Genomic DNA, 56,174 nt, shown 5'->3' on the forward strand with positions numbered 1-56,174 from the left:
CGGCGTCCTCGCCGCGCTGAAGCGCCTCGGCGAGATCGTCGCCGCCGACTTCACCGACCGCGAGCCCGACGCGGGCCTCCCCGAGCCGCCCGACGCCCAGCGCCTCGCCAACCTGGAGTTCTTCTTCTCCCGCGACGTCACCGCGATGGTCGAGGCACCGTTCTACCCGGCCGACGCCACCGCGCTGAAGGAGTCGCCGGTGCGGGTCGTCACGGCCGCCGGCCGCGCCTCCCGGCGCATCTGGAACTACGACTGCGCCCAGGCGCTGGCCGCCCTCCTCGGAACCGAGATCGTCGAGTTCCCCGGCGGCCACACCCTCTCCACCCACCCGAAGGCGTTCGCCGCCCGCCTCCACGAGGTCCTCACCGACCGCGGATGAGCGCTCCCGCGTACGGCGGCGGGCACGACGCTCGGTAAAAACTCGCGATCCCGTCCCTTTCGGCGCGGTTTGCCGCCTTCCGCGGGAACCTTTGCCGAGCGTTCCGGTGGGTTCGCCGTCAGCCCTTCCCGGCCGCGCCGTGCGGCACCGCCTCGGAGGCGCCCGCCGGGCGGGCCGGGGCGGCGGCGCGCGCGACACGGGCCCGCTGGGCGACGAGGACGCAGACCAGCACCCCGGCCGCCGCGGCGACCGTGCTCACACCGGCGGCCTCGCCGAGCAGCAGCCACGACCAGAGGAGGGTGAGCAGCGGCTGGGCGAGCTGCACCTGACTCGCCCGCGCCACCCCGGCCTTCGCGAGCCCGGCGTACCAGGCGAAGAACCCGAGGAACATCGACACACCCGACACGTACGCCAGACCGGCCACCACCGCGCCACTCCAGTGCGCCGTGGTCTCCGCGAACAGCACCACCGTGACCGGCACCGTGATCGGGGCCACGAGGACGAGCGCCCACGACACCACCTGCGGGCCGGGCATCTCACGGGCCAGCCGGCCGCCCTCGGCGTATCCCAGGCCGCAGGTCACCAGCGCGCCGAACAGCAGCGCGTCGGCGAGTGAGAAGCGCCCCACCCCGTTCCGGAGGGTGAACGCCACGACGAACGCCGCACCCGCCAGGCTCGCCGCCCAGAAGACGGGAGAGGGACGCTCACCCGCCCGCACGACGGCGAAGACGGCGGTCGCCACGGGGAGCAGGCCGACCACCACGGCGGCGTGGGACGAGGAGGACCCGTGGGCCAGGGCGAGCGTGGACAGGACCGGGAACCCGAACACGATGCCGAGGGCGACCACGGCCAGGGAGGCCCACTGACGTCCCCGTAGCCGCCGGGCCCGCATCAGCCGCAGCGCGACGGCGGCGAGGACCGCGGCGATCCCGGCCCGCCCGATGCCGATCAGGTACGGGTCGAGGCCGCGCAGGGCGAACTCGGTGGCCGGAAGCGTGAAGGAGAAGGCGAGGACGCCGAGCGCCGCGGCGCCGAACCCCGCGGGCAGCGCTACCGCGCTCCGGAGCGTAGCGTTATCCTGATTTCTCATGAACAACGATAGCAGTATCGCCGGTCTCGCCCAGGAGCTGCGGGCCGAGATCGCGAGACTGCGCCCTGGCGACCGGCTGCCCTCCAGCCGGTCGCTGATGAGCCGGCACCAGGTCAGCCCCGTCACCGTCGCCCGCGCGATCCGGCTGCTCGCCGCCGAGGGCCTCCTCGTCGCCCGGCCCGGCAGCGGCACGTACGTCGCCGAGCGGCCGCGGCCGGCACCGGCCGAGCCGGCGGATCTGGACTGGCAGGCGGTGGCCCTCGGCGACCGCACCGTCGACGCGGAGGGCGTGGTGGGTCTGCTCTCCCAGGCGCCCGAAGGAGTGATCGCGCTCAGCGGCGGCTATCTGGCGCCCGCCCTGCAGCCCGTACGGGCGCTGGCCGCGGCGGCCGCGCGGGCGGCCCGCCGGCCGGACGCGTGGGAGCGCCCGCCCCTCTGGGGCCTGCGCGACCTGCGCGAATGGTTCGCCCGTACGGCGGGCGGCGACGTCACCGCGGCCGACGTGACCATCACCAGCGGCGGGCAGAGCGCGATCGGCCTGATCCTGCGCGCCCTGCTGCCGCCCGGCGCCCCGCTCCTCGTCGAGTCGCCGACCTACCTCGGCGCGCTCGCCTCGGCACGCGCCGCCGGACTGCGGCCCGTGCCGGTGCCGATCGACGACCAGGGCCTGCGCACCGACCTGCTGGCCGACGCGTTCGCGGCGACGGGAGCGCGTGCGCTGTTCTGCCAGCCGACGTTCCACAACCCCACCGGCACGGTGCTGTCGCGCCCGCGCCGCGAGCAGGTCCTGGACGTCGCCCGCGCGGCGGGCGCGTTCGTGGTCGAGGACGACTACAGCCGTCACCTGGCGATCGACCCGCCTCCCCCGCCCCTCGTCGCCTCGGACCGGGACGGCCGGGTCGTGCACATCGCGTCACTCACCAAGATCACCGCGCCGAGCCTGCGGGTCGCCGCCGTGATCGCCCGGGGAGCCGTCGCCGAGCGCATCCGTTCGGCGCAGGTCGTCGAGTCGTTCTTCGTCGCCCGCCCGCTCCAGGAGACCGCCCTGGAGCTGGTCACCTCCTCCGCCTGGCCGCGCCACCTGCGCACCGTCGGAGAGGAGCTGCGCCGGCGGCGTGACGCGCTCACCACCGCGCTCGCGGCGGCCGGCCTGCGCCCCGCCGTCCGGCCGCACGGGGGCCTGCACCTGTGGGTCGGCCTGCCGGAGGGCGTCGACGACGTCGCGCTCGCCGAGGCCGCGCTGCGGGCCGGCGTCCTGGTCAGCCCCGGACGCCGGTACTTCCCGGCGGAATCGCCGAGGCCGCGCGTGCGGCTGAGCTACGGAACGGCGGCCGGCGAGACGGAACTCGCCGAAGGCGCCGCCCGCTTCGCCCGGATCCTGGCCGCGACGGCCCGCTAGAACCCGTCTCGACGCGGCGCTTCGAGACGGCCGTGGCGCCCGCCCACCACCGGTGATGGAAGTACGCTGGTGTCGAGACGGAGGGCGCGTGAGTCAGCGGAGTGAGCGAACCACGGGACCGGCGCCTCTGGTCGCTCCCCCGGCGAAGGAGGGCGCCTCGGCGCTGCTGCTGCGGGACTTCGTCAACACGTACGACGTCGACTGCGACATCGACGACTTCGGCGCGCCCTGTGACCTCGGCGACTGGCTGGTCGAGCGCGGGCTGGCGCCGTCCGGCGCCCGCGCGGACGACTCCGACCTGGCGCTGGCGGTGGCCCTCCGCGAAGGTCTCCGGGCCGCGATGCTCGGCCATCACGAGCCGGGCGCGGCGGGTCCGCCCGCCGACCTGGACCGGATCCTGGCCGCGCTCCCCCTGCGCGTGTCCCTGACCGGCCCGGCGCTGCTCCCCCTGGTGGGCGGCGTCCGCGGCGGGCTCGCGGCCATCGCGGCGGCGGTCATGCGGAGCGTCGCCGAGGGCGACTGGACCCGGCTGAAGGTCTGCCGTGAGACGACGTGCCGGTGGGCGTTCCTCGACACCTCGAAGAACCGCTCCCGCAGCTGGTGCTCGATGCGGATGTGCGGCAACCGCACGAAGACCCGTGCGTACCGCGCCCGCCGCCGCGCCGCCGCCACCGGCACCGGCACCGGCACCGGCACCTGACGCTTCGCGTACCGCCGGGGGTTCTGGTCGTCCACCCGACCAGGACCCCCGGCCGGGACCGAGGCTCAGTGGCGCGGGGACGATACGGTCGTCGCGTCGGAGAAGTGTGACAGGAGCGGGGGTCGAGGCACCGGTGGGCGTGGTGGGGGTGCGTGCGGCATATCCGGGAGACGTGGCCGCCGTCGCGGAGATCCAGGTACGGGCCTGGCGCGAGGGGTACCCCGGCGTCATCCCCGAGGCGGCGCTGGCCGAGATGACCGCCCCGGAGGCGGTCGCCCTGTGGCGGGATCGCTGGACGGAGGCCGTGGCCGCGCCGCCGAGCCCGCGGCACCGGCTCCTGGTCGCCGTGGACGAGGGCGTGATCACCGGGTTCGCCGCGCACGCCCCGGCCGGGGACCCCGATCAGGACCCGCAGACGACGGGCGAGCTGCTCACCCTGCTGGTCGACCCGGCTCACGGGCGCGCCGGGCACGGCAGCCGCCTGCTCGCCGCCACCGTCGACCACCTGCGCGAGGACGGCTGCACGACGGCCGTCGCCTGGGTGTTCGCCGCCGACGACGTCCTCCGGGGCTTCCTGTCCTCGGCGGGCTGGGCGCCGGACGGGGCGCACAGCAAGGTCGACATGGGCGAGCCGGTCGCGATGGTGCGCCTGCACACCGCCCTCGTCTGAGCGGAGCGCCGCCGCCCGGCCGGAGCCGGGCGGCCACACCCGCAGGCCGGCCCCGCGTCCAGGCCGACCCCGTGTCGCCGGGTCGGATGTCGCCACGATGAGGCAGGGCACCCGCCGACCGAGGCCGGCTCGCCGCGAAGCCCTACTCCGGGCGGTCGAGGGTCCAGTCGATCTCCGGCTCCCCGGCGTCGGCCAGGGCCTTGTTGACCGCGCTGAAGGGCCGGCTGCCGAGGAAGCCGCGAGGGTTCATCGGGCTGGGGTGCCCGGCCTCGAACACCACGTGCCGCGCGCCGGTGACCAGGTCGCGCTTCTTGCGGGCGTAGGCGCCCCAGAGCACGAACACGACCCGGTCGCTCTTGGCGTCCAGGGCCCGGATCACGGCGTCGGTGAACTCCTCCCAGCCCTTGCCCGCGTGGGAGCCCGCCTTTCCGGCGCGCACGGTCAGCACCGAGTTGAGCAGGAGCACGCCCCGCTCGGCCCACGGCGTGAGGTCCCCGGTCTTCGGGACGGGGACGCCGAGGTCGTCGTGGAGCTCCTTGAACACGTTGCGCAGGGACGGCGGGATCCGCACGCCCGGCCGCACGCTGAAACTGAGCCCGTGCGCCTGGCCCGCGCCGTGGTAGGGGTCCTGCCCGAGGATGAGCACCCGGGCGTCGTCGGGCGCGCACAGGCGGAAGGCGCTGAACAGGTCGGACTGCGGCGGGTAGACGGTGCCCGCGGCGTACTCCGCGGCCACGAAGTCGCTCAGCCGCCGGGTGGCGTCGGGGTCGAGCAGCGGCTCCACGCGCTCACGCCAGGCGTCGGGAAGGAGCTCCAGCAGGTCGAAGGACATGCGCGGCAACCTAACATCGCGCGCGGACAGATTCCGCCGCTCCGCTCCTTGCCGTGTTCACGCCATCCGCGGGTGCTCCCGCGGCGCGGGTCAGAGGCGTTCGGTGCCGGCGCCGGCCGGGCCGGCCAGGGCGTCGTCCTCCGACTGGAAGCGCTCCTCGGTGGCGAGGAGGAAGTCGCGGACGATCCGTTCGTCGGCCGGGGGCAGGTGGTCGAGCATCGGCTCCATCTCGCGGCCGGCCGCGTCCTGCGCCTGCCGGAGCTGACGGCGTCCGGTCTCGGTGAGCGCGAGGCGGACGAGGCGGCGGTCGGCGACGTCCCGGCGCCGTTCGATCCAGCCCGAGCGCTCGAGGTGGTCGACCGTGTGGTTGAGTGTCGAGGGGGCCACGCCGCAGCGCCTGGCGAGTTCGCGCTGGGTGAGCGCCGATCCCCGTTCGAGGGAGGCGAGGACGGCGAGGCCGTGGGGGGTCAGGCCGTAGCCGCCCATGAGCCGTTGCCAGTGCATGGCGACGAGGTGACCGGCGACGGCCAGCAGGCGGGACAGCGACATGCGTTCGAGGTCGGCCTCAGAGGTTCGCACGCCAGACATTCTCCGTGCCCAGGGCGTGGAGGGCCAGCGGGAGACCCGAGCCGTGAGGTCACCGTGAGGGGGCCCGGCGGAGGTCCGGGAGGGCGGGGGTAGGTTTGACGCCGAACGACTCACGATCGAACAGACCGCTCTGGAACCCTTCCATGACCTTGCGCTCGGCTCCTCCCCTGCCCGCGCCCTCGACCGGCTCGCCCGGACGGCGCCGCTGGCTGGGGATGGTGGTGATCAGCCTCGCGGTCTCGCTGATCATCGTCGACGCCACGATCGTCAACGTCATGCTGCCCCGGATCGTCGCCGAGCTGCGGTTGACGACGACCGGCGCGGAGTGGGTCACGTCGATCTACTCGCTGGTCTTCGCGGCGCTGCTGATCCCGTTCGGGCGGGCGGCCGACGCGTACGGCAGGCGCCGGATGATCCTGCTCGGCACCGGCGTGTTCGTCGTGGCGAGCGTGCTGGCGGCCCTGTCCGGCGGCGGGTCCGCGCTGGTCGGGGCACGGGCGCTGCAGGGGATCGGCGCGTCGATGATCCTGCCGGGGGCGCTGTCCACGGTGACGGCCGTCTTCACCGGCCGGGACCGCGCGGTCGCGTTCGGGATCTGGGGGTCGCTCATCGGCGGCATGGCCGCCCTGGGCCCGCTGCTCGGCGGCTGGCTCGCGACGTCGTACGGCTGGCGCTGGGCGTTCGGCGTGAACCTGCCGCTGGGCGCGCTGATCGTCGCGGGCGCGGCGCTCCTGGTGCCCGAGACGCGTGATCCGGCGGTGCGCCGCGTGGGCGACCTGCCGGGTACGGTCCTCAGCGCGGGCGGTCTCGCGACGATCGTGTTCGCCCTGATCGAGGGCCAGCGGTACGGCTGGTGGTCGGCCACCCACGCGTTCTCCGCGGGCCCGTTCCGCTGGCCGGACGCAGGCCTGTCGCCGATTCCGGTGGCGCTGGCCGCCGGGGTCGTGATGCTGGTCACGCTGGTCGTCGTGGAACGGGCGCGGGCGGCGGCGGGACGGCCGGTCGTCCTCGACCTGTCGCTGTTCCGCATCCCCGACTTCCGGCGCGGCAACGCGGCGGCCTCGCTGATCAGCGTCGGCGAGCTCGGGCTGATGTTCGTCCTGCCGCTCTTCCTCCAGGACGTGCACGGGAACTCCCCGCTCCAGGTGAGCGTCGCGATCCTGCCCCTCGCCGTCGGGACGTTCCTGGCCGGCGGGATGTCGGCGCGGCTGTCGCGCCGCCTGGGCGCCGCCCGGATGCTGCAGGCCGGGATGGCCCTCGAGGCGATCGCCGCCGCGCTGATCGGCCTGACCACGCGCGCCGACACCACCGGGTTCGACCTCGCCCCGTGGATGCTCCTCTACGGCCTCGGGCTGGGCCTGACCACCGGCCAGCTCGCCCGGATCGTGCTGCGCGACGTCCCGCCCGCCAGCACGGGTCTCGCCTCCGGCACCCAGTCGACGGCCCGTCAGGTCGGCTCGGCGCTGGGGATCGCGCTGATCGGCGCGGTGTTCGCCGTGGGGCTGAGTCACGCGATGACCACCCGGCTGCGCGAGGCGGGCCTGCCGGCCCGTCAGGGCGCGGCGTACGCCGAGCGGCTGCGCGACAGCGCCGGGACGTTCGCCCGCGACCTGCGCCGGGAGGATCCCCGGCTGTCCCGCGCGGCGAACGAGAGCCTCGCCGCGGCCACCGACCGCGCGGCCTTCGCCACCGCCGCGCTCCTGGCCGTCGGCCTGCTGCTGACCCTCCGGCTGCGGCCCGGCACGGGTCCGGAAGAATCACCCGCATGATCATCGGCTTCGAGGAAGGGCGATAGTGGCGACCCTCTCCCAGTGGGTCGCCGGCTCGCGGCCCCGGACCCTCCCCAACTCCATCGTCCCCGTCGCCGTCGGCACCGGCGTGGCGATCGGCTACGGCCACTTCGTGTGGTGGCGCGCGCTGCTGGCGCTGGTGGTCGCGCTGCTGCTGCAGATCGGCGTTAACTACGCCAACGACTACAGCGACGGCATCCGCGGGACCGACGAGGTCCGCGTCGGCCCGATGCGGCTGGTCGGCTCGAAGGTCGCGCCGCCGAAGCAGGTCCTGGCGGCTGCGCTCGGCTGCTTCCTGCTCGCCGCGGTGGCCGGTCTGGTCCTCGCGGCGGTGACAAGCTGGTGGCTGGTGCTGATCGGCGCGGTGGCGATCGCGGCCGCCTGGTTCTACACCGGGGGGTCCCGCCCGTACGGCTACCGGGCGCTGGGTGAGCTGTCGGTCTTCGTGTTCTTCGGCCTCGTCTCGGTGGTCGGCACGGCGTACGTGCAGTTGGAGAGCCTGCCGTGGGCGGCGTGGGTGGCGGCGGTGCCGGTGGGGCTGCTGTCCTGCTCGATGCTGGTCGTCAACAACCTGCGGGACATTCCCACGGACGCCGCGGCGGTCAAGCGCACGCTCGCGGTCGTGCTCGGCGACGGGCGTACGCGCCTGCTGTACACCGGGGCCTTCGTGGCGGCCTACCTGTGCGTGGTCGTCGTCGCGGTCTCCCGGCCGTGGGCGATGGTCACGCTGCTGTCCGCGCTGTGGGCGATCGCGCCGAGCCTCCGGGTGCTGCGGGGCGCGAAGGGCCCGGCGCTGATCGCGGTGCTGGGTGAGACCGGCCGCCTGCAGATCATCTTCGGCGCGCTCTTCACCCTGGGCCTCGCCCTGTAGCGGCTCGGCCTGTGATCCGGATCACACGACCGAACGGAATGATTGAAGTTTCAATCACCGTTGACATCCTCTGTCGGTGGAACGCCCACCCGACACGACGAAAGAGGAGTCATCGTGAGCGACCCGCTGAGCATCGACCCCACCGCTCAGGACATCCTGTTCCGCGAGGCCCGTACGGCGAACACCTTCACGGACGAGCCGGTGTCGGACGAGCAGATGCGCGCCATCTACGACCTCGTCAAATGGGCGCCCACGGCGATGAACACCCAGCCGCTGCGCGTCGTCCTGGTCCGGTCCCCGGAGGCCCGTGAGCGCCTCGTCGCGCACATGGCCGAGGGCAACAAGGCCAAGACCGCCACCGCGCCGCTGGTGGCGGTCCTCGCCGCCGACGGCGACTTCCACGAGCACCTGCCGACCGTCTTCCCGCACCGCCCCGGGGCCCGGGACGACCTGCACGGCGCGCCTGAGGCCCGCGCCAGGATGGCCGCCTTCAACGGCGCCATCCAGGTCGGCTACTTCATCATCGGCGTGCGCGCCGCCGGCCTGGCGGCCGGGCCGATGGCCGGCTTCGACGCCGAAGGGGTCGCCAAAGAGTTCTTCCCCGAGGGCGGCCACCAGGTCCTCGCGGTCGTCAACATCGGCAAGCCCGGCCCGGACGCCTGGTTCCCGCGCAACCCGCGCCTGGAGTACGACCAGGTGGTCACCACCGTCTGACGCCGCGATCACGAGGCCGGACGAGCCTTTCCCCTCGCATCCGATATCGGAAATCGCCTCAGTCGGTGGCATCCACGAGGGTTACACTGATCGGCGTGACGGCGTTCCGGATCAGTGAGGTCGCGTCCCTGCTCGGCGTCAGCGCCGACACGGTGCGCCGGTGGATCGACTCGGAGAGACTGCCGGCCCGGCGTGACGAGCAGGGCCACCGGATCGTCTCGGGAGCGGACCTGGCGGCCTTCGTCCGCTCCCCCGCCGACCGGGGCGGCACGGCGTCGTCCTCGGCGCGCAACCGGCTGCGCGGCATCGTCACCGAGGTCGTACGCGACGGCGTCATGGCACAGGTCGAGATCCAGGCCGGGCCGTTCCGCGTCGTCTCCCTCATGAGCCGGGAGGCGGCCGACGAGCTCGGCCTGGAGCCCGGCGTGGTCGCCGTGGGGGTCATCAAGTCCACCAACGTCGTCGTGGAGCTGCCCCAGTGAGAAGCCGCCGCACCGGGCTCCGGACCGCCTCGATCACCGCCCTCACGGCCGCGCTCGCGGCCGGCTGCGGCGACGTGAAGGAGGGACCCGGCGCGAAGGCCGCCACGCGGACGGTCGTGGTCTTCGCCGCGGCCTCCCTCACCGAGTCGTTCACCGCCCTGGGCAGGACGTTCGAGTCGGGTCATCCGGGCGCCCGGGTGAAGTTCAACTTCGGCGGCAGCTCGGCCCTCGCCCAGCAGATCGACCAGGGCGCCCCCGCGGACGTGTTCGCCGCGGCCAGCCCCGCGACGATGAAGCAGGTCACCGACGCGGGCCGGGCGTCGACGCCGCGCGTGTTCGCCCGCAACCGCCTGGAGATCGCGGTCCCGAAGAGCGCCTCCGCCACGGTCACATCGCTCAACGACCTGACGAACCCGAAGGTGAAGGTCGTGCTCTGCGCCCCGCAGGTGCCCTGCGGCGCGGCGGCGCTCAAGGCCCTCAAGTCCGCCGGGCTCACCGTGCGGCCGGTCTCTCAGGAGCAGGACGTCAAGGCCGCCCTCACGAAGGTCCGGCTGAACGAGGCGGACGCCGCCCTCGTCTACCGCACGGACGTCAAGGCCGCCGCCGGGCAGGTCCGGGGCGTCGACTTCCCCGAGGCGGCCCAGGCGGTCAACGACTACCCGATCGCCGCGCTCACCAAGGCGCCGCAGCCCGGCCTCGCCGGGGACTTCGTCCGGTCGGTGCTCTCCCCCCAGGGCCGGGCGACGCTGCGGCAGGCGGGATTCGAGCAGCCGTGAACCGGCGGGCGCCCTGGATGCTGGTCCTGCCCGCACTCATCGGGCTCGCCTTCCTCGTCCTCCCGCTCCTCGGCCTGCTGGTGCGCGCGCCGTGGTCCACGCTCGGCACGCGCCTGGCCCGGCCCGAGATCCTCGACGCGCTCCGGCTGTCACTGCTCAGCGCGACGCTCGCGACCCTGCTGTGCCTGCTCGTCGGAGTCCCGCTGGCCTGGGTGCTCGCGCGGGTCGACTTCCCCGGCCGGCGGCTGGTGCGCGCCCTCGTCACCGTGCCCCTCGTCCTCCCCCCGGTGGTCGGCGGCGTGGCGCTGCTCCTGGCGCTGGGCCGCAACGGCCTGGTGGGACGCTGGCTGGACCGCTGGTTCGGCCTGACGCTGCCCTTCACGACCGCGGGCGTGGTGCTGGCGGAGGCGTTCGTCGCCCTGCCGTTCCTCGTGATCAGCGTCGAGGGCGCGGTACGCGCCGCCGACCTGCGCTACGAGGACGCCGCCGCCACGCTCGGCGCCTCGCGGTGGACGACGTTCCGGCGCGTCACGCTGCCCTTGATCGCGCCCGGGGTCGGTGCCGGGGCGGTGCTGTGCTGGGCGCGGGCGCTCGGGGAGTTCGGCGCCACCATCACGTTCGCCGGCAACTTCCCCGGCCGTACCCAGACCATGCCCCTGGCCGTCTACCTCGCGCTGGAGAACGACCCGCAGGCCGCCATCGTGCTCAGCCTCGTCCTGCTGGCCGTCTCGGTCGTCGTGCTCGCCGGGCTACGGGGGCGATGGGTGTTGTGATCGACGCTCACCTGGTCGTACGGCGCGGGGCGTTCACGCTCGACCTGGCGCTCACCGCCGCGCCCGGCGAGGTCGTGGCGCTGCTGGGACCGAACGGTGCCGGGAAGACCACCGCGCTGCGCGCGCTCGCCGGCCTGACCCCGCTGTCGGAGGGCCACCTCCACGTCGACGGGGAGCCGTGGCACGACCGGCCCGCCGAGCGCCGCGCCGTCGGCGTCGTCTTCCAGGACCTTCTGCTCTTCCCGCACCTGTCCGCCCTGGAGAACGTCGCGTTCGGCCCGCGCTGCCAGGGGGTCCGGCGGAGGGAGGCCCGCCGGCTCGCCGCGGAGTGGCTGGACCGGGTCGGCCTCGCCGACCAGGCGGCCCGCCGGCCCCGCACGCTGTCCGGCGGGCAGGCGCAGCGCGTCGCGCTCGCCCGCGCACTGGCCGTACGGCCACGGCTGCTGCTGCTCGACGAGCCCCTGTCCGCGCTCGACGCGCACACCCGCCTGACCGTACGCGCCGGGTTGCGCCGCCACCTCGCCGCCTTCGACGGCGTCGCCGTCCTGGTCACGCACGACGCCCTCGACGCCATGGCGCTGGCCGACCGGCTCGTCGTCATCGAGGACGGCGCCGTCGTCCAGGAGGGGACGCCCGCCCACGTCGCCCGGCACCCGCGGACCGACTACGTCGCCCGGCTCGTCGGCCTGAACCTCTACCGGGGCACGGCCCGCGGCCACTCCGTCGCACTGCCCGGGGACACCGTCACCTTCAACGCCGCCGAGGCCCTCGACGGCGAGGTGTTCCTGGCCTTCCCCCCATCGGCGGTCGCGCTGTTCCGTACGCGCCCCGACGGCAGCCCGCGCAACCTCTGGGAGGCGACGGTCGGCGGCATCGAACCCCACGCGGACCAGATCCGGATCCACCTGGAGGGACCCGTGCCGGCCGCCGCCGACGTGACGCCCGCCGCACTCGCCGAACTTCGCCTCACCGAGGGCGACCGTGTCTGGGCGGCGGTGAAGGCCGCCGAGACCCATGCATATCCGGCCTGACGGCGACGCACGGATATCTGCGCCGACGGCGCGTTGTGCCGGGTAATGGCGGATGGGTCACCCTAAAGTAGCGCGCATGCCCCCCATGCCACGCGTCGCCGCGCTGGCCGCGGCCGCGCTGGCGCTGACCGGCTGCGGCATCGCCTCCGGCGACGAGCGGATCACGCTGAACGTCCTGGCCGCCTCGTCACTGACCGAGGCGTTCGAGGAGCTCGGCACGGCCTACCACGCGGCCGCCAGGAACACGACCGTACGGTTCGAGTTCGCGGGCTCGCAGGACCTGGCGATGGACGTCCAGGAGCGAGAGCCCGCCGACGTACTGGCGACCGCGGACCAGGCGTCCATGGACACCGTCGCGGACAAGGTCACCGGCCGGCGCGCCTTCGCCTACAACTCCATGACCATCGCCGTGGCGCCCGGCAACCCCCGGCACGTCCAGGGACTCTCCTCGCTCGCCGACCGCCGGCTCCGCGTCGTCGTGGGCGGCCCGATCGTCCCGGTGGGACGGTACGCCACCCAGGTCCTGGCCAAGGCGGGCGTCGCCGTACGGCCGCGGTCAGAGGAGGCGGACTCGCGTACCGTGCTCACCCGGGTCCGTACGGGCGCGGCCGACGCGGGCATCGTCTACGTGACCGACATGCGGTCGGCGGGCATCGCGGCGAGCAGCGTGCCGATCCCGGTCCAGCAGAACGTCACCGTGACCTACTTCGCCGCCGCGCTGCGCGCGAGCGCCCACGAGGAGGCGGCCAGGGCGTTCGTCTCCTGGCTCCGCTCCCCCACCGCAACCGCGATCCTGCGCAAGTACGGCTTCCCGACCCCCTGAGCAGCCGGGTCAGAACTCGAACTTCAGCCGCAGTTCCTCGGGGCGCCACTGCACGAGCACGGTCGTGGCGTCGTCGCCCAGCCGGCCGTGCTGGAAGTCGATCACGGCCCGGTTGAGGCGGCGCAACGTCTCCGGGGCCGGGATGCCGGCCGTGCTGTGGCGGATGACGAAGTCGCTGAGGCGCCGCACGCCGAACAGGCTGCCGTCGGCGGCCCGCGCCTCGACGACGCCGTCGGTGTAGAGCAGCAGCCGGTCACGCGGCTGGAGCTGCTCGGTATAGACGGGCGGGCTCTCGTCGAAGCTCGGTCCGTCCCCGTCGCTCACCAGGCCCAGGGGAAGCCGCGGCCGGTGGAAGAGCTCCTTGACGACCTTGTTCTCCCGGATCAGCAGCGGTGGCGGATGCCCGCACGGGACCCAGCGGAACAGGCCCGTCTCGATGTCGAGATCGCACAGCAGCGCGGTCGCGAACCGGGACCGGCCGAACTGGCTGGCGATCGCGTGGTCCGCGTACGTCACCATGTCGGCGAGGTCCCCGCCGCCGCGGCGGGTGTTGCGGCAACTGGCCAGCGCGACGCTCGCGATCAGCCCGGACGCGAGGTCGTGCCCGACCGCGTCCAGAATCGAGACGTGCAGATGGTCGCCGAGCAGCGAATAGTCGTAGGCGTCGCCGCCGACCCCGTACATCGGCCTGATCCCGCAGGCGACGAGAACCTCGTCGGTGGCGAACGTCGGGGGCGCCATGAACGCCCACACCATCTCCGCCTGCAACGCCATCCGCTGGCTCCGCCGGACCTGAGCGTGGATGTCGCTGTAGTGGGCCTTGCTGACGACCATGAGGCCCGCCAGCGACGCGAGCGCCCGGCACCAGTTCAGCGTCTCCTCGTCCACGTCCCCGACGACGAGTTCGAGCACTCCCAGCCGCTCACTGCCGTCCATCAGCGGCAACCACACGTGGTGGAGCGCGTCCTCGTCCACCGGACCGTACTGGATCTCGAGCGCCCGGTAGCTGCGCCCGGCGAGGGTCGAGTCGATCCGCAGCGCCGGCACGGCCCTGCCGTCCAGACGTGGCATCGACCGCAGGTAGTCCTGCTCGAGGTCGGCAAGGTAGACCGTGGCGTCCCGGACTCCCAGCGGACGCGCCTCCTCGAAGAGGATCTTCGCGACGAAGCCGGGCCGGAGCAGGTGCGCCCGGACCAGTATCCGCGAGAGGACCTCTCCCACCAGCCTGTCCATCTCGGAGAACGCCTACCCCGCCCCCATCCGCGGTAAACGGAAGCCCACGCAGGGCGAGTCTCCGGCGCGCGGCGGGTCGAAGTGCACACGGATGCCCAACGGCGCGACAATGTTCGCCGCAGCGAACACTTCCCCCGTACGGAGTTCATCCTGTGGGCCTCGCCGACCTCGACAGCGTCGACCTTGTGACAGGTCCCCCCGGCGGCGACCAGGGACTGTGGCTCGTGGCCGGCGACTGGGCGCCCGACCGCGAGGCCCTGGAGTACGTCCAGCTCATGATCAAGGTGGCCGGCGCCCTCGCCCACGCCGAGCGGCTCGGAAACGAAGGCAACCGCTCCACGGTGTTGGTCCACAGCACCGGCGAACCGCCTGTGAGCGTGCTGCAGTTCCTGTGGGAACGTGACGTAGCGGCGACGATCGGTAGCCCGTCGCGCCCGCGCCCGGCCAAGGGACGCCCCGCCCGCCACCCCAACCTGCTCGACGGAACGCCTGACCTGGGCGCCCTGCAGAGCGCGAACGCCGCGGCCTTCGCCGCCACGAACGGGCTGGACGGCTCTGTCGAGTCCCTCGAGCTCGTCGACGACGCCCTCGAGGAACGGCGCCGCCTGCACGGCCTGCGCGCCGACGACGAGGACGAGAAGTTCAGCGACGGCGACCTGATCGTGCTCGCCGGGGCGTACGCGGGCGAGGTCCTGCGGCGGCACACCCGCGACGCCACCTGGTGGTTCGGCCCGCCGGGCCGCTCCGGCCCACTGCACCTGCGCGCGGGTCTGGGCCACGGCACCCGCGTCGACGTCCTCGGCCGCGTCCGCGCCTACCTCCGCCGAGGCTCCCGCGAGTCCGTCCAGACCATGGTCTCCACCCTGCTCACCCGCCTGAACGCCTAGACCCCCGGAGCGAGGCGCGTCCACCGAGGCGAGACGGATTCGCCAGAACGAGGCAGCGCAAAGCAGGTTCGCCGCGGCGAGGCGGATCCGCCGCCGTAGCCGACTCGCCATCAGCGCGGCCGACTCGCCATCAGCGCGGCCGGCTTGCCGTCACCAGTGCCGTACCGCCTTGCCATCGACATGGTCGCTTCCCCGCCGCCCCTGCCAGTTCGCCGTCACCCGTGCCAGGTCGCCGTCGGCGTGGCGACGGAGTGCCCGGTTCGCCGCCTTCGGCCCGGCAACACCGACGGCGAGGTGGGATTTCGCGCCGGGCTCGGAGGTGGGTGGCTGGGGGTCGCCGTCACGGCCGAGGATCCTGGTTGCCGGCGGCACCACGATCCTCGGCGTTGTCCGCCCGACGGCCCTACAGGCCCAGCAGGGACTCGATGCCGATCGTCAGGCCCGGAAGCTCGGCGACGCGGCGGACGGCGAGCAGTACGCCGGGGCTGAACGACTCGCGGCTCAGGGAGTCGTGCCGGATCGTCAGCGTCTCGCCATGGCCGCCCAGTAGCACCTCCTGGTGCGCGATCAGCCCGGCGAGACGAACGGCGTGGACGTGGACGCCGTCCACGTCGGCGCCGCGCGCGCCGTCCAGGCCGGTCGTGGTCGCGTCGGGCGAGGGACCGACCCCGGCCTTCTCCCGCGCGGCCGTGACCAGCTCGGCGGTACGGCGGGCGGTGCCGCTGGGGGCGTCCGCCTTGTTCGGGTGGTGCAGCTCGACGATCTCCACCGAGTCGAAGAACGGAGCGGCCTTCTGCGCGAAGCTCATCATCAGCACCGCGCCGACGGCGAAGTTGGGGGCGATCAGGACGTTCGCGCCCGGTCGCTCCGCCAGCCACCCGCGCACCGTCGCCAGGCGCTCCTCGTCGAACCCGGTCGTGCCCACGACGGCGTGCACGCCGTGCTCGATCAGCCAGCGCAGGTTGTCCATCACCGCGGCGGGATGAGTGAAGTCGATGGCGACCTCGGCGGCCTCCAGCGGCGCCCGGTCGTCGCCGGCGTCCACCGCCGCGACCAGCTCTAGATCTTCCGCCGCCTCGACCGCACGGCACAGTTCCGCCCCGACGCGCCCACGCGCACCCAGCACCCCGACTTTGATCACGACGTCCTCCCGTCCGATTGCTCAGCCGAGCCTATCGCCGAGCCCCGAACCTCCGCTCTCCACGACTCAAGCGGCATTGCCGCCCATCCAGTCGACGATGATTCGATCGGTGATGGCTCTATGGAGACCGTCGGGAACGAGAAGCCAGCGATATCGACGGTCAGGTTGCAGGTGGGACAGGGCAGAATGTCCTTCGAGCCATGACAGGCGATATACCGTCAGGTCTCCTGCACCGTGACAGTGGCCTCCGGCAGCGGACACGCCAGCACCGTCCTTCTCAAACGACTCAGAGCCCACGATCGAAAAACAGCACGATACTCACTGATTCTTCGTTGCCACCGAAAAGTTCTTCGAGAGCGTCGAAAAGGGCCGGAAGCACGGAACGAGGGATCCAATCGCCCCGTTCAGATTCTCGTCGCGGCACCGGATGGTCAGGTACCGGGGGACAACACGGACTGGCCGGACGGGTCGGACGGCGCGGTGCGGACGATTGCGCGTGACGCCCTGGCGCGTGCGCGTGTACGGGGAAGCCGCCGTACGGCATTACCGCAGCTCGTCCGGCGAATCGCGGTGTCACAGCAGCCATCCCGTAGGGGTTGACCGCGCGTTCAGGTCTTGACTCAAAAGTAGATGTGGTCCAACCTGACGACGTCCCCGTCCCCGTCCCCGCACGGCACTCCACCCTCAGAGCCGAGTCATTTCCGGACTCGAAAACGCGATATCGCGTCCGGGCTGACGCATTTCCCTCTGGAATGCCCTTGATTATTACCAATCGCTCTCTTGAAACGGCCACCACGGCGACAAGGCGGCCTCGTCCGCGTGAGTCCGGCACATATCCATAGGAAGGGAGATGGCCATGCGACTGGCCGGCAAGAGGGTACTCATCACCGGAACGGCGGGCGGCCAGGGAGAGGCCGCACAGGCGATGTTCGCCAGGGAAGGCGCGCGCGTCGTCGGCTGCGACGTGCAGGAGGGCGGGGCGGAGCGGACCGCGGCCGCCGCGCGCCAGGAAGGCTACGACGTCACCGGCCATACGGTCGACCTGAGCGACGCCGACGCGGCCCGGGAGTGGGTCGAGGAGGCCGTGGACGGCCTGGGTGGAATCGATGTCCTCTACAACAACGCGTCCGGCTGGGGATTCGCGCCCTTCTCCGAGATGACCATTGAGCTGTGGCGGCATGTGATGCGCGTGGAACTCGACATCGTCTTCCACACCACGCAGCCGGCCTGGAGGCACCTGGTGGCGGCAGGCGGCGGGTCGATCATCAACACGGCGTCGATGTCGGCCATCCGCGGGATCGGCCCGCTCGGGCAGGCGGCGCACGCCGCGGCCAAGGGCGGCGTCATCGGGTTGACGAAGACCTTGGCCGCCGAGGGGGCGTCGGACGGCATCCGGGCCAACACCATCTCCCCGGGCTTCGTGCAGTCGCCCGCCACCGACGCGGCGGTGACCGACGAGTTCCGCGAGTTCATGATCGGCATGCACCTGATCCGGCGGGCGGGGGTGGGTGACGACATCGCGGCCCTCGCCGTGTTCCTGGCCTCCGACGAGTCGTCCTGGGTGACCGGGCAGAACTTCTCGGTCGACGGCGGGGCGACCGCGGGATGGCGATGACCGGGGGCGGAACCGCCGAAAGTGTGGCGGCGGCTCGTCATGGACTGCCCGTCCGCCGATGAACGGCGGCCTCGCCGTACGACGCGCGGCAGCGACGTGCGGGAAGATCCCCTACCCCCTCTAGTGCGCATGTCCCCCAAGGAGGAGCAATGACCGCCGACAGCGCGACGCGCCGACTCGTTGAGCAGTACTACGACTTGATCGACTCGGGAGACCTCCACCAGGCCTGTGGGCTGATGGCCGAGAACGTCAAGTTCACCTTCGCGAACGCCGACCCGATCTTCGGCCAGGAGTCCGCCGAAGCGGCGATTCAGGTCGTGCTCGACCGCTGCACCGCCATCCGGCATCGCGTCGTCACCTGGTTCGAGGAGCCGGGTCCTGACGGGTCCGTCAACGCCAATTTCGAGATTCGGATCCGTTACGACCTGAAGAACGGCAAGGTCCTCGACAATCCCGGCGCCGTCTTCGCGACCGTGAATGACGACGGCGTATTCACCGAGCAGCGACTGTACGGCGACCTCAACGAGGTATTCGCCGACTGAAGCCGCTCCCCTGGGAATCATCGGACGTGCGCCCTGTTCAGCGGGGGCACCGGCTCCGGCCCCGGGTCGCTGCGGGCGCCGCCGAGCGGCTACGCCGCCCTCTAGATGACGCCGAGGGCGAGCATGGCGTCGGCGACCTGGGTGAACCCGGCGATGTTGGCGCCGGCGACATAGTTGCCGGGGCTGCCGTACTCCTCGGCGGTCTCCAGGCAGCGGTCGTGGATGCCGCGCATGATGTCGGCGAGGCGCTGCTCGGTGTGCTCGAAGGTCCAGGAGTCCCGTGAGGCGTTCTGCTGCATCTCCAGGGCACTGGTCGCGACGCCGCCGGCGTTGGCGGCCTTGCCCGGAGCGAAGGTCACGCCCGCGTCGGTGAAGAACTGGACGGCCTCCGGTGTGCAGGGCATGTTCGCGCCCTCCGCGACGATGGCGCAGCCGTTCCGGATCAGGGTGGTCGCGTCGGAGCCGTTGAGCTCGTTCTGCGTGGCGCAGGGCAGGGCGACGTCACACGGAACGTTCCACACCGAACGGCCCGCGACGTACGTGGCGGCGTCGCCCCGGGCCTCGACGTACTCGGAGATGCGCGCGCGGCGGACCTCCTTGACGTCCTTGAGGAGGTCGAGGTCGATGCCCTTCTCGTCGACGATGTAGCCGCCGGAGTCGGAGCAGGCGACCACGGTGCCGCCGAGCTGCTGGACCTTCTCGATCGCGTAGACGGCCACGTTCCCGGAGCCGGACACCACCACCCTCTTACCGTCGAAGGAGTCGTGGCGGGTCCGGAGGATCTCCTCGACGAAGAAGACCGTGCCGTAGCCGGTGGCCTCGGTGCGCACCTGGGAACCGCCCCAGGTCAGGCCCTTGCCGGTCAGAACACCGGACTCGTAGCGGTTGGTGATCCGCTTGTACTGGCCGAACAGGTAACCGATCTCGCGGCCGCCGACGCCGATGTCGCCCGCCGGCACGTCCGTGTACTCACCGAGGTGCCGGTAGAGCTCGGTCATGAAGGCCTGGCAGAATCGCATGATCTCGCCGTCGGAGCGGCCCTTCGGGTCGAAGTCCGAGCCTCCCTTGCCACCGCCGATCGGCATTCCCGTCAAGGCGTTCTTGAAGATCTGCTCATAGCCGAGGAACTTGATGATGCCGAGGTAGACGCTGGGGTGGAAGCGCAGACCACCCTTGTACGGGCCGAGCGCCGAGTTGAACTCCACGCGGAAGCCCCGGTTGATCTGCACCGCACCGTTGTCGTCGACCCACGGGACGCGGAAGATGATCTGCCGCTCGGGTTCGCACAGCCGGCGGATCACCGCGGAGTCGGCATACTCGGGATGCTTGGCGACCACCGGGCCGAGGCTCATCAGGACCTCGTGGACCGCCTGATGGAACTCGATCTCACCGGGGTTGCGGTGCAGCACCTCGTCGTAGATACCGAGCAGCTTCTCGTCCAGACCTGCCACGCGCCGTCCTTTCGTCACTCCTGGACGAGCGCGGCCGTCGACCGTAAGAGTCGTAGGGCGGCGGCCACCCCGTCCACCAACTCCTCATTACCGTCTCATGAATCACGTGAGCGGTCACGAGCACGCGTTCCACCGCAAGACGCCGAAGGGGGTTCCGCGGCCGTGGCAGGCCGCAGAACCCCCTTGGGAGACGCGTGTCAGAGGGTGAAGTCGCGGCCCTCGAACGGGCCGATGACGGTCATCGTCATCGGGCGGCCCAAAATCTCGCGGCCGACCGTGCGGACGTCGTCCAGCGTGACGGCCTCAATGCGGCCCAGGATGTCGTCGACCGAGAGCAGGCTGTCGTAGACCAGCTCGCTCTTGCCGATGCGGCTCATCCGCGACCCGGTGTCCTCCAGGCCCAGCACGAACGATCCGCGCAGCTGGCCCTTGCCGCGTTCGAGCTCCTCCTCGGTGATGCCGTGCTCGGCCACCTTGGCGACCTCGTCGCGGCAGATCTCGAGGACCTCGTCGACCTTGGCCGGCAGGCATCCGGCGTACACCCCGAAGATGCCGGTGTCGGCGTACTGGGAGTTGTAGCTGTACACCGAGTAGGCGAGCCCGCGCTTCTCCCGGATCTCCTGGAAGAGGCGGGAGGACATCCCGCCGCCCAGCGCGGCGTTGAGCACGCCGAGGGCGAAGCGGCGCTCGTCGGTGCGGGTGATGCCGACCGTGCCGAGGATGAGGTTGGCCTGCTCGGTCGGGCGAACGATGGAGCGCACGCCCGCCGCCGGGGAGGCGCCCGGCCCGCCGATGCGCGGTGCGGTGGGCAGCTGCGCGGCATCACCGAGGACGCCCTCGAACGCCGCCTGCACCAGGCGCACGACCTCGTCGTGGTCGACGTTGCCGGCGGCCGAGACGACGAGGTTCTGGGGGACGTAGCGCTCCCGGTAGTACCGCGCGATGCGGTCCCGGCCGACTCCGCTGATCGACTCGACCGTGCCGAGGATCGGCCGGCCCAGCGGGGTGTCGCCGAACAGTGCGGCGGAGAACTCGTCGTGCACGGCGTCGGTGGGGTCGTCGTCGTGCATGGCGATCTCTTCGAGGATCACCCCGCGCTCGGCGTCGACGTCCTGCGGCTCGATGAGGGAGTTCGTCACCATGTCGGAGACGACGTCGATGGCGAGCGGCATGTCGGAGTCGAGCACCCGCGCGTAGTAGCAGGTGTACTCCTTGGCGGTGAAGGCGTTCATCTCGCCGCCCGCCGCGTCCATCAGCGAGGAGATCTCCAGCGCGGTGCGCTTGCGGGTGCCCTTGAAGAGCAGGTGCTCGAGGTAGTGGCTCGCGCCGGCGTCCTCGATCGACTCGTCACGCGACCCGACCCCGGCCCAGATGCCGAAGGCCACCGAACGCACGGTGGGCACGGTCTCGGTGACGATGCGCAGGCCGCCCGGCAGGACGGTCCGCCGGACCACCCCGGCGCCGTCGGCGCCGGGGTGAACGACGAACGTGGAGCCGGGCTCCTGTTCCCTGGCGAGGACCGTCATGAGTTACGGTCGCTGTCGCCACGGTTGCTGCTGCCGCCACTCCGGGTGCGGCGCCGGCGGGGGCGCTCTCCTCCGTCGCGGCTCTCGCGGCGCTCCGGGCGCTCGGCCGGGGCGGTCTCGCCGCCGTCCGCCGACGGGGCCGCGGCCTCGTCGCCGGTGCCGCCGGCCTCGGCGGCCGCGGCCTCCCGCTCGACCACCTCGACCGGCACCAGCGACAGCTTGCCGCGGGCGTCGATCTCGGTGACCTCGACCTGGATCTTCTCGCCGACCTTGATGACGTCGTCGATGTTCTCGATCCGCGCGCCGCCGTGCAGCTTGCGGATCTGGGAGACGTGCAGCAGGCCGTCCTTGCCGGGCAGCAGCGACACGAAGGCGCCGAACGTGGTGGTCTTCACCACGGTGCCGAGGTAGCGCTCGCCGACCTCCGGCATGTGCGGGTTGGCGATCGAGTTGATCGCCTGCCGCGCGGCCTCGGCGGACGGGCCATCGGTGGCGCCGACGTAGATCGTGCCGTCGTCCTCGATGGTGATCTCGGCGCCGGTGTCGTCCTGGATCGAGTTGATCATCTTGCCCTTGGGGCCGATGACCTCGCCGATCTTGTCGACCGGAACCTTGATCGTGATGATCCGCGGCGCGTTCGGGCTCATCTCGCCGGGGGCCTCGATGGCCTCCTGCATGACGTCGAGGATCGCCAGCCGGGCGCCCTTGGCCTGCTTGAGCGCGGCGGCCAGGACGTTCGCCGGGATGCCGTCGAGCTTGGTGTCGAGCTGCAGGGCGGTGATCACGTCACGGGTGCCGGCGACCTTGAAGTCCATGTCGCCGAAGGCGTCCTCGGCACCGAGGATGTCGGTCAGCGTGACGTACTCGTCGCCCTCGTTGATCAGGCCCATCGCGATGCCGGCGACCATCTGCTTGAGCGGGACGCCGGCCGACAGCAGCGACATCGTGCTGGCGCAGACGGAGCCCATGGAGGTGGAGCCGTTCGAGCCGACCGCCTCGGAGACCTGCCGGATGGCGTACGGGAACTCCTCGCGGGTCGGCAGCACCGGGATCAGGGCGCGCTCGGCGAGGGCGCCGTGCCCGATCTCGCGCCGCTTCGGCGAGCCGACGCGGCCGGTCTCCCCGGTGGAGTACGGCGGGAAGTTGTAGTTGTGCATGTAGCGCTTGGTGCGCTCGGGGTTGAGCGTGTCGATCATCTGCTCCATGCGGAGCATGTTCAGCGTCGTGACGCCCAGGATCTGGGTCTCACCACGCTCGAACAGCGCCGAGCCGTGCACGCGCGGCACGACGCCGACCTCGGCGGTCAGCTGGCGGATGTCCTTCACGCCGCGGCCGTCGATGCGGACCTTCTCCGTGATGACCCGCTCACGCACGAGCTTCTTGGTCAGCGCGCGGAACGCGGCGCCGATCTCCTTCTCGCGCTCGACGAAGTCCGGGCCGACCTTCTCGGCGGCCAGGGCCTTGACGCGGTCGAGCTCGGCCTCGCGCTCCTGCTTGCCGGCGATCGTCAGCGCCTGGGCCAGCTCGGTGCGGACCGCGGCCTCCACGGCGGCGTACACGTCGTCCTGGTAGTCCAGGAAGATCGGGTACTCGGCCGTCTCCTTGGCCGCCTCCTCGGCGAGCCGGCTCTGCGCCTGGCACAGCACCTTGATGAACGGCTTGGCGGCCTCCAGGCCCTCCGCGACCGTCTCCTCGGTCGGCGCGACGGCACCGTCGGCGATGAGCTTGAGCGTGCCGGGCGTCGACTCGGCCTCGACCATCATGATCGCGACGTCGCCGTCCTCGAGCACGCGGCCCGCGACGACCATGTCGAACGTGGCGTTCTCCAGCTCCGGGTGGGTCGGGAACGCCACCCACTGGCCCTCGATCAGCGCGACGCGCACGCCGCCGATCGGGCCGGAGAACGGCAGGCCCGCGAGCTGCGTCGACATCGACGCGGCGTTGATCGCGACCACGTCGTACAGGTGGTCCGGGTGCAGGGCCAGGATCGTCTCGACGACCTGGATCTCGTTGCGCAGGCCCTTCTTGAACGAGGGGCGCAGCGGCCGGTCGATCAGCCGGCAGGTGAGGACGGCGTCCTCGCTCGGCCGGCCCTCGCGGCGGAAGAACGAGCCGGGGATGCGCCCGGCGGCGTACATGCGCTCCTCGACGTCGACGGTGAGCGGGAAGAAGTCGAGGTTCTCCTTCGGCTTCTTCGACGCGGTGGTGGCGGACAGCACCATCGTCTCGTCGTCGAGGTACGCGACGGCCGAACCGGACGCCTGGCGGGCGAGCCGGCCGGTCTCGAATCGAATCTTGCGTTCGCCGAACTTGCCGTTGTCGATGACGGCTTCGGCGCTCTTCACACCTTCCACGTGTGAACCTCCTCGGGTTAGGTCAACCCGCAATGCCTGGCCGGAGGTGCAGCGCTCTGGTAAGAGGTGCCGGTCTTCGATCGAAGCCGTCGGATCCGTGTCGATCCGAGGGCCACTACCGAGGACCGGCCCCCGACGCACCGTACGGGGCGGCCGCGGGTCTGTTGAGTTATACGAAGAGAGGGAGCGGCATGCGCCGCTCCCTCCCGGACGTTATCGGCGGAGGCCGAGACGCTCGATCAGCTGCCGGTATCGGTTGATGTCCTTCTTCTGCAGGTATCCCAGAAGACGGCGGCGGCGGCCGACCATCAGAAGCAGGCCACGACGGCTGTGGTGGTCGTGCTTGTGGGTCTTGAGGTGCTCGGTGAGCTCGTTGATCCGCTTGGTGAGCAGCGCGACCTGCACCTCGGGCGACCCGGTGTCACCCTCGGCGGTGGCGTACTCGGCCATGATCTGCTTCTTGGTGGCGGTGTCCAGCGACACGGCTCTCCTTTTCGTTCGGGTACGCGATCATCTGAGGTGCACCCGGGAACCATGCGTACCCACAGTCTCCCGGGTGGAGGGGCCGGACTCGGGTGGAGCCATCGTGCCCTGCGCGGGGCAGCCGACTACTACCGGTCACTTCCCCAGCGGCAAATCACGGTACCACGTCGTGCCGGGCAGCCCGTCAATCACGCTAACGCGGCCGTCCGCCGGGTTGTTCCCGCGTACGCCCGTCCGGTCAGGAACCGGTGATCTCTCGGGCGCGGTCGACGTCGTCGCGCATCTGCTCGACGAGCGACTCGATCGAGTCGAACTTCAGCGTGTCGCGCAGCCGGGCCGTGAAGTCGACGCTCACGTGCTCGCCGTACAGGTCGAGGTCGTCGCGGTCCAGGGCGTACGCCTCGACCGTGCGCTCCTCCCCCTCGAACGTCGGATTCGTGCCGATGGAGATCGCCGCCGGCCAGCAGGCGTCCGGGAACCCGGCCGAGTCGTCACCCCGGGCCTGCCCGTACCCGGCGCAGTTGAGGTATCCGGCGTACACCCCGTCGCTCGGGATCGCCGTGTGCGGTGGCAGCTCCAGGTTGGCGGTCGGGAAGCCGAGCTCACGGCCACGCCGCGCGCCGCGTACGACCACGCCCTCCACCCGGTGCGGGCGGCCGAGGAGCTGCGCCGCGCCATCGACGTCCCCGGCCGAGAGCCGCTCGCGGATCCGCGTCGAGGAGATCGGCTCGCCGTTGGCGACGAGCGGGACGCCCTCCGCCTCGAAGTCGTACTTGTCGCCCAGCTCCCGCAGCAGGGCCACGTCGCCGCGCGCCTTGTGGCCGAACCGGAAGTCCTCCCCCACGACGACGCGGGCCGCGTGCAGCCGGTCGACGAGGACCGACTGGACGAACTCGTCCGGCCCCATCCGGGACAGCTCGAGCGTGAACGGCAGGATCATCACGGCGCCCGCCCCGAGGCCGGCCAGCAGCTCCGCGCGCCGCTTCGGCGAGCACAGCAGCGGCGGGTGCGTGCCGGGGCGCACGACCTCGTCCGGGTGCGGGTCGAAAGTGATCACCACGGCCGGGAGTTCCAGCTCGCGGGCGAACTCCGCGGCCCGGGCGACGATGCGCTGGTGCCCCCGGTGCACCCCGTCGAACACCCCGATGGTGACGACGGACCTGCCCCAGTCGGCGGGAACCTCGTCGAGGCCATGCCAGCGTCGCACCTGTCCACCCCTTTTCACGGTCCTCTAAAGCCTGCCACACCGGTGACACCGGCTCGGTTCCGGCTCATGATCGGGCCATGCCCATCGCCTGGAGACCCGTACTCGCCGTCAGTGTCGTGGCCGGAGTCGTGCTGACCGCGCTGAGCGGCCGATACGGATATCACCGCGACGAACTCTACTTCCGCGTCGTCGGCGCCCATCCGGCGTGGGGGTATCCCGATCAGCCGCCCCTGGTGCCGCTGTACGCGGCGGCCGCCGGTGGATCGCTGGTGCTGCTGCGTCTGCCCTCGGCGCTGGCGTTCATGGCGGGTGTCGTGCTGACCGCGCTCATCGCCCGCGAGATGGGCGGTGGCCCGCGCGCCCAGACGGTCGCCGCGCTGGCCTGGGCGGTCACGCCCGCCCTGGCGGTCGGCGGGCACCTCATGCAGCCCACCATCTTCGACGTCGTGGCCTGGACGGCGGTGACGTTCCTGGTGACCCGCTGGGTACGGGTCCGCGACGACCGTCTCCTGCTCGGCGTCGGCCTCGTCACCGCCGTCGCGCTGCAGGTCAAGTTCCTGATCGTGTTCTTCCTCGCCGCGCTGACCGTCGGGGTGCTGCTGGCCGGTCCCCGCGCGATGCTGCGGCGCCCACTGCTCTACGCCGGCGCGGCGGTGGCCGTGCTCGCCGCGCTGCCGGGCCTGTGGTGGCAGGCCCGGCACGGCTGGCCGCAGCTGGGGATGGGGCGGGCGATCGCGGCCAAGGGCACCGACGGCGGCCGGCTGGGCTTCGTGCCCTGGCAGCTGATCGACACGGGGATCTTCACGGCGCCGATCTGGATCGCCGGGCTCGTGCGGCTGTGGCGCGGTCCGTGGCGGCTGTTCGTCTGGGCGTACGCCTTCCTCCTGGTCGTCTTCCTGATCACAGGCGGGAAGCACTACTACATGATGGGCGCGTATCCGGCGCTGTGGGCGGCCGGCGCCCAGGTGGTGGAGCGGTGGCGCCTGCGGTGGGTGATGTTCGGCGTCGTGGCGCTCACGACCGTCGGCCTGCTGCTGCCGGTCTATCCGCTCCGGACCCTGCACGCGACCCCGGAGGCGGCGATCGGCTACGACGCCCGGGAGACCGTCGGCTGGCCGGCGCTCACGGCGGCGGTGGCGAAGGTCTACCGCCCCGGGTACGTGATCCTGGCCGGGGACTACGGCGTCGCCGGGGCGATCGACCGGTACGGCGGGGCGTACGGCCTGCCGAAGGCCTACAGCGGCCACAACGGCCTGTGGTACCTCGGCCCGCCCGCGGACGACGGCGCTCCGGTCATCGTCCTGCCGGCCGAACGGGATCAGCTCACCCGGTACTGGTCGGACGTCCGGGTCGCCGGGCGGGTCGACGACGGCGTACGGATCGACAACGAGGAGCAGGGGCAGCCGATCTGGATCTGCCGGGGTCCGCGCCTGCCGTGGGCCCGCCTGTGGCCGGAGTTGAAACGGCTCTCCTGAGAACGCGCCGCCGCTCCTACAGCGGGCGGTCCGCGGCGTACGGGCGCAGGCGGACCCGGATCTCGCCGCAGACGCACCGGCTGTAGGTCACCACTCCTTCGGAGGTGAAGTGCCGGGACAGCACCTCGTGGACATCGGAGTCGGGCCAGCCGCAGGTGGAGCAGTCACTCACCGGGATTCCGCCTATGCGTCGCGTCGTGTAAGCCTTTAGATTGAGATGACACTTACAGGCTCTCACATACGGGAAGATGCGGCAATGCGGATTACCGGCTACAAGAGCCATGGCGTGGGGGCCGCCGCCGCGCTCGTCAACGCGGTCACGAGCCGTGACGGGGACGACGGCGACGACGCGCTGCGGGCGGTCCTCGCCGAGCACGGATTTTTCGTGCAGCGCTTCACCCCGGCGACCGCGGCGGAGCTGCGGCCCTGGGCCCGGACGCTGCGTCCGTTCTTCGAGGCCGAGAGCCTCGACACGGCCGTGACGCTGCTCAACCGCCTGCTGGCCGACGTGCCGATGCATCCGCACCTGGCCGACCACGACGAGCTGGGGCTGCACGTCCACTACGCACCGCCCGAGGTCGAGCTGGCGCACCGGGTCCGCGCGACGACGCTGATGAACCTCGCCGAGCTGCTGTGCGATCACGGCCTCGACCGGATCGGCGTGTGCGCCGCCGCCGGCTGCGACCGGGTCTACGCCGACGACTCACGGGGCGGACGGCGGCGCTTCTGCTCCGACGCCTGCGCCAACCGTACGAATGTCGCCGCCCACCGCGCCCGCCGCCGCGCCGCGCCGTGAGGGCCCAGGGAGCGTAAGGGCTCAGAACACGGCGGGGGCTCGGGACCCCTGAGGGCTCAGGAGACGAAGACGGCGAGGGGCTTGGCGACCGGCCCGTGCTCCTCGACGAGGGCCAGCAGCGTGCCGTCGGGGGCGAAGACCCCGATCGGGCCCTGACCGAGCCCCATGGCGGCCAGCACGCCACCGTGCGCGACCTTGCGCGCGTCGTTCTCCGAGACGTTCATCCGGGGGAACGCGGCGGCCACGGCCTCCTCCATCGGCAGCACGGTGAGCTCCTCGCCGAGCTGCTCCACCGTGTGCGCCATCGACAGGTCGTACGGGCCGACGCGGGTGCGGCGCAGCGCGGTCAGGTGCCCGCCGACGCCCAGGGCCGTTCCGAGGTCGCGGGCGAGCGCCCGGATGTAGGTGCCGCTGGAGCAGGTGATCGTCGCGGCGACGTCGAGCAGGTCGCCCTCGCGGCGGAACTCGCCGAGCCCGAACTCGTACACGGTGACGGGCCGCGCCTTGAGCTCGACCTCCTCGCCGGCCCGGGCCCGCTTGTACGCCCGCTCGCCGTTCACCTTGATCGCGCTGACCTGCGGGGGGATCTGCTCGATCGGCCCGGTCAGGTCGACGACGGCGTTGCGCACGGCGTCCTCGGTCACCTCCGCCGCGGAGACGGCGGCGGTGGGCTCGCCCTCGGCGTCGTCGGTGTTGGTGGACTGCCCGAGGCGGATGACCGCCTCGTAGGTCTTCTCGGTCAGCGCCAGGTGCCCGAGCAGCCGGGTGGCCTTCTCCACCCCGATGACCAGGACACCGGTCGCCATCGGGTCGAGCGTGCCCGCGTGCCCCACGCGGCGGGTGCCCGCCAGCCGGCGCAGCCTGCCCACGACGTCGTGGGAGGTCCAGCCGGCCGGCTTGTCGACGATGACAAGTCCATTCATCAGCGCGTGGATACCTCGATCTCGGTCAGGAGCCCGCGCAGCCGCGCGACGGCCGGCTCCACATCGCCGTGCAGGGTGAATCCGGCGGCCGTCGGGTGGCCGCCACCGCCGAGAGCCACGCAGGCCCGTCCGACGTCGACGCGGCCCTTGGACCGCGTGGAGACCTGCCAGGCGCCCTCGTCGTCCTCCTTGAACACGACGGCGACCTCCGCCTCGTCGGTGCGGCGGACGACGTCGATGACGCCTTCGAGCAGGTCGTACGGGAGATCGTGGGCGGCGCGGTCGGCACGGGTCACGGTCGTCCAGACCAGGCCGAGGCCGTTCGCGACGTCCCGCTCCAGCCGGGCCCGGCCCAGCGCGGCGGCCAGGACCGGCAGGTAACCGAAGGGGGCGCGGTCCCACACCTCGCGGGCTACCTGCTCGGGCCGCACGCCCATAGCCAGCAGCCGCTGCGCGAGGGCGTGGACCTCCGGCGTCGTGGAGCGGTACTTGAACGAGCCGGTGTCGGTGACCAGCCCGACGTACAGGTCGAGCGCGATGTCGTGCGTGAGCGGCACGCCCAGCAGGTCGATGAAACGCTCGACCAGCACGGCGGTGGCCGCCGCGCCGGGGTCGACCAGGTGCGTCGTGCCGAACCGCGTGTTGGACGCGTGGTGGTCCACGACGATCAGCTCTCCGGCCTTGCCCGCGTTGGCGGCGAGCGTGCCGAGCCGTTCGCCGCCGGCCGCGTCGAACGTGACCATCACGTCCGGCTCGGCGGGGAAGTCGGCCGGGTCGGTGAGCAGGTCCAGGCCGGGCAGGAACCGCAGGATCCGCGGCACGACGAACGCGTCGCCGAACGAGGCCGTGAACGGCTTGCCCAGCGCGCGCAGCGCCTGCGCGAACGCCAGCATCGACCCCAGGGCGTCACCGTCCGGGCAGACGTGGCAGGCCAGGCACACCTCGTCGGTCCGCTGGATCGCGTCGACCGCCCTCGCCCACTCGTCGGCGGCGATGGCTGGGACCTTACCCGGCGCGGAGTTCACGACCGGGAGTATCCCGCGTCGTCGCCGCCGTCGCCGTCGGTTTCGTCAACCTCGCCGGAGATCACCGGCTCGCGGTACGGATTGGCGTCGCCCGCGGGCCGGGCGTTCTCGGCGGCCTTGGCGACCCGCTCGTCGGCGGCGCGCGCCTTGGCGAGCAGGTCGTCGATCTGCCGGGCGTTCTCCGGCAGGGCGTCGGGAACGAAGGTCAGGCTGGGCGTGTGCCGCACTCCGGTGCGCTTGCCCACCTCCGAACGGATGACGCCCTTGGCGCTCTCCAGCGCCGCGGCGCTGTCGGCGCGCTCGGCGTCGCTGCCGTACACGGTGTAGTAGACCGTCGCGTCCCGCAGGTCGTTGGTCAGCCGGGTGTCCGTCACGGTGACGAAGCCGAGCCGCGGATCCTTGATCCGCCGCTCCAGCATCTCCGCGACGATCTGCTGAATGCGATCGGCGAGCTTTCGAGCCCGCGCGGGGTCGGTCACAGTTCCTCCATTGTCGTTCGGCCGCGGAGGCGGCCGGGACGTGCGCTCACCGAGGCCTCAAAAACCCCGGTCAGGACTCCTCCTCGTTGAAGAGCCGCTGCCTGGCGCCCAGGAGCTCGACCTCCGGCCGCCCGGCGACGAGACGCTCGCAGGCCTCGAGGACCTCGACGCAGTTGCCCGCCGTGGCGGACACCACCGCGATCCCGATCTCCGCCCGCCGGTGCAGGTCGAGATGGCCGGTCTCGGCCGCCGCGACCGCCGGGAACCGGCGCCGTACATCGGCGACGATCGGGCGGACGACGGAGCGCTTCTGCTTCAGCGAGCGTACGTCGCCGAGCAGGAGGTCCAGGGTCAGCGATCCCACATACACAAACGGTCACCCCGCCCGATCCGTTCCGGTCATCCGCAATGAGCAACTCTAAGGGAACGGGCCGACAGCGAGGTGGCGTGCGACGAAGCCGCACGCCACCTACGCCTGGTCGGCCGCCTCAGGGCCTTCGGATCGAGATCAGACGCGCGGCTTCTCCCGCATCTCGAAGGTCTCGATGACATCGCCGATCTTGAGGTCGGCGTAGCCGATCCCGATACCGCACTCGAAGCCCTCGCGGACCTCGGTCGCGTCGTCCTTGAACCGGCGGAGCGAGGACACCGTGAGGTTGTCGGAGACCACCACGCCGTCGCGGATCAGGCGCGCCTTGCTGTTGCGCTTGATCGTGCCGGACTGGACCATCGAGCCCGCGACGTTGCCGATGCGCGGCACCTTGAAGATCTCGCGGATCTCCGCCGTGCCGAGCTGGGCCTCCTCGAACTCGGGCTTGAGCATGCCCTTGAGGGCCGCCTCGACCTCTTCGATCGCCTGGTAGATGACCGAGTAGTAGCGGATGTCGACGCCCTCGCGGTCCGCCAGCTCCTGCGCGTTGCGCTCGGGACGGACGTTGAAGCCGATGATGACCGTGCCCTGGGACGTGAGCGCGAGGTTCACGTCGTCCTGGGTGATCGCACCGACACCGCGGCGGATGACGCGCAGACCGACCTCTTCGCCGACGTCGATCTTGAGGAGCGCGTCCTCCAGGGCCTCCACCGAACCGGACACGTCACCCTTGATGACGAGGAGCAGCTCCTGCACCTCGCCCTTCTCGAGGTCCTTGAACAGCTCCTCGAGCGTGCGACGGCCGCGGCTGCGGAGCAGCTCGGCGTTGCGCTTGCGGGCCTGACGGCGGTCGGCGATCTGCCGGGCCATCCGGTCGTCGTCGACGACGATGAAGTTGTCGCCGGCGCCCGGCGTGGCCGACAGGCCCAGCACCAGGACCGGACGGGACGGCAACGCCTCCTCGACGTTGTTGCCGTTCTCGTCGAGCATCGCCCGGACGCGGCCGAAGGCCTCGCCACAGACGATCGAGTCGCCGACCCGGAGCGTGCCGCGCTGAACCAGCACGGTCGCCACGGAACCACGGCCCTTGTCGAGGTGCGCCTCGATCGCGACGCCCTGCGCGTCCTGGGCCGGGTTAGCCCGCAGGTCGAGCTCGGCGTCGGCGGTCAGCACGATCGCCTCGAGCAGGTCCTCGATGCCCATCCGCTGCTTCGCCGAGATGTCGACGAACTGCGTCTGGCCACCGAACTCCTCGGCGACGAGGCCGTACTCGGTGAGCTGGGCGCGCACCCGCTGCGGGTCCGCCCCCTCCTTGTCCACCTTGTTGACCGCGACGACGATCGGCACACCGGCCGCGTTGGCGTGGTCGATGGCCTCGGTGGTCTGCGGCTTCACCCCGTCGTCGGCGGCGACCACCAGGACGACCAGGTCGGTCGTCTCGGCACCACGGGCACGCATGGCGGTGAACGCCTCGTGACCCGGGGTGTCGATGAAGGTGATCTTGCGCTCCTGGCCGTCGACCTCGGTCGCGACCTGGTAGGCGCCGATGTGCTGGGTGATGCCGCCGGCCTCGCCGGCCACCACGTTGGCGTTGCGGATCGCGTCGAGCAGCTTCGTCTTACCGTGGTCGACGTGGCCCATGACGGTGACCACCGGCGGACGGGAGACGAGAAGCTCCTCGCCGCCCTCGTCCTCGCCGAACTCGATGTCGAAGGACTCGAGCAGCTCGCGGTCCTCGTCCTCGGGGCTGACGACCTGGACGTCGTAGTCCAGCTCGGCGCCGAGCAGCTGCAGCGTCTCCTCGCTGACCGACTGCGTCGCCGTCACCATCTCACCGAGGTGCAGCATCACCTCGACGAGCGACGCCGGGTTGGCGCCGATCTTCTCGGCGAAGTCGGTCAGCGACGCGCCCTGCGGCAGCCGGACGGTCTTGCCGTTGCCGCGGGGGACGCGGACGCCGCCGATCGCCGGCGCCTGCATGTTGTCGAACTCTTGACGCCGCTGCTTCTTGGACTTGCGGCCCCGCGCGGGACGCCCGCCCGGACGGCCGAACGCACCCTGCGTGCCACCACGGCCACGGCCGCCGCCACCAGGACGGGGACCGCCGAAGCCGCCGCCGCCACCGGGACGACCGGCACCGCCGCCGGCACCGGCCGGACGGCCGAAGCCGCCGCCGCCACCGGGACGACCACCGCCGCCGGGACGGCCACCGCCGCCGCCACCACCCGGACGGCCACCGCCGCCGGGACGACCGCGACCACCCGCGCCACCAGGGCCACCGGTGTCACGCTGCGGACGGGACGGCATGTTCATCGGGCTCGGCCGCGGGCCTCCGGGCCGAGGCGGCATGCTGCCCGGATTCGGACGGGGACCACCGGCACCCGGAGCACCCGGACGGCCACCGGGCGGCGCCGGACGCGGCGGGGCGCCCGCCGGACGGTCGCCACGAGGCGCGCCGGGACGGTCACCACGCGGTGCGCCGCCCGGGCGGTCGCCGCGCGGCCCCGCGGGGCGGTCGCCACGCTGACCGGGCGGACCCGGACGCGGACCCGGCTTGGCCGAACCCATGCCGGTGTTGGTGGAAGAGAAGGGGTTGTTGCCCGGGCGGGGACGACCCCCGCCGGAACGCTGGCCCGGAGCGGCCGGACGCGGCCCACCGGGGCCGCCCGCACCACCGGAACCACCGGCACCGGGACGCGGACCCGGGCCCGGCTTCGGCGCGGAACCGGGACGGCCCGCCGCGGGCCCCGGACGGGGACCGGGCCTGGGCGCCGAGGCACCGCCGCCGCCCTGCTGGGCGGGACCGGGGCGGGGCGCCGCGGGACGCGGCGCGGGCTGACGGGGACCCGGCCTCGGGGCCTGATTCGGAGCCTGCGGCGCGGACGGCGCCTCGGAGCGCGCCGGCTCCGGCTTGAACTCAGGCCGCAGGTCCTGCTTGGGCTGCTGTAGCGGCTGCTGTAGCGGCTGCTGCTGTTGCTGCGGCTGCGGCTGTTGCGGCTGCTCCTGCCGCGGCGCGGCAGGCTTCGGGCCCGGAACGGGCCGCCGCGGACCCGGCTTCGGAACCGGAGCCGATCCTCTTCTGTCGGCGGACGGCTTCGCCGACCCACCGCCGAATGCTTCCTTAAGTCTGCGTACTACCGGCGCCTCGATCGTCGAGGACGCCGAACGGACGAACTCGCCCATTTCATTGAGCTTGGCCATGACGGCCTTGCTCTCGACACCGAACTCCTTGGCGAGCTCGTACACCCGGACCTTTGCCACTGCACTCCCTACTCGGTCCGGGGAAACGTCCTCGGACCGTCGCTACCTTGCGGTAATCATCGCTGCGTGCTCATCGAGCGCTCATAGCAATCTCGACCTGCTTCCGACTAGACGTCGCTTACGAACCGCCCCGCTCTGCCTCGAGCCGCCGCCGAAGCGCACTGGCGTCAAGCGGACCCGACAGGCGAAATGCCCGCGAGAACGCCCGACGACGCTCGGCCAGCTCAAGACATGCCAGGTCAGGGTGCAGGGAGGCACCCCTTCCCGGCAGTCGCCCGTGCGGATCGGGGACGATGAAGCCCTCGATCACGACCAGGCGCAGCAGGTCGGACTTGGCCGTGCAGACCCGGCAGCCCACACATGTGCGCTGTGGGGCCGCTCGGCCACGATTCATGAGTCTACCGCGTCGAGGCGTCGGCGGAACCTGCCGCATGCTCCCCTTCGGTGGAAGACCCCGACTCCGTGTCGGGACGGATGTCGATCCGCCAGCCGGTGAGCCGTGCGGCGAGACGGGCGTTCTGCCCCTCTTTGCCGATGGCCAGGGACAGTTGGTAGTCGGGCACCACGACCCGAGCCATCCGGCCCTCCGCGTCGACGACCTCGACATGGTTAACCCGCGCCGGGGACAGGGCATTCCCGACGAACTCGGCGGGATCGTCCGACCAGTCGACGATATCGATCTTCTCGCCGTGCAACTCGTGCATGACGTTCCGGACCCGGCTGCCCATCGGCCCGATGCACGCTCCCTTGGCGTTCACCCCGGCCTTCCGGGACCGTACGGCGATCTTCGTACGGTGGCCGGCCTCCCGCGCGATGGCCGCGATCTCCACGGTGCCGTCGGCGATCTCCGGAACCTCGAGCGCGAAGAGCTTCTTGACGAGGTTCGGATGGGTCCGGGACAGCTTGACCATCGGGCCACGGTGGCCCTTCTTGACCTGGACGACGTAGGAGCGGATCCGCTCGCCGTGGTCGTAGTTCTCCCCGGGAACCTGCTCCTCGGGCGGGAGCACACCCTCCAGCTTGCCGAGATCGACCAGGACGTTGCGCGGGTCCTTGCCCTGCTGGATCACGCCCGCCACGATGTCGCCCTCACGCCCGGCGTACTCGCCGAACGTCAGCTCGTCCTCGGCGTTGCGCAAGTGCTGCAGGATGACCTGCTTCGCGGTGGTCGCCGCGATCCGGCTGAAATTGGTCGGCGTGTCGTCGTACTCCCGGACGCCGACGCCCTCTTCATCGGTCTCCGTCGCCCAGACGGTGACGTGACCGGTCTTCCGGTCGAGCTCGACGCGCGCCTTGGGCGCCGCACCCTCGGTCCGGTGGTACGCGATCAGCAGTGCTTCCTCGATGGCCTTGACCACGAGGTCGAGAGAGATGTCCTTCTCACTCTCGAGACTCCGCAGGGCGGTCATGTCGATGTCCACGAGGCCTCCCCCCTAGTCCTCGTCGCCGGCGGCGGCGTCGTCGCCCCGGCGGTTGAACTCCACCTGGACCAGTCCGCGGGTGAGCTCGTCGTAGCCCAACCGGCGCTCGCGGCCGTCACTGTCCAGTACGACGGCCGTGTCGTCGGCGCTCATGACCCGGCCGGTGATCTCTCCGCCCTCGGAGAGCACCGCGCGGACGAGACGGCCGGCCGCGCGCCGCCAGTGCCGCGGCTGGGTGAGCGGCCGGTCGACGCCCGGCGAGGTCACCTCGAGGACGTAGGGCGCGGAGCCCATCGCGTCGCTTTCGTCGAGGGTCCTCGAAATCTCCTGGCTGACATCCGCGACGTCGTCGAGGCTCACTCCGCCGTCGGCGTCGACGATGACCCGCACCTGCCGGCGCTTGCCGGCGGGGGTCACGATGACGTCCTCCAGGTCGAACCCGGCACCGGCGACCACAGGATCGAGCAGTCGCATCAACGCGGCCCGTGCATCGTGCCCGGACCCGCGCCGGCCCGCCTGAGCGCTGCCACGGCGGCCGTCCACGCTCATGTGGGCCTCCTTCATGCCTGATGGAATGGTGGCCGCCCGATGCGTCCACTCCGCACCCAAGACTATCCACAGCCGGAGGGGCCAGGTGCCCGCATCGCCAGCAGGCGGGTACACGCTTGTGGAATGCTTGCGCAGCGGAGTGCAAGAGATCACGAACTGGAGGCACGCTTGGACGCGCTGCGGTTCCCGGCTCCCACGCGGCGCGCGGCGATGCTCGGCGGCTCCGCCGCGGTGCTGGCGACGGTCACCGGATGCACCACCGTGGGCCGGGCGGAGGCGCCCCCGCCGGGCCCCGACGTGTCCGTCCTCACCGCAGCGATCGAGAACGAGGCGGCCCTCATCGCCCTGTACGAGGCGGTGCTCGGCGCGCACCGGTCGCTGGCCGAGCGGCTGAGACCGCTCCACGATCACCACACTCAGCACCTGGCGGTCCTGCGGCGTCACTATGTCCCCGGCACGACGACCGGCACCACCACGCCGAGCCCACGGGCGACCGCGACGGCGCCGGACAGCGAGTCCCGCGCGCTCGCGGCCCTGCGAGCGGCCGAGCGCAAGGCCGCGAGCGCCCGCGCCGACGACGTCCGGCGGGCCACCCCGGGCCTCGCCCAGCTGCTCGCCTGCATCGGCGCCTGCGAGGCCGGCCACGCCCAGTCCCTCACCGGAGCCACCTCATGAGCGAACGAACCATGAGCGCAGCCCTCCTGGTCACCTCCCCGACGAAGGAGGGCCCGTGACCGAACGCAGCGAGGGAACCGGCGGCACAGCACCCTTGGTCACCTCCCCGACGAAGGAGGGCCCGTGACCGCGGAGACGGTCGCGGCGCTGCAGGCGGCGCTCGCCGCCGAGCACGTCGCGGTCTTCGGGTACGGCGTTCTCGGCGGTCACGTCTCTCCGGCGCAGCAGCAGAACGTCAAGTCGATCTGGAACGCCCACCGGAGCCGGCGCGATCGCCTGCGTGATTACGTCCAGGCGGCCGGCGGCCGTCCGGTGGCCGCGGCCGCCGCCTACCGGCTGCCGTTCAAGGTCACTTCGGCGAGCACCGCCGCGCGGCTCGCCGCCACGCTGGAGGACGGCGTGATCGCGGGTTACGCGGTGCTGGCGGGGGTGAGCGACCCGAATCTCCGCCGCTACGCCGCCCAGGCGATGCAGGAGGCCACGGTGCGCGCGGTCCGCTGGCGGGGCGCGTCGCCGGCGCAGGCGTTCCCGGGTCTCCCGGCGGGCACCCTGTCTCCCAAACCGGAGGGCTGACCGCCCACCGCGCCGGGGGCCGGGGCCTCGCGAGTCCAACGGCACCGGCCGAGGCGGAGGATCGACCGCCCGCGACGAGCCGGCGGGCTCTCGCCGAAGGCAGGACCGGCCGCCTCGCAAGCCCGGGGGCTCTCGCCGAACCTTTGGACCGGCCGCCCCGCGAGCCTGCGGGCTCTCGCCGAACCGCTGGACCGGGCCGGCGGTCCGGGCCTGCGGGAGGACCGGCCGTCCGTTCGGCGCCGCCCGTCGGGGGCGTGCGGACCGTTCCGCGCGTACGGATAGCCTTCCCCGGACGACCGATATTGGGGGTTACAGGCCGACTCATGGGCGTTTCGGGCAATCGACTGCGAGAGACGTGGCGGACGTTGATGGGCGAGATCCCCGCCGAACCGCTCGAAGAGGAACCCGGTGACTCCGTCTCCCCCCGTGCCCTCGACCTCGTCCTGCGCGTCGGCGAGCTGCTGCTGGCCAGCGGTGAGGCCACCGAGCGCGTCAACGAGTCGATGCTGAGCCTCGCGGTCGCGTACGAACTGCCACGCCCGGACGTCGCGGTGACATTCACCGTCATCACCGTGAACGTCCACCCCGGTAACGGCGCGATGCCGGTGACCGGCGGGCGCGCGATCCGGCGCCGCTTCCCCGCCTACTGGCGGCTGGTCGCCCTGCACGCGCTCGTACAGGAGGCGTCCCTGGGCATGCTCGACGTCGAGGAGGCGCACCGCCGGCTCGCGGAGATCAAGCGGATGCCGCCGCCGTACCCGCCGTGGCTGATGGTCGTGGGCCTGGGGCTGATCGCCGCGTCCGCCAACGTCATGGTGGGCGGTGGGCCGCTCGGCGCGGGCACGGCCTTCGTGGCGACGATCCTCGGCGACCGTACGGCCGCGGCCCTGGCGCGTCGCGGTGTCGCGGAGTTCTTCCAGTTCACGGTGGCCGCCGGGATCGGCGCGGCGGCCGCGTCGCTGGTGATCGCGGTCGGCGCCCCGGCCCACGCCTCGGCGATCGTGACCGGCGCCGTCCTGGCTCTGCTGCCGGGGCGGCCCCTCGTCGCGAGCATCCAGGACGGCATCACGGGCGACCTCATCAGCGCGGGCGCCCGGCTGCTCGAGGTCTTCTTCATCGTTGCGGCGATCGTCTCGGGTCTCGGCGTGGTCGTGTACGCCGCCGTGCGCCTGGGGATCCCGGTGGACGTGGGCGACCTGCCCGCCGCGCCGGCGTCTCTGCTGCCGGTCACGGTGATCGCCGCGGCGGCGGTGTCGCTGACGTTCGCGCTGTCCCTCGCCGTACCGCGCGCCGCGCTCGCCGCCGCCGCGCTGGGTGGCGCGCTGATCTGGGTGGTGTACGTCCTGGCGCGCGGGGCCGGCGTGACGCCGGTGCTCGCCTCGGCGATCGGCGCGGTGATCGTGGGACTCCTCGGGAACCTCCTGGCCCGCCGCCGTCACGAGCCGGCGCTCCCGTACATCGTGCCCGCGATCGCGCCGCTGCTGCCGGGCACGGCGTTGTACCGCGGGATGATCGAACTGAACCTCGGGCTCCCCCAGGACGGCGTGCTGAGCCTGATCGGCGGGATCTCCGTGGCGCTGGCCCTCGGGGCGGGCGTCAACCTCGGCGGTGAGTTCGTGCGCGCGTTCCAGCGGGTGGGTCTCGGGGTCTCCGGTCGCGGCGCCCGCCCGGCTGCCCGCCGCACCCGCGGCTACTGACCGTCGACCACCTAGCAAGCGTTTGGTTATCATCGTTTCGTGAGCGACGAACTCGACGACCTGCGGGCGGCCGTCCGCGCGTTCCTGGGCGAAGAGTGCCCGCCTCCTGCCGTCCGAAGACTCATGGCCGACCCGGCCGCGCACGACGCGGCGCTGTGGCGGCGGCTCTCGGGGGAGCTCGGGCTCACGGGCCTGGCCGTCCCGGAGGAGCACGGCGGAGCGGGTCGCGGGCTCACCGAACTCGCCGTCGTCTGCGAGGAGCTGGGCCGGGCGCTGACCCCCGTCCCCTATCTCGCCGCCGCGGTGCTCACCGCGTACGCCGTGCGGGACGGGTGTCTGCTCGCCGGGATCGCCGACGGTTCCGTGATCGGGACCGTCGTCCTGGACGGGGACCTGACGGCGGAGGACGACCGGCTGACCGGCACCGCCCCGTACGTCCTCGACGGGCACCTCGCCGAGGTCATCGTCTGCGCGGTCGCCGGCCGGGTGTACGCGGTGCGTGGCGCGGACGTCGCGCGGACGCCGCACGTGACCCTCGACCAGACGCGGCGGCTGGCGCGCCTGCGGTTCGACGGCACTCCGGCCGAGCGGATCGACGGCGACCTGAGCCGGGTACGCGACGTCGCCCTGAGCGCGCTCGCCGCCGAGCAGGCCGGTGGCGCCCGGCGCTGCCTGGAGACGGCCGTCGCGCACGCGCGGACGCGGGTCCAGTTCGGCCGGCCGATCGGCTCGTTCCAGGCGATCAAGCACAAGCTGGCGGACATGCTCCTGCGCGTCGAGTCCGCGCGGTCCGCGGCGTACGAGGCGGCGCGGGTCGCCGATCAGGAGCCGGACCGCCTCCCGGTGTACGCCGCGCTCGCCGGGTCGTACTGCGCCGAGGCGTACCTGCACGCGGCGGGCGAGACGATCCAGATCCTGGGCGGCATCGGCGTCACCTGGGAGCACGACGCCCACCTGCACCTCAAGCGGGCGACCGCGTCCGCCCGGCTCTTCGGCACGCCCGAGGCGCACCGCGCCCGGCTCGCCGCCGCGCTGGCGCTGTGACTACCTGCCGACCCTCCGGTAGACGATCACCAGCACGAGGCAGAGGACGACCAGGGCGACGATGACGATCACGCCTTTGATCAGGTAGTCCATCGCGAGCTCGTGGAGGACCCGGTCTCCGTCTCCGTCCGCGACGGCCCGGGTGCCTCCGGACGACAGGACCGGCAGGCCCCGGCTCACCGGCCCGTCCCCTTCCCGTCCCGCGCCGGACGGTCTTCGAGGTATCCCAGGAGGGTGCGGGCCGCCGCGCGGCGGGCGCCGCCGCGCGCGCTCCGCCGGCCTGGAGGAACCCCGGCCGGACGGCCGTCCCGATCCTCCCGCGCGAGCGCCCGGAGGAGCGGCTCGACGTACCGACGCGCCTCCTGCCACCTGCCGCGGCGTTCGATGGTCACCGCGACGGTGAATCCGGCGATGACCAGCAGCACGACTCCTCCCACGACGAGCGCGAATCTGATCATCAGCAGATGCATGACGGTCCCCATGACGCGTCCTCTCCGGCCGAGCTTATTTAGCACGACCTTGCTACAAAGAATTTAGCACGGTGGTGCTACAAAGGCGTCATGCCGAAGAAGGTCGATCCAGAGGCCCGCCGCCACGAGGTGGCCGAGGCCGTGTTCCGCGTCACCCGCCGGGACGGGCTGGAGCACGCGTCCCTGCGCAACGTCGCCGCCGAGGCCGGTCTGGCCGTCGGCTCGGTACGGCACTACTTCGAGGGCCAGACCGACATCATGATCTTCGCGATGCGGCACTTCGTGGATCGCGTCGGCGCGCGCCTGCTGGAGCATGTGCGCGACAGGCCCGGCCCCGGCGCCTCCGCCGACCGGCACGTCGCCGCCTTCGAGGCGGCGCTCGCCGAGCTGCTGCCCCTCGACGCGGAGCGGCGCGAGGAGACCGAGGTGTGGCTGGCCTTCACCGTGAGCGCCCGCACCCGCGAGGAACTGCGGCCGTACGCCGAGCGGCTGTACGACCAGACCCGCGAACTCGTCCACAAGGTGCTCACGGCGGCGGAGCGGACCGGCGTCCTGCGGGACGGCGTCGACGCGGACACCGAGACCGAGCGCCTGTACGCGCTGGTCGACGGGCTCGCGCTGCACTCCGTCCTGCAGCCCGGCCGTCTCGACGCGGAGGGTCTGCGGGCCGCGCTGCGCCGGCACCTCGACGAGATCATGCCGCGGGCCGCCGGCCGGTGACCTGAGACACTTCCGCCCCCCTGCGGAACCGACGCCGGGGAATGCCGGCCCGCGCGCGGCTCGTTGGCTCCATGGATCCCCCCGTGAGGTGCCCCCTGTGAGCGATATCCCCCCGAGGCCCGGCGATCCCCCGCCCGGGCCGCGCCCGCCGGCGCGCCGTCGATGGCCGCGCCGGACGGGACGCGCGGCGATGCTCGGGGCGGTCGGCGTCTCGGCCTGGGCGTTCCGCGGGAGCCTGCCCGACGCGGGTGCACTGTGGTCCGTCGCGACGGGCGCCGATCCCTGGTGGCTGGTCGTGATGGTGCTCGCGCAACTGGCGTCGATGGCGATGTTCGCACGGGTGCAGCGGCGGTTGCTGCGGGCGGGCGGGGTCCGGTTGCCGCTGCCCCGGGCGCTGCAGATCACCTACGCGGGGAACGCGCTGTCGACCACACTTCCGGTCGGCCCGGCGGTCAGCGTGGCGTTCACGTTCGGCCGGTTCCGGCGGGCCGGGGCGACGCCACGGCTGGCGACGGCCGTGATCGTCGTGGGCGGCGTGGTGATGAACCTCGGGTACGCCGTCGTGGGTCTCACGGCCCTGGTGGCCGAGCCGCACTCCCGGTCCACGGCGGTCACCGGCCTGGTGGCCCTGGCCGCCGCGCTGTGCGCCACCGCCCTGCTGTGGAGGTGGCGGCGGGCCGCGATGAACGGCCTGGCGCTGCGCGTGTTCGGGCCGCTGCTGCGGCACCGGTTCGCCGCACCGCTCACCGAGATGTGGCAGGGCCGGGGCGCGCTGCGCCTGAGCACCCTCGACTGGGGCGTCCTCGGCCTGATGGCCGTCCTGAACTGGTCCTTCGACATCCTCTCCCTCGTGGCCGCCGGGCGCGCGGTGGGCGTGCACACGTCGCTGTACGCCGCGGCGCTCGCCTACTACGCCGCCCAGGCCGCCGGCAGCATGGTTCCCCTGCTGCCGGGCGGCCTCGGCGCGATCGAGGCGAGCCTGACCGCGTCGCTGGTCGCGTTCGGCGCGCGGGCCGTTCCGGCGGGGGCGGCGGTGGCGCTCTACCGGCTCGCGGCCTTCTGGGCCGTCATCGGCGCCGGCTGGCTCGCCTGGCTCGCGATCAAGATGGGCGACGAGGACCTGTCCTGGATCCGGGGTCGCCGGGCGCTCGACGGCGTGGAGACGCCGCCGGCCGGCGCGCTCATGGCGGCCGGTGCGGCGCGGGCCGCCCGGGCGCCGGAGTCCGCCGAGTCCGCCTGACCCGTCGCACCCGCCTTGTTGCCGTACGATCTCGCTGCTACGCTTCCCAAGCGAGCGCTTGGTCGAACAGACTGCCGGAGGCGTGATGTCCCTACGGGTCAGCGTGGGTTACGAACTCGAGGTGCGCGGGCGCACCCGCGACGTCGAGCAGCGGGCCTTCCAGAACGTCATCGACCAGGTCGTCCTGGCCGACCGCCTCGGCTACGACACGGCGTGGTTCGTGGAGCACCACTTCACGCGCGGGTTCTCCCACTCCTCCGCCCCCGACCTCGTCCTGGCGGCCTGCTCCCAGCGGACCGAGCGCATCCACCTCGGCCTGGGCGTCGTCCTGCTGCCGTTCCAGCACCCGGTGCGCACGGCCGAACGGGTCGCCACCCTCGACGTCCTCAGCGGCGGGCGCGTGGAGTTCGGCACCGGGCGCGGAGCGTCCCCGCTGGAGTACCAGGCGTTCCAGCGGCCCTTCGAGCGGTCCCGGCGGATCTGGGAGGACACCCTCGAGGCGGTGCTGGCGATCTGGACCGCCGACGGCGAGCCGGTGACCAGGTCCAACGAGTTCTTCGAGGTGCCGGACGTCGCGGTCTACCCGCGTCCGGCGCAGGAGCCCCACCCCCCGGTCTGGGTCGCCTCGACCTCGCTGGACGGCTACCTCGCGGCGGCCCGCAAGGGCTACAACCTGCTCGGCATGACCATGCTCAAGGGCCTCGACGACGTCGCCGAGGACATCGCCGAGTACAAGAAGTGCCTGGCGAGCAGCGGATTCGACCCGGAGACCCGGCGGATCGCGCTGATGATCCCCTGGCACGTCGCGCAGTCGAAGGACGAGGCCGTCTCCGCGGCCGCCGACGCCGTCCTCTGGTACATCCGGCGCCAGGTGAACCTCGTCACTCCCCCCGACTACTACGACGCCCGGCACGCCACCCACCGGGTGCTGGGCCAGCTCGCCGCCGGCCTGCCGCCCGAGGATGCCATGGAGACCCTCCGCGAGCACCACATGGTGGTCGTGGACGACGTCGAGGGCTCCCGCAAGGCCGTCGAGCGCGTCCAGGCCGCCGGGGCCACCGACCTGATCCTCCAGGCCCAGGTCGGCGGCCTGGCGGGCGAGCACGTGACCGCGTCGATGCGGCTGTTCATGGACGAGGTGATGGGGTGACCTGGCTCTCCCGCGACGCCCTCCCGGCCGGCCGTGACGCGGCGGGGCTGCTCCTCGTCTCCCCCGAGGCCGACGTGGTCCTGCCGCTGACCGCCGAGGACCGCGCGGCCGCGCTGGACCTCGCGGCGACGACGCTGCGCGCCGCCGGCGTCGGCCCCGGCGACCGGGTCGTGGTCGCGCTGAACAACGACGGCGAGGCGACCGGGACCCTGATCGCGCAGGCGTGCGCCGAGGTCGCCCGGGCCACCGCCGCGCCCGGGCCGCGCGGCCGTCTCCGCCTGCACCACGCCCTGGAGGCGGTACGGGCGACCACGCTGCTCGCGACGCCCGCGGGCGCGATGGACCTGCTCGCTCGCCTGCATCTGGAGTTCCTCCTCGACCCGCTGGACCTCGGTCTGCGCCACATCCTGCTCACCGGGGAGATCCCCTCGCCGGGCACGTACGCGCAACTGGCGTCGGAGTTCGGGGCCGAGGTCGGCGAGCTGTACGCCGATCCGTTCTTCGGCCTGCCGGTGGCCCACCGGACCGCGCGCGACGCGGCGTACACCCCGGCCCGCGAGGGGCTACTGGGCGTGGCGCCGATCGGCAAGGACGTGCTGCTCGAACCGCCGTACGAGGCCGGGGCGGCGGAGATCGTGATCACGCCCGCCTGGCACTCCACGCTGGCCGGCGCGACGCTGCGCACCGGGCAGGTCGTGCGCCTGACCGGGGGCGCGGGTGTCCCCCCGCCGGGCCATACGGTGGGCGAGCACATCCTCGTGCGGGGACGGTGGCTCTCGATCCCGCGGGTGGCGGCGGCCCTGGCCCGGATCGACGGCATCGCCCGCTGGGACCTGCGCGTGTCCCGCGCGGGCACCCTCGACGCCGCGGCGCTGCACGTCACCTTCAACCGCACGACGCTCGTGAAGAACCCGATGTGGCGGTCGCGCATCCACCAGGCCCTCGTCGCGATCACCCCGATCGCCGTCGAGGTCGTCGTCGAGGACGACGTCGCGGAGCAGGCCCGGCCCGGAACCGTGACCGATCTGCGCGGACACCACCTGGGCCGGGACAGGGCGGCCGTCTCGGAGTGACGGCGGGCCGTTCCCCACCCACAGGAGCGGAGGCGTGTGCCATGGAACCGGTACCGGACTGGGAGACCATCCCGCGGATGCTGCGCGACCAGGCGGCACGCCATCCCGGTGACGTCGTCGTCGTGGACGGCGCCGCGACGCTGACGCTGCGCGCGCTCCGGGAGGAGGCCGCGCGGGTGGCCCGCGGGCTGGCCGCCCTCGGCGTCGGGCCCGGCGACCGCGTCGCCGTGTGGGCGCCGAACTCCGCCTCCTGGGTGGTCATCGCCTGCGGCGTCTGGGACGCCGGGGCGATCGTCACGCCGTTGTCGACCCGGTTCCGCGGGATCGAGGCCGCCGCCCTGCTGCGGCGGACCGGCGCGCGGGTCCTGTTCATCGACGAGGGATTCCTCGGGTTCTCCTACGCCGGCGCGCTGAGAGAGGTCTGCGGCGGGCCGGTCGGCCAGCGGCCGTACGGCGACCTGCCGGAGTTGCGGCACGTCGTCACGCTCCCCGGGACCGGCGCGCCCCCGCCCGCCCTCGCGTACGAGGACCTGCTCGCGGGCGGCGAGAGGGTCACGGACGCCGAGGAGCGCGCGCTGGCGGTCGGCCCGGACGACCTCGCCGAGATCATGGCCACGTCCGGCACGACGGGCACGCCGAAGGGCGTCATGCTGCACCACGCGCAACTGCTGCGCGGCTACTGGGACTGGGCGTCGATCGTCACGCTGCGCGCGGGCGACCGGTATCCGATCATCGCGCCGTTCTCGCACGGGTTCGGGATCAACGCCGGGCTGCTGGCCTGCCTGCTGAGGCGCGCGACGATGACGCCGATCTCGGTGTTCGCGCCGGACCCGCTGCTGGACTTGATCGAACGGGACCGGATCAGCGTCCTGGCGGGGCCGCCGACACTGTTCCACCGGATCCTGAAGGAGGCCGACGGCCGGGACGTGTCGTCCCTGCGGGTGGCGATCTGCGGGGCGACGGCGGTGCCTCCGGAGCTCATCCGGCGGCTGGTCGAACGGGTCGGCCTGGACCGGGTGATCAACGCATACGGCCTGATGGAGGGCACCGTCGTGTCGATGACACGCGCCGGGGACCCGGTCGAGGTGATCGCCGCCACCACCGGGCGTCCCGTGCCGGGCGTGACGGTCCGGATCGTCGACGACGACGGGAAGGACCTGCCGGCCGGGGAGCGCGGAGAGATCCTCGTCGGCGGGTACGGCGTGATGCGCGGCTACTGGGACGACCCCGCGCGGACGGCCGAGGCCGTCGACGCCGACGGGTGGCTGCACACCGGGGACGTCGGCGCGCTCGACGCGCAAGGAAACCTCGCGGTCGTCGACCGGAAGAAGGACATGTTCATCGTCGGGGGGTTCAACGCGTACCCGGCGGAGATCGAGGCGCTGCTCCTGCACCATCCCGCCGTCGCCCAGGCGGCGGTGGTCGCGGTGCCCGACGAGACGCTGGGCGAGGTCGGATGGGCCTTCGTGGTCCCCTCGGCCCCGGTCGAACCGGCCGAGATCGTCGCCTGGGCGCGCGAGCACCTGTCCAACTACAAGGTTCCCCGGCGCGTCACGATCGTCGACGCCCTGCCCGCGAACGCCAACGGCAAGGTCGACAAGCGGGCGCTCCGCGCCCGGATCCGCTAGGACCTGGGTAGGACAGTGGGCTTCGAGATGGGCCCTGGGTCTCAGCCCGCCTGGTCGGAGGTCACGAGGGCCGGGGCGCCGAGCACCTCGACGGGCTCCTCGTCGTGCCGGGGCATCAGCACGACGACGACGATCGACGCCGCGAACCCGGCCGACCGCAGCACGAGGCGGACGGGATCCTCCGGCAGCGGCTCGCCGAACACCGCCGTGCCGGCCATGACGGTGTACACGCTGCCGACGACGCTGGAGACGGGCACCACGATCGAGGCGCGGCCGCGCTGCAGCCCGGTCTGGAACAGCAGCAGGCCCGCGCCCGACATCAGGACGTACAGGTAGGGGTAGGGCGAGGCGAGCGTGCGGCCGATGACGCCGCCGGCGTGGTCGGCGAGGAAGCCGGCGACACCCTTGGTCTGCAGCGCGCCCGCGCCGTACAGCAGGCCGGAGGCGGCGCCGTACAGCACTCCGGGCACCGGGCGGCCGGTGCGCCGCCCCGAGCGGATCGCGGCGAGGAACGCGCCCATGGCGACGACGACCGTCCCGGCGGACACGGCGAGGAGCACGCCCGTGCCCGCGTGCAGGCCGAGGCGGGTGGGCTCCATCGACAGGCAGACCAGCAGCAGCGACAGCGCGAGCACGCCGAGCCCGGTCCACTCGCGCGGCGTGGTGCGCTCCCCCAGGAACACCGCGGAGAAGACCACCAGGAGCGCGAGGCCGGCGAGCTGGATCGGCTGTCCCACGCTGAGCGGGACCAGCGACATCACCCCGAGCTGGCAGAGCAGCCCCATCCCCATGACGAGGAAGCCGGTCACCCAGGCCCGGCTGCCGCACAGGACACGGACGAGATGGCCCACCCGGTGCGCGCTGATCTTGGGCAGGTCGCGCAACGCCCGCTTCTCGAGGACGAAGCCGGCGTTGTACAGGACCGTCGCGATCAACGCGAGGATGATGCCGAAGAACAAGCAGCCTCCTGGGCTACGGGAAAGCGGGGCGATATGAAGAGCGTCGCGGTCGGCTGACGCCTGCGAGCTGCGGAGGCGTGCGGTGGCACAGGCCGTTGACGAAAATACCGGATCAGCCTCAATGCGACACACCGACCCGGCGAAAACCGTCACCTCGGCGTGGCGGGGAGCCGCGGCGAAACCGGCTGCGACGCCGCGGTGGAACCGGCGGCGATGGCGCCGCGGGCCGGTGGGGACGTCTCAGCGGGGGCGCCAGCGGACGAGCGTCAGATCGTCGTCGACGTCCGTGAAGACCGCCCGGACCGGCATGCCCGGCGTCACGTCGGCGGGGTCCGCGCCGGTCAGGTCGCCGTACATGAACAGGTCGTCGGCCTCGTCGAGCCGCACGTGCAGCACGGCGTAGGGCACCTCGTCCGCGAAGGCGCGCAGGAATACCTGGTGGTTCACGACCCAGCTCGCGACGCGGCCGGTCCCGCGCACCGGCGCCCAGGCGCTCCGCCGGGACCGGCAGCGGCCGCAGATCGCCCGGGGCGGGAAGCGGAGCGTTCCGCAGTCGCCGCACTCCTGGACCAGCAGCTCGTGCCGGCGGACCGCCTCCCACCACGGCGCGGAGTCGCGATCGGGCTGCGGCCTCGGCCGCCCGCCGAGACTCATCGATCGGCCCGGAGGATCAGCGCGGAGGTGCCGGCCAGGACGTAGCCGGGCTGGGCCGTGGACAACGCCACCTCGGCGCCTCTCACCTGGCGGTCGCCGGCGGTGCCGCGCAGCTGCGCGACGGCCTCGGCGACGTGGTTGATGCCGTGCACGTAGCCCTCCGAGAGGAAGCCGCCGTGGGTGTTGACCGGCAGCGGGCCGCCCAGCCGGGTCGCGCCGGAGGCGGCGTACGGCCCGCCCTCCCCCTTGGCGCAGAACCCGTAGTCCTCCAGCTGGACGAGCACCGAGTAGGTGAAGCAGTCGTACAGCTCGGCGACGTCGACGTCCTCCGGGCCGGCGCCCGCCATGGCGTACAGCCGCGGGGCGATCCGCGCGGCCTCCGAGACGGTGAAGTCGCCGCCCTGGCCGGAGAGGAGACTGTCGCCGCCGCCCCAGACGGCGCCGGAGATCAGGACCGGCGGGGCGGCGAGGTCTCGGGCGCGCTCGGCGGAGGTGACGACGACCGCGCAGGCCCCGTCCGTCTCCAGGCAGCAGTCGAGCAGGCGCAGGGGCTCGGCGATCCACCGCGAGGCCAGGTAGTCCTCCATGGTGATCGGGTCGCGTTTGAGCGCCCGCGGGTTCCCGGCGGCGTGGGCCCGCTGGGTGACGGCGATGGCGCCGAGCTGCTCGTGCGTCGTCCCGTACTTGATCATGTGCGCGCGGGTGAACATCGCGAACTGCTGCGGCGGCGCGAAGTGGCCGTACGGCGCCTGGTACTGCGCGTCGAACACCGGCGCGACGCCGCGCCCGGTGCCGCCCATGCGGAACTCCGAGCGGGCGTTGATCGCGCGGTAGCAGACGACGGTGCGGGCGACGCCGGCGGCGACCGCCATGGCGGCCTGCCCGATCACCGCGTGCGAGACGCTGCCCCCGCCGAACTGGTCGAGGTACCAGTGCACCTCCGGGACGCCGAGCGCCGGGGCCACCACCCAGGGCGGCGTCGAGTCGCCGACGCGGTGGGTGGCCAGCGCGTCGACGTCGTCGACGCCGAGCCCCGCGTCGTCCAGGGCGGCGAGGATCGCGTCGATGGCGAGGGTGAGCGTGGAGACGCCGGAGTCCTTGCTGAACGGCGTGTACCCGACTCCGGCGATCGCCGCCCGGTCCCGCAGTCCCATGCGCCGCCTTCCACCCACCAAGCGCTCGGTCAAGACCATTGGACGGTAGAGCCCGCCCGGCCGCCCTGTCAATGATCGGCGCCGGAACTCGCAGGTCATCGCCCGTTCCGACCGGAATGACCGAGGCGATGACCGGTTCACCGGCCCACACTTGAGGCCTAGGACTTTGGGCGGATTTTCGGCCTCGCCCGGAATGAGACTGAGGTAGCGGCGTTTTACTGATTGAGGCGGACCACGGGCGGTGGCCGGTCAACTTGACACTTCATCAGGCCGCCACCTATCGTCCAAGCAAGCGCTTGGCTAAGAGAAAGGATCCGGTCATGCCCGACGGCGCGACCGCCGCCACGCCGATCCCCCGGGGTCCGGCCGCGCGATCCTCCGGCCAGAACACGCCACGGCGCGCACCCGGCCCGCCCGATGGAGCGGCCCGCCCGGCCACGGCCGAGCAGGTCGCCGACATCGACAAGATGCGTTTCCGCAACATCCTCGGCCGGTTCGCCACCGGCGTGGTCGCCATCACCGCGATCGACCCCGAGAGCGGCCGGCCCACCGGCCTGGCCGCCAACTCGTTCACCTCCGTGTCGCTGGACCCCGCCCTCGTCTCCTTCTGCGTCGCCCACACCAGCTCCACCTGGCCCAGGCTCCGCGGCGCCGGCCGGCACTGCGTCAACATCCTCTCCGCGCCCCAGCGCGAGGTCTGCCTGCAGCTGGCCACGAAGGGCGCGGACAAGTTCGCCGGGCTCGAATGGACCGAGTCCCCCGGCGGCAGCCCCGTCATCGACGGCGCGCTCGCCTGGCTGGAGTGCTCCGTCGAGGCGGAGTACGTCGCCGGCGACCACGTCATCGTCGTCGCCCAGGTGCACCACCTCGACAAGCACCACGACGGCGATCCGCTCGTCTTCTACAAGGGCTCCTACGGCCGCTTCGACGGCTGATGGACTCCGCCTTCCGCGCCGAGGTGCGGGCCTGGCTCGAGGCGAATCTCACCGGCGAGTTCGCCGGCGCCCGCGGGCTGGGCGGACCCGGCCGCGAACACGAGGGCTTCGCCCTGCGCCGTGCCTGGGAGCGGAGGCTCGGCGAGGCGGGCTGGACCTGCCTCGGCTGGCCGAAGGCGTACGGCGGACGCGACGCGACACTCGAGCAGCAGGTCGTCTTCCACGAGGAGTACGCCCGCGCGAACGCCCCCCACCGCGTCGGCGACATCGGCGAGGGCCTGATCGGGCCCACGATCATCGACTTCGGCACCGAGGAGCAGCGGCGCCGGTTCCTGCCGCCGATCCGGTACGGCGACGAGCTCTGGTGCCAGGGCTACTCCGAACCCGAGGCGGGCTCCGACCTGGCCAACGTGCAGACGCGCGCGGAACCGCGCGGCGGCGAGTGGGTGATCACCGGGCAGAAGGTCTGGACCTCCCTCGCGCACCTGGCCGACTGGTGCTTCGTCCTCTGTCGCACGGAGGCGGGTTCGAAGCGCCATCACGGCCTGTCGTACCTGCTCGTGCCGATGCGCCAGCCGGGGGTCGAGGTGCGCCCCATCGTCCAGCTCACCGGGACCGGCGAGTTCAACGAGGTGTTCTTCGACGGCGCCCGCACGGACGCGGCCTGCGTCCTCGGCGCCCCCGGCGACGGCTGGCGCGTCGCCCTCGCCACCCTCGGCTACGAGCGCGGCGCCTCGACGCTCGGCCGGCAGATCGGCTTCCGGCGGGAGTTCGAGCAGGTGGTCGCGGCGGCCCGGCGTACCGGCGCGGCCGCCGACCCCGTGCTGCGGGACCGGCTCGTCCAGTCGTGGATCGAGCTGGAGATCATGCGTCTCAACGCGCTGCGCACCCTGTCGTCCCTCGCGGCCGGCGAGCCGGGCCCGGAGGCGTCGATCACCAAGCTGTACTGGTCGGAGTGGCACCGGCGGCTCGGCGAGCTGGCCATGGCCGCCCTCGGCGACGAGGCCCTGATCGCGGAGGCCGGACCGTACGAGCTGTCGGACCTGCAGCGGCTCTACCTCTTCAGCCGCGCTGACACGATCTACGCCGGGTCCAGCGAGATCCAGCGGAACATCATCGCCGAGCGCACCCTCGGCCTGCCCCGCGCCTGAACGGCCGGTGCTGGAGGGGGTTCATCGCCTCCAGCACCGTCTGTCTTCCCTCAGTCATGCTCGCCCGTTGTCGCGAGCACCCGCAGTACGCGTTCGACGGTGTCGTCGAGATCATCGACGCGTGCGATCCGCTCGGCCCACGACCACCAGTACCACCATCCGTCGTCTGAGCTCTCGGCGAGGATGTGCTCGGCGAGAACCGACACCTGTGGGTTCACCACATGCAGGCTCGGTGGTCCGACTCGTGGAACCGTCAGCCGTACGGCGAAGCCCCGCCCGCGGAGCTCGTCGCCGAGGCGTTCGAGATATTGGATGCGTGTCCGCGCTAAGGCGGCGGTCTCATTCGACACGCTGGGCTCATCCCTCCTGGAACGACGAATTCGTTCCGACCGAGGGTCAGCATTCCCACGTGGTGCCTCGGCGCGCAATCCGCAGCACCGAACACGCATGAACTTGCCGAACGCAAACCCGCAAGGGGTGAGGAAGGTCCGTTCAGGTGGCAGGTTTCCCATCCCGACCGGCATGCTCCCGGTAGAAAGCTTTTCGCCGGGATGTTCCGTCGTGCCGCCAACTCCACGGGCCGCGCGCACGTCATAGACGGCGGTAGAGGAGAGGGGAAAAGATGGAACTCGACGCGGGACCACGGTCACCGGCCAAGGCGGCCGGATGGCACCGCCTGCACTATCCGGTGGCCGTATTCGTGATCGTCTTCGGCGCCACCCGGATCGCGTCGCTGCTCGACTGGAGCGGCCGCCACCGCGACGCCGCCCGGCTCCTCGAAGCGGGCGGCGGCACGGTCACGGCCCTCCTGGGCGCGTCCGCCGCCGGCGAGTTCCTCCTCACCATCGCGGCGCTCCTCGCCGTGAGCCGCCGCCGTGGCGTGTGGCTGCTGGTCGCCCTCGCCGGGTGGTCGGTGGAGTCCCTGGCGCTGGCCGTGGTGGCCGGCGTCGCCGGTGACACCTCCCGGCTCGTCGAGCACGGCGTGTTCCTCCTGGTCTTCGCCGGGCTACTGGCGGCGACCTACCGGTGGAACGCGGCCACGCGCGCCTCCGACGGGCCCGGCACGACGGACGCGGCGGTGTCCTCGCCCGCGCAGCGCATGCTCGCGCCCCTGACCCCCGCGCCGGCCTCCACCCCGGCCTCCGCCCCGGCCCCGGGACGGTCGCCGGAGTTCTCGGCCGCCGCGCCACCGAACCCCCCGGCCACCCTCGCGTCACCGCCGGACCTCCCGGTCGATCGCACCGCGTCACCTGCCCGCACGGCCACCCTCGTGTCCCCGTCGGATGCGCCGGACGGCCCCGGCGCACCGACGGACCCCTCGGCCACCATCGTGTCGCCGCCGGACTCCCCCGACGGCTCCGCCTCGTCGCAGGAACCGCCGGCCGGCCGCGCGCCGGAGGACCCGTCCGCGACCCGGGCGGAGCCGGCGCCCACGCCGCAGCCGGTGTCCGGGTCCCCGAGCGGTGACGTCACCCGGCGGGACCTCAGGCTGCAACGGCCGGGCGCCGACGGCGAGCAGACCGGGAAGCCCGCCGGCACCCGTCCCCCGAAGGCGAAGGTGCCGGAGAGCGACGTCACGCGCCGGGACGGCTACCGGATCCCGAGCGACACCACCCGGCGGGACCTCCGGATGGAGGAGGACACGCCCGGTGACCAGGCGTCCGCCGACGAGGAACGAGCCGCGGACGACAGCGGGTCGACGAGGAGCGACGTCCCCATCGACCCCCGCGACACGCCCATGCGCCCGCGCGGCACCGCCCCGTCGGCCGCCACGGACGAGGGCGCGGACGGGAGCGCGGACGAGACGATGCTCGACCGGGAGGGCTGACGGATCCCGCCACGGCCCGCGCCCGCCCGCCGGCGTCCGCCGGAGGACCGCCGAGAATTCGTGGCCGGCGCCGGACTCGACCCTGGCGCGGCGGGGCAGGGGTGACTCATGCGCGTGCTGGTGACCGGGTGGTTCAGCTTCGTCCATGGTGAGGTGACAGCCGGGGACGCCCTGGCTCTGGACACCGTGGCCTCCGCGCTGGCGCGGGCCGGCATGCCGTACGACGAGGCGTGGAGTCCGGTCTTCCGGCCGGACGCGATGTCCCTCGAGGAGGCCGACCCGGCGCGTTACACGCACCTCGTCTTCGTGTGCGGGCCCGTCCACGGCGAACAGGTCCGGGACCTGCACGAGCGGTTCCCCGACTGCCACCGGGTGGCGGTCGGCGTGTCGGTGATCGATCCGGCCGACCCGGCCGTCACCGGCTTCCACCGCGTACTGGCCCGGGACGGCCTGGGCGAGCCGGACCGCGACCTGGCGGGCCTGCCGGTGGGCGCCCCGCCGGTCGCCGGGGTCGTCCTGGCGCAGGGGCAGGGAGAGTACGGCGCCCGCCGCCGCCATGACGACGTCGCCGCGCGGCTGACCGGTTGGCTCGGCGAGCGCGACTGCGCGGCACTCCCCCTGGATACTCGGCTCGATCGGCGCGACTGGCGGCTGTGCTCCACCGCCGATCAGTTCGTCGCGGTCGTACGGCGGCTCGACGTCGTGGTGACCACCCGGCTGCACGGGCTGGTCCTGGCGCTGCGCGCGGGGGTCCCGCCGCTGGCCGTCGATCCGGTCGACGGCGGCGGCAAGGTGTCGGCGCAGGCCGGCGTCTGGGAGTGGCCCGTGCTGCCCGCGGACGCGGACGTGACGGAGTTCGACGCGGCCTGGGCGTGGTGCCTCTCCGAGGAGGGACGGCGGGCCGCCCGTGACCGCGCGACCGCCCCTCCGGCCGCGCTCGGCCGTCTCATCGAGGCCCTGTCCGCCTCCCACGCCCCCGGACCGGCCTAGTCAGGGGAGGCGCAACGACGAACTCCCAGCGGCGCCGTCAGCGGCGGCTGGTGAGGAGTTCGCGGAGGCGGCCGCCGGACGGGCGAGGCGTCAGGGGCGGCGTGGAGAAGCCGGCGCCCTCGCGGAGTCCCTCGAAGAACTCGCGCAGCGCGTCCAGCGACGAATGACGCGGCGTCCAGCCCAGGTCACGGCGTGCCCGCCCGGTGTCCATGATCGGCAGCCGGATCACGGCGTCGAACAGGCCGGGTGAGGCCGGCACCAGGTTGAGCTGCCAGCCCGCCCAGATCAGCCCGCGTACGACCGTGGCCGGGACCCGGATCCGCCGGGCGCCGAGCAGGTCGGCCAGTTCCGCGGTGCCCACGACGGGGTCGGCGGCGAGGTTGAACGCTCCCCGCGCGTCGCCCAGCACGGCCAGGCGGTAGGCCTCGGCGACGTCGGAGGTGTGCAGCGTCTGGAAGCGCAGGCCCGGGATGTCGGGCAGGACCGGCAGCAGCCCCGCCGAGACGTTCGGCACCAGCGGCCCGCCGAAGATCCTGCGCTGTTCCTGTGCGGCCTCCCGCTTGAAGATGAACCCCGGGCGCAGGCGTACGACCCGGCGGTCGGGGTGGGCGCCCTCGAAGGCGTCGAGGACGCGCTCGAGGTAGGCCTTCTCGCGCGTGTACGAGGCGCCGGGCCAGCCGTGGGTGGGCCAGGACTCGTCGACGGCGCGGTCCTTGGGACCCGGGGAGTACGCGCCCACCGACGAGGCGTGCACCAGGGCGGGGACGCCCGCCGCGGCGACGGCGTCGAAGACGCGCGTGCTCCCGATGACGTTGGTCCGCCAGGTCGCCGCGGAGTCATGGGTCGGGTGGAACGCCCACGCCAGGTGGATCACCGCGTCCGCGCCGCGGAACAGCGGCACGAGGTCGGCCGTCACGACGTCGGCGGCCGCCCATTCGGTCTTCGGAGCCGTCCAGTCGGGCTCGCGCCGGGCCAGCCCCAGCACCGAGTCGACGTCCGCGTCCCGGCCGAGCGCCTCGACGACGCTCGTCCCGACATTCCCGGTCGCCCCGGTCACCACGATGCGCATGTCCAAGCGCTACCCGGCCGGGCCCGGCCTAATCCGTCGCCGCATCGGCGCTGGTCGCGACATGTTCGCGCATGAAATCGCTCTATAGGGGAGAAAGCCCCCCATGAAAAACGGCAGAACGATCGAGACGAACATCCCCGCACGGCTCGATCGACTTCCCTGGGCACGCTGGCACTGGCTGATCCTCCTCGGGCTGGGGACCGTTTGGATCCTCGACGGCCTCGAGGTGAACGTGGTGGGCGTCATCGGGCCCCGGCTGACGGACAAGGCCGGCGGCCTCGGGCTGACCGACTCCCAGGTCGGGCTCGGTGCCGCGTGCTACGTCGCGGGGGCCTGCGCCGGCGCGTTGTTCTTCGGCTATCTGACGGACCGGTTCGGGCGCAAGAAGCTGTTCCTGATAACGCTCGCGGTCTATCTGCTGGCCACCGTGGCGACCGCCTTCTCGTTCAATCCGATCTGGTTCTACGCCTGCCGGTTCGTCACCGGAACCGGCATCGGCGGCGAGTACGCCGCGGTGAACTCCGCCGTCGACGAGCTGATCCCCGCGCGGCTGCGCGGCACCGTCGACGTGGTGGTCAACGGCTCGTTCTGGCTGGGGACGACGTTCGCCGCGCTCATGTCCGTGCCCGTACTGAACGCCTCGGTGCTACCGAAGGACGTGGGCTGGCGGCTGCTGTTCGGGATCGGCGCGCTGCTCGGCGTCGGCATCCTGTTCGTACGGCGGATGGTGCCGGAGAGCCCGCGCTGGCTGTTCATCCACGGCCGGGACGAGGAGGCCGAGAGGATCGTCCGCGGCATCGAGGGGACCGTCTCGGAGGAGAGCGGCGAACGGCTCGACGAGCCGGAGGAGACGATCGAGATCCGGCAGCGGCGGACGGTGGGCTTCGGCGAGATCGTCCGGACGGCCGTGAAGCTGTACCCCCGACGGACGGTCCTGGGGCTGGCCCTGTTCATCGGGCAGGCGTTCCTGTACAACGCCGTCTTCTTCACGTACGCGCTGGTGCTGTCGAAGTTCTTCAAGGTGCCGGACGACCGGACCGGCTGGTACCTCGTGCCGATCGGGCTGGGCAACTTCTTCGGCGCGTTCGTCCTGAGCCGGCTGTTCGACCGCCTGGGCCGCAAGATCATGATCTCGGGAACGTACATCCTCTCCGGGCTGCTGCTGATCGGCACCGCGCTCCTCTTCCGCGGCGGGCACCTGTCCGCCACGACCCTGACGATCTGCTGGGTGATCGTGTTCTTCTTCGCCTCGGCGGGTGCCAGCTCCGCGTACCTCACCGGGTCGGAGATCTTCCCGATGGAGACCCGCGCCATGGCGATCGCGTCGTTCTACGCGGTCGGCACGGCGCTGGGCGGCATCATCGGCCCGGCCCTGTTCGGGAGGCTCGTGGACACCGGCAAGGAGTCGGCGGTGAGCGACGGCTACCTGCTCGGCGCCGTCCTGATGATCGCCGCGGGCATCGTGGAGATCTTCGTCGGGGTCGAGGCCGCCAACCGCTCGCTCGAGG

58 protein-coding genes (2 of these 58 only partly in view) are annotated in these 56,174 nt (G+C 72.5%); 31 read left to right on the forward strand and 27 right to left on the reverse strand.

Going from position 1 to position 56,174, the window contains the following annotated elements; genetic code table 11:
* On the forward strand, positions 1-379 hold the final stretch of the coding sequence (locus NE235_RS15905; protein WP_252803477.1) for an alpha/beta fold hydrolase. The gene continues 449 nt to the left of window position 1, outside the view; 379 of the gene's 828 nt are visible here — the last part of the coding sequence; its start codon lies beyond the left edge, outside the window; it ends in the stop codon at positions 377-379.
* Between the two features lie 118 nt (positions 380-497).
* On the opposite strand, the gene NE235_RS15910 is transcribed toward NE235_RS15905, so the two are convergent.
* Positions 498-1,469: a DMT family transporter gene (locus NE235_RS15910; RefSeq protein WP_252803480.1), complete on the reverse strand. Its 972-nt coding sequence runs from the start codon at positions 1,467-1,469 to the stop codon at positions 498-500.
* Here NE235_RS15910 and NE235_RS15915 point away from each other — a divergent pair.
* The 3 genes from NE235_RS15915 to NE235_RS15925 all read left to right on the forward strand — a co-directional run bounded on the left by NE235_RS15915 (position 1,468) and on the right by NE235_RS15925 (position 4,238).
* The gene (locus NE235_RS15915) at positions 1,468-2,868 is read left to right on the forward strand and encodes an aminotransferase-like domain-containing protein (RefSeq protein ID WP_252803482.1); all 1,401 of its coding nucleotides are present in this window, start codon (positions 1,468-1,470) and stop codon (positions 2,866-2,868) included. The two genes, NE235_RS15910 and NE235_RS15915, sit on opposite strands and share 2 nt — an antisense overlap.
* An 88-nt stretch (positions 2,869-2,956) precedes the next feature.
* Positions 2,957-3,568, forward strand: a complete 612-nt coding sequence (locus NE235_RS15920) for a CGNR zinc finger domain-containing protein (protein ID WP_252803484.1) — start codon at positions 2,957-2,959, stop codon at positions 3,566-3,568.
* Positions 3,569-3,740: 172 nt separating this feature from the next.
* The gene (locus NE235_RS15925) at positions 3,741-4,238 is read left to right on the forward strand and encodes a GNAT family N-acetyltransferase (protein WP_252803486.1); all 498 of its coding nucleotides are present in this window, start codon (positions 3,741-3,743) and stop codon (positions 4,236-4,238) included.
* Between the two features lie 142 nt (positions 4,239-4,380).
* Here the strand turns inward: NE235_RS15925 and ung are convergent, their stop codons facing one another.
* On the reverse strand, positions 4,381-5,070 hold the full coding sequence (ung, locus tag NE235_RS15930; protein WP_252803488.1) for a uracil-DNA glycosylase: 690 nt from the start codon (positions 5,068-5,070) through the stop codon (positions 4,381-4,383).
* A 90-nt stretch (positions 5,071-5,160) separates the two neighbouring features.
* A complete protein-coding gene (locus tag NE235_RS15935) occupies positions 5,161-5,649 on the reverse strand; it encodes a MarR family winged helix-turn-helix transcriptional regulator (protein ID WP_252803490.1) in 489 nt (162 codons plus the stop codon).
* A gap of 152 nt (positions 5,650-5,801) precedes the next feature.
* Between NE235_RS15935 and NE235_RS15940 the strand changes: the two genes are divergently transcribed.
* From NE235_RS15940 to modA (NE235_RS15975), 8 genes are all read left to right on the forward strand, one after another.
* The gene (locus tag NE235_RS15940) at positions 5,802-7,427 is read left to right on the forward strand and encodes an MFS transporter (protein WP_252803492.1); all 1,626 of its coding nucleotides are present in this window, start codon (positions 5,802-5,804) and stop codon (positions 7,425-7,427) included.
* A gap of 25 nt (positions 7,428-7,452) precedes the next feature.
* Complete coding sequence (locus NE235_RS15945; protein ID WP_252803494.1) at positions 7,453-8,319, forward strand: 1,4-dihydroxy-2-naphthoate polyprenyltransferase; 867 nt, start codon at positions 7,453-7,455, stop codon at positions 8,317-8,319.
* 114 nt (positions 8,320-8,433) lie between these two features.
* Positions 8,434-9,033: a malonic semialdehyde reductase gene (locus tag NE235_RS15950; RefSeq protein ID WP_252803496.1), complete on the forward strand. Its 600-nt coding sequence runs from the start codon at positions 8,434-8,436 to the stop codon at positions 9,031-9,033.
* 95 nt (positions 9,034-9,128) lie between these two features.
* Positions 9,129-9,515 carry a TOBE domain-containing protein gene (locus NE235_RS15955; protein WP_252803498.1) on the forward strand — a complete coding sequence of 129 codons (387 nt, stop codon included), beginning with the start codon at positions 9,129-9,131 and terminating at the stop codon, positions 9,513-9,515.
* Positions 9,512-10,291, forward strand: a complete 780-nt coding sequence (gene modA, locus NE235_RS15960) for a molybdate ABC transporter substrate-binding protein (protein WP_252803500.1) — start codon at positions 9,512-9,514, stop codon at positions 10,289-10,291. Before NE235_RS15955 ends, modA (NE235_RS15960) begins: the two co-directional genes overlap by 4 nt.
* A 17-nt stretch (positions 10,292-10,308) precedes the next feature.
* Positions 10,309-11,064: a molybdate ABC transporter permease subunit gene (gene modB, locus NE235_RS15965; protein ID WP_252803744.1), complete on the forward strand. Its 756-nt coding sequence runs from the start codon at positions 10,309-10,311 to the stop codon at positions 11,062-11,064.
* Positions 11,052-12,095, forward strand: coding sequence for an ABC transporter ATP-binding protein (locus tag NE235_RS15970; RefSeq protein ID WP_252803502.1), 1,044 nt, complete (start codon positions 11,052-11,054; stop codon positions 12,093-12,095). Before modB ends, NE235_RS15970 begins: the two co-directional genes overlap by 13 nt.
* Positions 12,096-12,171: 76 nt before the next feature.
* On the forward strand, positions 12,172-12,918 hold the full coding sequence (gene modA / locus NE235_RS15975; RefSeq protein ID WP_252803504.1) for a molybdate ABC transporter substrate-binding protein: 747 nt from the start codon (positions 12,172-12,174) through the stop codon (positions 12,916-12,918).
* A 9-nt stretch (positions 12,919-12,927) separates the two neighbouring features.
* On the opposite strand, the gene NE235_RS15980 is transcribed toward modA (NE235_RS15975), so the two are convergent.
* Positions 12,928-14,151 carry a PP2C family protein-serine/threonine phosphatase gene (locus NE235_RS15980; RefSeq protein WP_252803506.1) on the reverse strand — a complete coding sequence of 408 codons (1,224 nt, stop codon included), beginning with the start codon at positions 14,149-14,151 and terminating at the stop codon, positions 12,928-12,930.
* A 152-nt stretch (positions 14,152-14,303) separates the two neighbouring features.
* Between NE235_RS15980 and NE235_RS15985 the strand changes: the two genes are divergently transcribed.
* The gene (locus NE235_RS15985; RefSeq protein ID WP_252803508.1) at positions 14,304-15,038 is read left to right on the forward strand and encodes a hypothetical protein; all 735 of its coding nucleotides are present in this window, start codon (positions 14,304-14,306) and stop codon (positions 15,036-15,038) included.
* 150 nt (positions 15,039-15,188) lie between these two features.
* Here the strand turns inward: NE235_RS15985 and NE235_RS15990 are convergent, their stop codons facing one another.
* Together NE235_RS15990 and dapB are read right to left on the reverse strand one after the other, a co-directional pair.
* A complete protein-coding gene (locus tag NE235_RS15990; protein WP_252803511.1) occupies positions 15,189-15,410 on the reverse strand; it encodes a hypothetical protein in 222 nt (73 codons plus the stop codon).
* A 31-nt stretch (positions 15,411-15,441) separates the two neighbouring features.
* Entirely contained in the window at positions 15,442-16,179 is a 738-nt protein-coding gene (dapB, locus tag NE235_RS15995; protein WP_252803512.1) for a 4-hydroxy-tetrahydrodipicolinate reductase, read from the reverse strand.
* 850 nt (positions 16,180-17,029) lie between these two features.
* On the opposite strand from dapB, the gene NE235_RS16000 reads away from it, so the two are divergent.
* Both NE235_RS16000 and NE235_RS16005 read left to right on the forward strand, forming a co-directional pair.
* Complete coding sequence (locus NE235_RS16000) at positions 17,030-17,794, forward strand: SDR family NAD(P)-dependent oxidoreductase (RefSeq protein ID WP_252803514.1); 765 nt, start codon at positions 17,030-17,032, stop codon at positions 17,792-17,794.
* Positions 17,795-17,943: 149 nt separating this feature from the next.
* A complete protein-coding gene (locus NE235_RS16005; RefSeq protein ID WP_252803518.1) occupies positions 17,944-18,336 on the forward strand; it encodes a nuclear transport factor 2 family protein in 393 nt (130 codons plus the stop codon).
* A gap of 101 nt (positions 18,337-18,437) precedes the next feature.
* Here the strand turns inward: NE235_RS16005 and gdhA are convergent, their stop codons facing one another.
* The 5 genes from gdhA to NE235_RS16030 form a co-directional block, all read right to left on the reverse strand.
* Complete coding sequence (gene gdhA / locus NE235_RS16010; protein WP_252803520.1) at positions 18,438-19,787, reverse strand: NADP-specific glutamate dehydrogenase; 1,350 nt, start codon at positions 19,785-19,787, stop codon at positions 18,438-18,440.
* 197 nt (positions 19,788-19,984) lie between these two features.
* Positions 19,985-21,313: a M16 family metallopeptidase gene (locus tag NE235_RS16015; protein ID WP_252803522.1), complete on the reverse strand. Its 1,329-nt coding sequence runs from the start codon at positions 21,311-21,313 to the stop codon at positions 19,985-19,987.
* Entirely contained in the window at positions 21,310-23,667 is a 2,358-nt protein-coding gene (locus tag NE235_RS16020; protein ID WP_252803524.1) for a polyribonucleotide nucleotidyltransferase, read from the reverse strand. Before NE235_RS16020 ends, NE235_RS16015 begins: the two co-directional genes overlap by 4 nt.
* Before the next feature lie 213 nt (positions 23,668-23,880).
* On the reverse strand, positions 23,881-24,150 hold the full coding sequence (gene rpsO / locus NE235_RS16025) for a 30S ribosomal protein S15 (protein ID WP_252803526.1): 270 nt from the start codon (positions 24,148-24,150) through the stop codon (positions 23,881-23,883).
* A gap of 238 nt (positions 24,151-24,388) precedes the next feature.
* Positions 24,389-25,357 (reverse strand): bifunctional riboflavin kinase/FAD synthetase, encoded by a 969-nt coding sequence (locus tag NE235_RS16030; protein WP_252803529.1) that lies wholly within the window; start codon positions 25,355-25,357, stop codon positions 24,389-24,391.
* Between the two features lie 77 nt (positions 25,358-25,434).
* Here NE235_RS16030 and NE235_RS16035 point away from each other — a divergent pair, with 77 nt between their 5' ends.
* Positions 25,435-26,832: an ArnT family glycosyltransferase gene (locus NE235_RS16035; RefSeq protein ID WP_252803531.1), complete on the forward strand. Its 1,398-nt coding sequence runs from the start codon at positions 25,435-25,437 to the stop codon at positions 26,830-26,832.
* Between the two features lie 16 nt (positions 26,833-26,848).
* Here the strand turns inward: NE235_RS16035 and NE235_RS16040 are convergent, their stop codons facing one another.
* The gene (locus NE235_RS16040) at positions 26,849-27,004 is read right to left on the reverse strand and encodes a hypothetical protein (RefSeq protein ID WP_252803533.1); all 156 of its coding nucleotides are present in this window, start codon (positions 27,002-27,004) and stop codon (positions 26,849-26,851) included.
* Positions 27,005-27,088: 84 nt separating this feature from the next.
* Here NE235_RS16040 and NE235_RS16045 point away from each other — a divergent pair, with 84 nt between their 5' ends.
* A complete protein-coding gene (locus tag NE235_RS16045; RefSeq protein ID WP_252803535.1) occupies positions 27,089-27,628 on the forward strand; it encodes a CGNR zinc finger domain-containing protein in 540 nt (179 codons plus the stop codon).
* A 56-nt stretch (positions 27,629-27,684) separates the two neighbouring features.
* Here NE235_RS16045 and truB read toward each other — a convergent pair whose 3' ends face one another.
* The 8 genes from truB to rimP all read right to left on the reverse strand — a co-directional run bounded on the left by truB (position 27,685) and on the right by rimP (position 35,581).
* A complete protein-coding gene (gene truB, locus NE235_RS16050) occupies positions 27,685-28,551 on the reverse strand; it encodes a tRNA pseudouridine(55) synthase TruB (RefSeq protein ID WP_252803536.1) in 867 nt (288 codons plus the stop codon).
* On the reverse strand, positions 28,551-29,576 hold the full coding sequence (locus tag NE235_RS16055; protein ID WP_252803539.1) for a DHH family phosphoesterase: 1,026 nt from the start codon (positions 29,574-29,576) through the stop codon (positions 28,551-28,553). Before NE235_RS16055 ends, truB begins: the two co-directional genes overlap by 1 nt.
* Positions 29,573-30,055: a 30S ribosome-binding factor RbfA gene (gene rbfA, locus NE235_RS16060; RefSeq protein ID WP_252803541.1), complete on the reverse strand. Its 483-nt coding sequence runs from the start codon at positions 30,053-30,055 to the stop codon at positions 29,573-29,575. Before rbfA ends, NE235_RS16055 begins: the two co-directional genes overlap by 4 nt.
* A gap of 70 nt (positions 30,056-30,125) precedes the next feature.
* Positions 30,126-30,425 (reverse strand): DUF503 domain-containing protein, encoded by a 300-nt coding sequence (locus tag NE235_RS16065; RefSeq protein ID WP_252803543.1) that lies wholly within the window; start codon positions 30,423-30,425, stop codon positions 30,126-30,128.
* A 138-nt stretch (positions 30,426-30,563) separates the two neighbouring features.
* On the reverse strand, positions 30,564-33,686 hold the full coding sequence (gene infB, locus NE235_RS16070; RefSeq protein ID WP_252803545.1) for a translation initiation factor IF-2: 3,123 nt from the start codon (positions 33,684-33,686) through the stop codon (positions 30,564-30,566).
* Positions 33,687-33,804: 118 nt separating this feature from the next.
* A complete protein-coding gene (locus NE235_RS16075; protein WP_308206087.1) occupies positions 33,805-34,119 on the reverse strand; it encodes a YlxR family protein in 315 nt (104 codons plus the stop codon).
* Positions 34,085-35,107, reverse strand: a complete 1,023-nt coding sequence (nusA, locus tag NE235_RS16080) for a transcription termination factor NusA (protein WP_252803550.1) — start codon at positions 35,105-35,107, stop codon at positions 34,085-34,087. Before nusA ends, NE235_RS16075 begins: the two co-directional genes overlap by 35 nt.
* Positions 35,108-35,119: 12 nt before the next feature.
* Positions 35,120-35,581 carry a ribosome maturation factor RimP gene (gene rimP / locus NE235_RS16085; protein WP_252803746.1) on the reverse strand — a complete coding sequence of 154 codons (462 nt, stop codon included), beginning with the start codon at positions 35,579-35,581 and terminating at the stop codon, positions 35,120-35,122.
* 243 nt (positions 35,582-35,824) lie between these two features.
* Between rimP and NE235_RS16090 the strand changes: the two genes are divergently transcribed.
* The 4 genes from NE235_RS16090 to NE235_RS38195 all read left to right on the forward strand — a co-directional run bounded on the left by NE235_RS16090 (position 35,825) and on the right by NE235_RS38195 (position 39,645).
* Entirely contained in the window at positions 35,825-36,331 is a 507-nt protein-coding gene (locus NE235_RS16090) for a hypothetical protein (RefSeq protein ID WP_252803552.1), read from the forward strand.
* Between the two features lie 123 nt (positions 36,332-36,454).
* On the forward strand, positions 36,455-36,904 hold the full coding sequence (locus NE235_RS16095) for a ferritin-like domain-containing protein (protein WP_252803554.1): 450 nt from the start codon (positions 36,455-36,457) through the stop codon (positions 36,902-36,904).
* A 368-nt stretch (positions 36,905-37,272) separates the two neighbouring features.
* On the forward strand, positions 37,273-38,601 hold the full coding sequence (locus tag NE235_RS16100) for a threonine/serine exporter family protein (RefSeq protein WP_252803556.1): 1,329 nt from the start codon (positions 37,273-37,275) through the stop codon (positions 38,599-38,601).
* A gap of 39 nt (positions 38,602-38,640) precedes the next feature.
* A complete protein-coding gene (locus tag NE235_RS38195) occupies positions 38,641-39,645 on the forward strand; it encodes an acyl-CoA dehydrogenase family protein (protein WP_252803558.1) in 1,005 nt (334 codons plus the stop codon).
* Here NE235_RS38195 and NE235_RS16110 read toward each other — a convergent pair whose 3' ends face one another.
* Together NE235_RS16110 and NE235_RS16115 are read right to left on the reverse strand one after the other, a co-directional pair.
* Positions 39,646-39,825: a hypothetical protein gene (locus NE235_RS16110; protein ID WP_252803560.1), complete on the reverse strand. Its 180-nt coding sequence runs from the start codon at positions 39,823-39,825 to the stop codon at positions 39,646-39,648.
* Positions 39,822-40,127 (reverse strand): hypothetical protein, encoded by a 306-nt coding sequence (locus NE235_RS16115; protein WP_252803562.1) that lies wholly within the window; start codon positions 40,125-40,127, stop codon positions 39,822-39,824. The genes NE235_RS16110 and NE235_RS16115 overlap by 4 nt, the downstream gene beginning before the upstream one ends.
* A gap of 78 nt (positions 40,128-40,205) precedes the next feature.
* On the opposite strand from NE235_RS16115, the gene NE235_RS16120 reads away from it, so the two are divergent.
* The 5 genes from NE235_RS16120 to NE235_RS16140 all read left to right on the forward strand — a co-directional run bounded on the left by NE235_RS16120 (position 40,206) and on the right by NE235_RS16140 (position 45,926).
* Positions 40,206-40,835, forward strand: coding sequence for a TetR/AcrR family transcriptional regulator (locus tag NE235_RS16120; RefSeq protein WP_252803564.1), 630 nt, complete (start codon positions 40,206-40,208; stop codon positions 40,833-40,835).
* Positions 40,836-41,025: 190 nt separating this feature from the next.
* Positions 41,026-42,075 carry a lysylphosphatidylglycerol synthase transmembrane domain-containing protein gene (locus tag NE235_RS16125; RefSeq protein ID WP_252803566.1) on the forward strand — a complete coding sequence of 350 codons (1,050 nt, stop codon included), beginning with the start codon at positions 41,026-41,028 and terminating at the stop codon, positions 42,073-42,075.
* 82 nt (positions 42,076-42,157) lie between these two features.
* Positions 42,158-43,225 (forward strand): LLM class flavin-dependent oxidoreductase, encoded by a 1,068-nt coding sequence (locus NE235_RS16130; protein WP_252803748.1) that lies wholly within the window; start codon positions 42,158-42,160, stop codon positions 43,223-43,225.
* Positions 43,222-44,298 (forward strand): phenylacetate--CoA ligase family protein, encoded by a 1,077-nt coding sequence (locus NE235_RS16135; protein WP_252803568.1) that lies wholly within the window; start codon positions 43,222-43,224, stop codon positions 44,296-44,298. The genes NE235_RS16130 and NE235_RS16135 overlap by 4 nt, the downstream gene beginning before the upstream one ends.
* A 41-nt stretch (positions 44,299-44,339) precedes the next feature.
* Entirely contained in the window at positions 44,340-45,926 is a 1,587-nt protein-coding gene (locus NE235_RS16140; protein WP_252803570.1) for an AMP-binding protein, read from the forward strand.
* Positions 45,927-45,967: 41 nt separating this feature from the next.
* On the opposite strand, the gene NE235_RS16145 is transcribed toward NE235_RS16140, so the two are convergent.
* The 3 genes from NE235_RS16145 to NE235_RS16155 all read right to left on the reverse strand — a co-directional run bounded on the left by NE235_RS16145 (position 45,968) and on the right by NE235_RS16155 (position 48,693).
* Positions 45,968-46,885 (reverse strand): DMT family protein, encoded by a 918-nt coding sequence (locus NE235_RS16145; protein ID WP_252803572.1) that lies wholly within the window; start codon positions 46,883-46,885, stop codon positions 45,968-45,970.
* A gap of 240 nt (positions 46,886-47,125) precedes the next feature.
* Positions 47,126-47,539 (reverse strand): Zn-ribbon domain-containing OB-fold protein, encoded by a 414-nt coding sequence (locus NE235_RS16150; RefSeq protein ID WP_252803574.1) that lies wholly within the window; start codon positions 47,537-47,539, stop codon positions 47,126-47,128.
* On the reverse strand, positions 47,536-48,693 hold the full coding sequence (locus NE235_RS16155; RefSeq protein ID WP_252803576.1) for a thiolase C-terminal domain-containing protein: 1,158 nt from the start codon (positions 48,691-48,693) through the stop codon (positions 47,536-47,538). The genes NE235_RS16150 and NE235_RS16155 overlap by 4 nt, the downstream gene beginning before the upstream one ends.
* A gap of 320 nt (positions 48,694-49,013) precedes the next feature.
* On the opposite strand from NE235_RS16155, the gene NE235_RS16160 reads away from it, so the two are divergent.
* Complete coding sequence (locus tag NE235_RS16160) at positions 49,014-49,628, forward strand: flavin reductase family protein (RefSeq protein ID WP_406567588.1); 615 nt, start codon at positions 49,014-49,016, stop codon at positions 49,626-49,628.
* Positions 49,628-50,779, forward strand: coding sequence for an acyl-CoA dehydrogenase family protein (locus tag NE235_RS16165; protein ID WP_252803577.1), 1,152 nt, complete (start codon positions 49,628-49,630; stop codon positions 50,777-50,779). The genes NE235_RS16160 and NE235_RS16165 overlap by 1 nt, the downstream gene beginning before the upstream one ends.
* A 50-nt stretch (positions 50,780-50,829) precedes the next feature.
* On the opposite strand, the gene NE235_RS16170 is transcribed toward NE235_RS16165, so the two are convergent.
* Entirely contained in the window at positions 50,830-51,129 is a 300-nt protein-coding gene (locus NE235_RS16170) for a hypothetical protein (protein WP_252803579.1), read from the reverse strand.
* 272 nt (positions 51,130-51,401) lie between these two features.
* Here NE235_RS16170 and NE235_RS16175 point away from each other — a divergent pair, with 272 nt between their 5' ends.
* Together NE235_RS16175 and NE235_RS16180 are read left to right on the forward strand one after the other, a co-directional pair.
* Positions 51,402-52,607, forward strand: a complete 1,206-nt coding sequence (locus NE235_RS16175) for a hypothetical protein (protein ID WP_252803581.1) — start codon at positions 51,402-51,404, stop codon at positions 52,605-52,607.
* Between the two features lie 108 nt (positions 52,608-52,715).
* Positions 52,716-53,597, forward strand: a complete 882-nt coding sequence (locus NE235_RS16180) for a polysaccharide pyruvyl transferase family protein (protein ID WP_252803582.1) — start codon at positions 52,716-52,718, stop codon at positions 53,595-53,597.
* A 37-nt stretch (positions 53,598-53,634) separates the two neighbouring features.
* Here the strand turns inward: NE235_RS16180 and NE235_RS16185 are convergent, their stop codons facing one another.
* On the reverse strand, positions 53,635-54,666 hold the full coding sequence (locus NE235_RS16185) for an SDR family oxidoreductase (protein ID WP_252803584.1): 1,032 nt from the start codon (positions 54,664-54,666) through the stop codon (positions 53,635-53,637).
* Positions 54,667-54,769: 103 nt separating this feature from the next.
* Between NE235_RS16185 and NE235_RS16190 the strand changes: the two genes are divergently transcribed.
* Positions 54,770-56,174, forward strand: partial view of an MFS transporter gene (locus NE235_RS16190; protein ID WP_252803586.1) — the 5' portion only. 53 nt of this gene lie beyond the right edge of the window; 1,405 of the gene's 1,458 nt are visible here — the first part of the coding sequence; the start codon lies at positions 54,770-54,772; its stop codon lies beyond the right edge, outside the window.

The organism is Actinoallomurus spadix (assembly GCF_024055725.1).
Classification (GTDB): Bacteria; Actinomycetota; Actinomycetes; order Streptosporangiales; family Streptosporangiaceae; genus Actinoallomurus; species Actinoallomurus spadix.

Coding starts and splice junctions, on each gene's coding strand:
- modB (WP_252803744.1), top strand. CDS start 10,309: ATGCTGGTCCTGCCCGCACTCATCGGGCTCGCCTTCCTCGTCCTCCCG.
- NE235_RS16160 (WP_406567588.1), top strand. CDS start 49,014: ATGCCCGACGGCGCGACCGCCGCCACGCCGATCCCCCGGGGTCCGGCC.
- ung (WP_252803488.1), bottom strand. CDS start 5,070: ATGTCCTTCGACCTGCTGGAGCTCCTTCCCGACGCCTGGCGTGAGCGC.
- NE235_RS15940 (WP_252803492.1), top strand. CDS start 5,802: ATGACCTTGCGCTCGGCTCCTCCCCTGCCCGCGCCCTCGACCGGCTCG.
- NE235_RS15915 (WP_252803482.1), top strand. CDS start 1,468: ATGAACAACGATAGCAGTATCGCCGGTCTCGCCCAGGAGCTGCGGGCC.
- NE235_RS15980 (WP_252803506.1), bottom strand. CDS start 14,151: ATGGACAGGCTGGTGGGAGAGGTCCTCTCGCGGATACTGGTCCGGGCG.
- NE235_RS16100 (WP_252803556.1), top strand. CDS start 37,273: ATGGGCGAGATCCCCGCCGAACCGCTCGAAGAGGAACCCGGTGACTCC.
- rimP (WP_252803746.1), bottom strand. CDS start 35,581: ATGCGACTGCTCGATCCTGTGGTCGCCGGTGCCGGGTTCGACCTGGAG.
- NE235_RS16150 (WP_252803574.1), bottom strand. CDS start 47,539: ATGAGTCTCGGCGGGCGGCCGAGGCCGCAGCCCGATCGCGACTCCGCG.
- NE235_RS16165 (WP_252803577.1), top strand. CDS start 49,628: ATGGACTCCGCCTTCCGCGCCGAGGTGCGGGCCTGGCTCGAGGCGAAT.
- NE235_RS16000 (WP_252803514.1), top strand. CDS start 17,030: ATGGCCATGCGACTGGCCGGCAAGAGGGTACTCATCACCGGAACGGCG.
- NE235_RS16045 (WP_252803535.1), top strand. CDS start 27,089: ATGCGGATTACCGGCTACAAGAGCCATGGCGTGGGGGCCGCCGCCGCG.
- NE235_RS16155 (WP_252803576.1), bottom strand. CDS start 48,693: ATGGGACTGCGGGACCGGGCGGCGATCGCCGGAGTCGGGTACACGCCG.
- NE235_RS16125 (WP_252803566.1), top strand. CDS start 41,026: ATGCTCGGGGCGGTCGGCGTCTCGGCCTGGGCGTTCCGCGGGAGCCTG.
- NE235_RS16035 (WP_252803531.1), top strand. CDS start 25,435: ATGCCCATCGCCTGGAGACCCGTACTCGCCGTCAGTGTCGTGGCCGGA.
- NE235_RS16075 (WP_308206087.1), bottom strand. CDS start 34,119: ATGCGGCAGGTTCCGCCGACGCCTCGACGCGGTAGACTCATGAATCGT.
- NE235_RS16175 (WP_252803581.1), top strand. CDS start 51,402: ATGGAACTCGACGCGGGACCACGGTCACCGGCCAAGGCGGCCGGATGG.
- NE235_RS15910 (WP_252803480.1), bottom strand. CDS start 1,469: ATGAGAAATCAGGATAACGCTACGCTCCGGAGCGCGGTAGCGCTGCCC.
- NE235_RS16015 (WP_252803522.1), bottom strand. CDS start 21,313: ATGACGGTCCTCGCCAGGGAACAGGAGCCCGGCTCCACGTTCGTCGTT.
- NE235_RS16120 (WP_252803564.1), top strand. CDS start 40,206: ATGCCGAAGAAGGTCGATCCAGAGGCCCGCCGCCACGAGGTGGCCGAG.
- truB (WP_252803536.1), bottom strand. CDS start 28,551: ATGAATGGACTTGTCATCGTCGACAAGCCGGCCGGCTGGACCTCCCAC.
- NE235_RS16115 (WP_252803562.1), bottom strand. CDS start 40,127: ATGGGGACCGTCATGCATCTGCTGATGATCAGATTCGCGCTCGTCGTG.
- NE235_RS16005 (WP_252803518.1), top strand. CDS start 17,944: ATGACCGCCGACAGCGCGACGCGCCGACTCGTTGAGCAGTACTACGAC.
- NE235_RS16140 (WP_252803570.1), top strand. CDS start 44,340: ATGGAACCGGTACCGGACTGGGAGACCATCCCGCGGATGCTGCGCGAC.
- NE235_RS16185 (WP_252803584.1), bottom strand. CDS start 54,666: ATGCGCATCGTGGTGACCGGGGCGACCGGGAATGTCGGGACGAGCGTC.
- NE235_RS15970 (WP_252803502.1), top strand. CDS start 11,052: ATGGGTGTTGTGATCGACGCTCACCTGGTCGTACGGCGCGGGGCGTTC.
- modA (WP_252803504.1), top strand. CDS start 12,172: ATGCCCCCCATGCCACGCGTCGCCGCGCTGGCCGCGGCCGCGCTGGCG.
- NE235_RS16180 (WP_252803582.1), top strand. CDS start 52,716: ATGCGCGTGCTGGTGACCGGGTGGTTCAGCTTCGTCCATGGTGAGGTG.